The sequence below is a fragment of the Bacillus sp. Root920 genome (genome assembly GCF_001429445.1).
GTDB lineage: Bacteria > Bacillota > Bacilli > Bacillales > Bacillaceae > Bacillus > Bacillus safensis.
The window spans coordinates 1,425,858-1,483,528 of record NZ_LMJV01000001.1; the positions used below are offsets into that span (position 1 = coordinate 1,425,858).

Consider the following 57,671-nt stretch of genomic DNA (forward strand, 5'->3'; position numbering starts at 1 on the left):
CATTTTATTTAAACGTTTTTCTAATAAATGAATTTCTGACGATAAATCTACATTATTTTCTTTCATCATTTTCTTTAATTCATCAAATTTCTCTTTTAGTTCAATAATAGGACGTTCAAAATCCAAACTCATTTTATCCTCCAAAGGTTATGATTTACCTCACTCTAATCAAAAGACTTAGAAATAGAATCAATAAATAATTCAAAACCATCCACAACTATTTTTTGTTCTGATTCTGATAAATTATTAAGGATACGTTGATAAAATGTAAGGGATTGTTCTCTTAAGCGATTAACAGTAATGTGCCCTTTTTCTGTGAGGTGCAGAAAAAGTTCTCTTCTATTTTTTTCATTTACTTCACGATAAACAAGCCCCATTTTTACTAACTTATCTACCAATCTACTTACAGTTGAAGTCTCTAATCTAAGTTTATTGGATAGTTGCCAAACAGTTAATTTTTCCACCTCTAGTTCCTCTAACGCCATCATTTGAGAAGTTGGTAGAGGTTTTTCAAATGGTCCATTCGGCAAATTTTGAGATTCGAAAACCCCAGTTAATATAATCATTTTCTTAATATCTGTTCTTAGTTTTAAGGCATCTTCTCTTTTCAAAAGGTCACCCTCCTACAATTCATGCATCATACATCAATTGTATTATACATCAATTTGATTTTTTCACAAACTTAACATAAGCCAATGTGACAACATGGACGAGATATTTCTTCTTGTTGAAATGGTTTAAGTGGATTGATCCATAGTCGATCCTCCTGATTGATAGAAGCATCAGGATCTTACACTAAGTAATTTCTGTTTACTATTCTTTCAATAAAAATAGACAAATATGAAAAATAAAGAGAGGGGAGAAAGATATGAAGTCATTTTTACTAATTGGACAATCAAATATGGCAGGGCGCGGCTTTAAACATGAGGTACCTCCGATTTATAATGAAAGAATCATGATGCTGCGAAATGGTAGATGGCAAATGATGACTGAGCCCATTCATTTTGATAGGCCGGTAGCTGGCGTAGGACTAGCGGCTTCCTTTGCGGAGTCTTGGTGTAAGGATCATGAAGGAGAGAAGATTGGTGCAGAGGGTGGCAGTTCCATTGATGAGTGGTCGCTGGATGGAGCATTATTTCGTCATGCATTAAGTGAAGCTAAATTTGCAAAGGAAAGTAGCGAATTGGTCGGGATATTATGGCATCAAGGAGAAAGTGACAGCCAAGATGGGAAATACAAAAGAAATACAAAGAATATTATGAAAAAACACTAAGATTATTTAATGAACTAAGAACTGAATTATCCGTACCTAACATTCCGCTTATAATAGGAGGTTTGGGCGATTTCTTGGGAAAAGTGGCATTTGGCGCAGGATGTGTGGAATATCAACTGATCAATGAGGAACTGCAAAAATATGCACATCATCATGAAAATTGTTATTATGTTACTGCAAAAGGCCTTGCACCTAACCCAGACGGAATTCACATCAATGCGATGTCTCAGAGAATATTTGGTATAAGATATTATGAAGCATTTCGAAAAAAGAACATATACATGAACCATTACCAAATGAATATGAGTTAGTGAATGAATGTCATAATAGAATGAATACCTCAGCGGAGAAAACATATATAGCACTAGAAAAGTTCACGTTGGGCAAGATGACTTACGAAGAGTTGCTGAAGGTTTTATCGTAGGCTAAGTGATAGACTGAAACATAATATATATCTTGAAAGGATGATTGTGTTGGTGAAAACAGATAAAGTCTCCTCCTGAATACAAGAAATTACATTCAGGAGGAGATAAAAATGTTTAAACAAATAGATGAAAATTATCCGAGAAAAGAACACTTCCATCATTATACGAAGGTAACCCGATGCTCATATAGCCTAGTGATCGATCTAGACATTACGAAATTACATGCAATATTAAAAGAAAAAAATCTAAAAGTATATCCTGTGCAAATTTATTTGTTAGCAAGGGCTGTGCAAAAAATACCGGAGTTTCGGATGGATCTAGTGAACGATGAACTTGGTCACTGGGATCTTCTCCACTCTAGTTATACGATTCTAAATAAAGAAACAAAGACATTTTCAAGTATTTGGACGCCTTATGACGAAAACTTTGCTCAGTTTTATAAAAGCTGTGTAGCCGACATTGAAACATTTAGCAAAAGCAGCAACCTATTTCCGAAACCTCATATGCCAGAGAACATGTTCAATATTTCAAGCCTGCCTTGGATTGATTTTACTTCTTTTAACCTTAATGTATCTACAAAAGAGATTTATTTACTGCCAATATTTACGATAGGCAAATTTAAAGTGGAAGAAGGGAAAATCATTTTGCCCGTTGCGATTCAAGTACATCATGCTGTTTGTGATGGCTATCACGTCGGTCAATATGTGGAATATTTGAGGTGGCTTATTGAACATTGTGACGAGTGGTTAAATGATTCAATGCCAATTACCTGAAGACAAAAGGTATGCTCATGGAAATCTAGAAGATGAAGGCAGACCGAAATGAGTCTGCCTTTTTGTTTTGTGATGAGAATGAAAATGTTCCAAAGGTTTACTGAGGCTATATTTGTTCTTTTTGCGGTTTCTTTTCGGTGCTTTGTAAATTCTTGTATGTGATAATAAATGTCATATAAGAGAGTTCGGTGGAAGGGGAATAAGGGATGGAGAAAGTTCTTTCTTCACATGTAGGTGTGAAAATAAATGAATGGTATAAAATGATTCGGCAATTCAGTGTACCTGATGCAGAGATTTTGAAAGCTGAAGTCGAACGAGAAATTGAGCGAATGGAAGAGGATCAAGACCTGCTCATTTATTATCAATTAATGTGTTTTCGACATCAGCTTATGCTCGATTATATTAAACCTTCAGAAAAACGATCGCCTTCTGTTTCTGATTTGGTTGATAAAATTGAAAACTCAAATCATCAACTTTCTGGTATGCTGCAATACTATAATGCTTTTTTTAGAGGAATGTATGAGTTTAGTAAGAAAGAATACATACAGGCTATTCAATATTATAAGATCGCTGAAAGGCAGCTGGCATTGGTTGTCGATGATATTGAGCAAGCGGAGTTTCACTTCAAGGTGGCTGAAGCCTACTATATTATGAAACAAACTCATGTTTCTATGCATCATATTATAAAGGCCTTAGACATCTATAAGCAGCATGAACAATATAAAGTTCGCCAAATACAAAGCTTGATTGTTATTGCAGGAAATTATGATGATTTCAAGCGATATGACAAGTCATTAGAGCATCTAAATACAGCTTTTTCTATAGCAGAAGAGCTCGCCGATAATATGTTAATTGCTAAAATTCTATTGAACATAGCGAATACATATGATCGACAACAAAAGTACACTGAAGCAATCATACGCTACAGAGAAGTTTTAGACATTATTACACCACGAAGTATTGATATAAAACCAATCACCCTATTTAGTTTAAGTTGGTCGTTGTATAAGTCTAGTCAACATGATGAAGCCGCTCCACTCGTAGAAGATGGTCTTAAGTGCTCCTTAGAGAGAAATGATTCGTTGTGTTTGATGTTATTTAAAGCTTTAAAAGCGATTTATATAAATGCTAATGAGAAAGCCATTCAAGAAGTGCTAGATTATTTTGAGGAAAAGCAACTATATGTCTATGTCGAGGCATTTGCTCAAAGTATAGGATTATCTTCTGAAAAAAAAGGGGACTTTGAAAAAGCTGCCGAATATTACAGAAAGGCTCTTAAAGCTCAAAATGATATTCAAAAAGGAGAGTGTCTGTATGATTATTAAAAAATTACTAGTCATTGTATCCATTGTATTGTTAAGTGTTTCAACAGCAGAAATTTTGAAAATCATTGAAACAAAATCAATTCGGAATACAACAATGGAGGAACAACAAAAATCAAATCGAAATACGACTATCATTGATCGAAATACAACCTCTGAAAACGTATAGACAAGATTAAAACAGACTTTAATAGTCTGTTTTTTTATGAAGTAGAATGGCAAATGAATAGTTGGTCAATGTTATACTTATCTCAATAGATATAGGGAGGCATCCACTTTGAAACCTTTTTGGGAGAAAGAAGAAGCGAGTCCTTTCACGTTAGAAAAGATAGAAAAGGAAAAAATTCGTGAAGCAGAGGGAAGACTTGGTGTCGCTTTACCTGATACATATAAAAAGCTCATCTTAGAATGGAATGGTGGCTTTACAGTTCGTAATGCGTTTCCAACGGAACAACCGAATTCATGGGCTGAGGATCATGTTCAATTTGACCATCTAAGAGGAATCGCCAAAGATGATGGCATCATGAATAGTTCCCAGTTAAGTGATGAATTGGAGCTGCCGGAGGGACTTGTGATCATCAGCGGAGAGGAAGATACATGGATCGCAATGGATTATCGAAAAACGAAGGAACACCCGCCTATTCACTATTTTGATTTAGAAATGGGAGTCGATTTTAAGCTGGCGGATACTTTCGATGATTTTATTGAGCAGTTATATACAGCTGAAGACGCGATGGTCGAGGTAGTAGAGATTGATGATGAATCTTCTGAATTATATATAAGTAGAGAAGAGCTTGAACTCATATTTGAGAGAGGAGACCTTCGTCAGCAAAATCTCTTTAAAATGGCACATTATCTGATGGAAGACATTGAAGAGATTGAATGGTTTTTCGATCGAATGAAAAAATGCATCAAACAGATAAAAGATCAAAATGTCTTGTACGAAGCAGCCACGACTGTTCACTCCATTCTTTTGTTAAATCCAGATATGCCAAGGAATGACCGTATCAATAAAGAGCTGCAAGAAATTGCTGAGTTTCTAGAAAAGAGTGGAGAGTCTCTTACCGTTCTTTTGGGAGAAGACATTCATCCAGTGAAAAAATGATAGTGAAAGAATAAAAGCCCTCAAAGGGCTTTTAAAAATGTAGTTTAAGACCTCTTTTTATTTAAGGTTTTCATGATGAATAATGCTATATATGAAGCAATGAATGAGCCTAAAGTGTAAACAACTGACCACCCTAAGAAGGAGATATTAAAAAGTGTAAATATCAGGATGAGCAAAATGATAAAGCTCACAACTGGCATGAAATAAACCTTTTGTACAATCAATGTGACGATAAAAGAAGCGATGATCATACTGACTGGAAGCAAGCCGAATGCGAATTCTAAATGAGTCATATCAATTCTCCCTTTAAATGACCTAGCTACATTTGAGTTTAATAAATTTATTAGACAAAAGAATCAATAACCATATCATAACAAGGAAAATCCAATTATTTCACTTTATGTAATTTAATGATGTGTCTGATGATTTTAAATTCTTCTTTTTGTAATGTTATTGAAAGGCATATTTAAATAAAGTATAGTAACTTTATATAACAAAGAGGAGGATGGTTAAAGATGATGCATGCAGGAAGATTACGCCAGCAAACTTTGAACAATCAGTAATTTCATATGTTCAAAGGCTCTGTTTTCATCAAACGGAGTAAACGGGGTAGTCTGCACATTTTTAATGATCTTCAGCGGGAAAGTATGCAAATTTACTAGAAGACAGGCAGATAATTGTTCTGTCTTTTTTTGTATGTTTTTATAATACAAAGAAAGGTATAAGTCTAGCTTTGTTTACTCTGACCAAAAAAAGTAGTCTGTTTGTGGTTTTTTGTGATGATATTCTTGATGCCTATTGATCATGACTAAATGAGCAATTGGAGGAATGGATATGAATAGACTGGAATTAAAGCAGTTAGCCAAACATCACGGATTAGAGATTTTAGAGAATACCATGAAAATAAATGAATCAGGTGTTGATTTCCGTGTCGCACATGTCGAAGATTTACATGGTGATCAATGGATATTAAGAGTGCCTCGCAGACCTGAATCAATGAAACATACCTTACAAGAAAAAAAGACATTAGATCATATGAGTAAGCAGGTTCACTTTCAGGTCCCTAAGTGGTCTATCTTTACAGAAAGTCTGATTGCTTATAAACAATTAGAGGGGGTACCGGCGGCTAGTATTGATGTGGAGAAGCAATCGTATGTGTGGAGTTTTGACCAAACGAATGTACCGCAAGCCTATTACGAATCATTAGGAAGAGTTCTAGCGAATGTACATTCGTTAGATCAACAGCCATTTAAAACGATCGGTGTGGAGATGCTCCGTGCTCATGAATTAAGAGCATCAATGAAACAGCGAATGGAACGTGTCAAATCGCAATACACCTTTAACAGCGGTTTATGGGAGCGCTGGCAAGCATGGCTTGATAAAGATTCTTTATGGCCGCCTTTCGTGGGGGTGAAGCATGGAGATTTACATCCTGGCCACATTCTGATTGATGAAAATCAATGTGTGACGGGTGTGATTGATTGGACTGAAGTGGGGATTGGTGATGTATCTGTAGACTTTTTGTCGCATCAACTTCTCTTTGGGAAAGAAGGGTTAACAAAACTTATCCATGCGTATGAAAAAGCAGGCGGGAGAACTTGGCCAGGAATGGATGAACATATAATAGAACTTCTGACTACAAGTGCGATCACTGTGGCCGAGTATGCACAGAGATCAGGATTGAAAGATATGCATGAAACTGCAGCATACATGTTGGCAAACGAAAGTTAATCAATCAGAATGAATCCAAAAAAAGCCCCTGAAAAGGGCTTTTTTTAATCTAATTCATGAAAAAACTGTTTGAGTTGATCGATCAAATGATCCATAGTCAAAGAAAATAAAAGGCATAAGCACCTTTATCTGTCTTGAGGTATGAGTTACAATCTATCCAAAATCCATTAAAATAAAGAAAAACTGATAAAGGAGCAACCACATGAATTTCAATTTAAATGAAGCTTTGGATATGTTGAGTCGAACTCCTCACACGTTAGAAAGTCTTTTGTCGGGTTTATCGAAGGATTGGCTTCACAGCCGTGAAGGGGAGGGGACGTGGAATCCAGTTGAAGTCATTGAACATTTGATTGAAGCAGAGAAATTCAATTGGATTCCTCGATTAAATGTGATTCTTGCTGATGGAGAGAATACACCATTTCCTGCGTTTGACCGCTACTCCCATTTGAACCATTCTGAAAGAGAGATAGAACAAGTACTATCTGAGTTTCATCATGTGCGGATGGGGAATGTGGCATACATTCAGCGTATGACACATTCAGGCCTTGATTTAGAGAAAAAGGGCGTTCATCCGGAGTTTGGGGTCGTGCAAGTGAGCGAATTACTTTCTGCGTGGGTTGTCCATGACTTCACACATATGTCCCAGATTGTTCGGGTCATGGCGGAACGATATCGAGCCGATGTGGGTCCATGGAGCGCTTATTTAGGAATTTTGAATAAAAAATAATTGTTTAATGGTGCTTAGCGGCCCACTCAGATTGAAGCATGGCATATTGATATTCATCAACCCAATGTCCCTTAGACATATAATTTTGCAGCAAATGTCCTTCGCGTCTCATTTCTAAACGTTCCAGCACTCGAATGGATTTTTCGTTGCGCACATCTGTAAAGGCAATGATTTTATGTTTGTTCAGTGTCATAAAAATATATTCGAAGATTGAACTGAGAGCTTCATGAATATAGCCCATTCCTTGGTATTCAGGCGCGAGTGTAAAACCTATTTCAACAATTCTTGGCTCACTGTCAAGCGTATGAATGGCGCAATCTCCTATCAGCTGATTGGAGTCAGATAAGGCAATAGCGTATTGAAACCACGTCCCCGGTTGATTAGGTTTTTGTGTCATTTGATGTTGAACAAATGATTCAGCATCTTCGTATGTGTAGTTTTCCCAAGATTGAAATTTTGCAATAGAAGGATTTGCTCGGTATTGATAAAATGCTTCAATATCCTGCCTGTCAAATTGGCGAATAACAACCCGGTTTGTTCTTGTAAATATGCTGTTTTCATTCTTCATGTGTTTACCTCACTTTTTAGTTTGTTCTTGATTTGAAAAAGTCTATCAGCCATTCAGATAGCTGCTGTTGTGCTTTGCTGACAAATCGATCTGCATAATAAATTAATTCCAAGTGACGGACAGGTGCTGGCTCAGCAATAGGAATCGAAACAATATTTGGCCACGTCGAATGTTGTTTTAGTAATCCTCTTGGCTGAATGGTTGCGCCGATTCCCGCTTCAACCAGCTGCAATAGCGAAGATGCAGACCCAACCTCCATGGCAGTGTCCAGTTCAACACCCTGTTCTTTACATACGTCTTCAACTAAATCCCTTCCTAGATATCCCTTCGGATACATGACCAACGCATGCTGAGTCAGCTCTTCTAAAGTCACTTCACTCTTTTGGGCCAAATCACTTTCTGAATGAACAAATAATTCGTAAGGCTCACTACCAAGTGGAATTTGAACGAGACGCTTATCCGCAGGCCCTCGCAGCCCGATGCCGAGATCCACTTTATGCGAAAGGACTTCTTCACGAACGAAGATATTTGAATATGCCTTCAGATTGGTTTCGGGGTAAAGGGTTTTAAATTCTACAAAAAGTGGAACCAGCTGAAAATCAAGATCGGATGGGAGTACTGCGAGACGAACGGTTCCTCGTTTTTCTGATAATAGTTCTTTCATCGCATTTTTTGCATCTCTTTCAGCTTGAAGCATTTTCATGCCATATTGATAAAGCAGCGAACCAGCTTCGGTAGCAACGACTTTTTTTCCGATACGATCAAAGAGCGGCATCCCAACTTCTGCTTCAAGCAGTCGAATTTGCTGGCTAAGTGTAGGCTGTGATATGCCTAGCTGCTCAGCAGCCTTTGTAAAATGCAAATGATTGAATACAGCCATAAAATAGGTAATATGCCGGGTATCCATATATCTTCCTTTCGTAAATGATAGTTTTCTCCTATCATCATAATACGAATTATTGTATTGATCAATGAATGCAGCAGATTTATACTCAAAGTAACCTTAACAAGATGAGAGAGAAAGAAGGGTATTGATGAAAAAAATATATTATTTAGCCGCTTTATTTTTAGCGGCATTAAACTTACGTCCGATCATTACTTCCGTGGCTTCCATGATGAGCATGATCCAATCAGAGCTTGGCGTAAACGCACTGACAGCAAGTCTTTTGACCACTTTGCCTGTTCTTTGTATGGGAATATTTGCTCCTGTTGCGACGATACTCAGCCGGCGGTTTGGTTTAGAGAGAACGCTGTTTTTCTCGATTCTTCTTATCACGATTGCCACCGCACTGCGTGGTACAAGCCAATCGGTTGCTATCCTGCTCATGACTGCGTTTGCAGGAGGGGTAGGGATTAGCTTTGCGGGTCCTTTATTGTCTAGTTTTATTAAAAAATATTTCCCGAGAAATCCTGGTATTGTCAGTGTGTATTCAATTTCGATGACGATAGGTGCAGCGCTCGCTTCCGGCTTCACCATTCCAATTTATCTTCGTAGCCAGCATCATCTTCCATTTGCGTTGTCCTGCTGGGCTATTCTAGGAGTGATTGCACTTATTCTATGGGTCGGTTTAGTTCGCAAAAATGAGCAGAGTGATCATGTAACTTTGCCGTTAAAATTGCCGTTGAGAAACAAAAAGGCCATACAATTCACCTTGTTCTTTGGCTTTATGTCCAGTATGTTTTATTCTTTGACGGCATGGATTTCACCGATTGCTCTTAGTTTCGGAAACAGTCCGCAATATGCTGCCATGCTCTTGACCATATTTACACTCATTCAGATTCCGGTGGCACTACTCGTTCCAGCGGTCGTTACTCGATTAGGAAAACCGAAATTATTTCTCATCTTATGCAGTCTGTCAGAACTCATTGGACTTATCTTTCTTCTTCTGCCAATGCCGATCTTGCCAGCCGTCATTTTCCTAGGTATGGGTGCAGGTGGATTATTTCCTTTAGCGCTTATGCTCCCGATTATGGAGACGAATACTCCAGAGGAAGCCGGAACCTGGTCCGCGATGTCGCAGATGGGCGGGTACATCGTGGGTGGATTCGGTCCGTTTTTCATTGGCTTGGTTTTCGATCTAAGTGGACATTTTTATGCTTCCATTGTGGCAATGCTTGTCATCGTCATGCTGATGATTGGCGTTCAGTTATCAATGAAACTTGGTAGAAAAGCAGGAGAAGTGTCGAGTTAAATAATGCTGCTTCACATTTCAATAAAAACGGGGGAATTCTATTGCTCATTCGAGAAGCAAAAACGATCGATTATCCACAATTAAGGCAAATCTATTTAGAATCAAGGCGCCAGAGCTTTCACTGGCTCAATCCAGGAGACCTCAATCTGCAAGATTTTGATCAAGATACGCAGGAAGAGCAAATTTTCTTAGCTGAGGAGAACAATAAAATCCTTGGATTCATTTCTCTATATGTACCAGATCGTTTTATTCATCTCTTGTTTGTACATCCTGAAGCTGCTGGTCAAGGGGCAGGCGATCTGCTGCTCAAACAAGCGATAAAAGTTTTGGGAACACCGGTCACCCTCAAATGTGTCTCCGAAAATCACAAAGCTTTATCTTTTTATCAAAAAAGAGGGTGGAAGGCTGTTGTAGAAGAAGGAGAACCTGGGGCGGAATACTGGGTGCTTATTTATGAATAGAAGTCTTTTTATCTTATCATTCACAGGGCCCTTTATAGGGCCTTTTTGCGGTTTCTTTTCGGTGTCGAATGGTTCATAAAATGATAATATATGTCATTATAGGGAAAATAGAGGAAGGGGTAAGGGCTGATGGAGAAATTGCTTTCTTCTCACGTCGGTTTGAAAATCAATGAATGGTATTATCATATTCAAAGATTTAACGTACCGGACGCCGAAGCATATAAAGAGGAAATCAAATCAATGCTTGATCATATGGAAGAAAATCAAGATTTATTATTGTATTTCTCACTCATGGAGTTCAGACATAAATTAATGCTTGATTACTTGAATCCTTTAGAAAATGGGAAAGAGCGGGCCAACTTCAAGGAGCTCGCAATGAAGATCAAAAGGGACCAAGAGAAATTAACAGGATTACTCGAGTATTACTTCAATTTTTTCTACGGCATGTATGAATTTGAAAACTATGAATACCTAAATGCGATTACCTTCTATAAACGGGCAGAAAAAAAGCTGTCTCTTGTCAGCGACGATATTGAACGGGCCGAGTTCAATTACAAGATGGCTGAAATCTATTACCACATGAAACAAACCCACATGTCCATGCACCATATCGCACAGGCGATACAATGTTATCGAGAAAAAGATACATACACAGTAAGAGAAATACAATGTTCTTTTGTCATCGGATTAAACTATATAGATATGGGCTGCCCCGAAAAAGCAATACCCCATTTTCAACACGCACTAGAAAAAGCCGCCGACAACTCAACAAAACGATTAAAAGGATCAGCACTCTATAATTTAGGGTTGAGTTATTTTCATAACAATAACCTTTCAATGGCAATTAAATATTTTAATGAATCTATTCATTCGTTTAAAGAACAGGGATATGAGCATTTAAGCAAAATCCTTGATCCGCTGGTCATGTTGACAAAATCATACTTTAAAGATAATCAGAGTGATTTAGGTTTATATGCATTAAACTATGGGATCGAGTTAGCTGAAAAATTAAAGGATGATATTTTTATAAATACATTCATTATGTTGAAATCACTATATATAGATAACAATGTGAATCGTATAACAGAGTCAATGGCTTATTTGGAATCAAAGTCTTTTTTTGCAAATCTTGAAGATTTAGCGAAAGATGCAGCGAAGCATTATAATAAAGCAGGAGATATAGAACGCTCAAACGAATTTTACGAGAAGATTCTATATTTCCAACACCAAATTAAAAGGGGAGACTGTCTTTATGAAATTTAAGTCAGTAGCAACCGTATTTATAATTGTCAGTGTGTTAGGTGCTTTTAGCTATGTTTCGTCAAACGATATCCATAATGAAGCCCAAAGAGGACATACATCTAGTATCGGTTATTTTGCTTAAACTAAAAGAGCCTTTATAATGGCTTTTTTGGTTTTCAATGTGCTAAGCCTTAAAAAAATGAATCGTAATAGAAAGGGAGCGGCCGTTGTCCGTTCTTTTTTGTTTTAAAGATTCAAATCTTGAAAAATATGTATTTTTCATCATACATCACATTATTTTTAATATCCTACTGCATTCTATTTTAAAGGATGTTACCGTTGTTTGTAAGGAATGATTGGCCAGTCTTCCAATACGAGTTGGAGGGAAATCATGAATTACAAAATTGAAATGTTAACGAATATGAAAATGGCGTATATGAGAAATATCGGATCATATGGCAGCAAAGAGAATTTTGAGATGATGAAGAGATTTAAAAAATGGATCAAGCAACATCAATTAAATGATGAATTAAAGGAATATGGTATATATGGTGTTCCTCAAGATGATCCTGGAAAAATTCCATCAGAAAAATGCAGATACGACCTCATGCTTATGACAAATAGAGATTTCACAAAAGATCAAATGGTTCAGACTGGCCATTTTGAAGGAGGAAAGTATGCTGTGTTTACGGTGACACATACAACTGAAAAAGTGAATTTGTTTTGGAGACAATTGCCTCAAATGATCCAAAACAATCGATTAAACATGCGTCAGGCACCTATAATGGAGAGATATAAAGAAGAAGAAGGCGAAGATAAGGTGTGTGAATTCTTACTGCCTATCTTTTAAACATTTTATCAAACTGCAATGAAAACAGACCTCATATGGTCTGTTTTCATGAGTATTATATGTTTAAATATTTTAGGACTCGTTCCTTTAAATATCGGTATTGATCCTCATTCGTATCTTCAAATGCTTCTTCTCGATTTGAAGGTACATCCATATAAACGATTTCCTCAGAGAATTGTGAAGAAGTAAAGTCGATTCTTGTTCCATTCACTACGTTGTAAAAGTGCCATCCGTTGGGTAATGCGGTTTTGTTTATTTTTCCGCCTAAAAGATCATGGACGACTAAAGAAGTGACACCGCATTGTCCATTGGCCGGGTTGTCTTTACTCCATTTTGAACTAGATTGAGAGGACCAGGCTTTAAAAAGAGCATCAATGATTTCGTCTGTCGTGTAGAGGTTCATCATAAAAATCCTTTCTATTTAAAAGCGAAATGAATATAGTATCTGTTTAGTCTATAGTAGATTTTTTTTCGATCAAAATCCAGATGCTATACTTGATTAAACCAAAATAACAATGAGGGTCATGACAGGAGGAGCATGGAGTGATATTCATCATAGGCATTGTAATCGCTTTTATTGTTGCTATTTTAGGCTTTACTATTTTCGTAGATGTAGGTAATGGGCTGGGAACGGTTTTTAGCATCATCGGTGCAATGGTCATTTTATGGATAGCGGGTAGGCTGCAAAGACAAAAAGAAAAGAATGATCCAAACATATTATTAGATAAAATGATGATGCTTTTTCAAGAAGACGGTTTTCAGGCTTCCACATACCTTTTTTCACAAAATGTTGATAAAGGCTTTGCGATTGATGATGAGCGAAAGGTAATGCGCTTTATTACACACCAACCTGGCGGCTCATCTCGAAAATTCAGGTTTGAAGTCACTGAGCTTTCCTTGAAAGAGTTGAAACAAGTTGACATGTTAGAAGATGGTGTGCCGATTGAACAATCTGTTGAGATTGATAATAATGAAGAGATCTCGACACTTGAATTGAGATTAACTATGAATGATCAGGAATCATCAACGATCACGCTCACCTTTCTGACATTTGATGTGCCTGTTCGTAAGAGCACTGCCGAATATTTGACTGAACGAGAAAATCTGGAAGAGATTTATCATGAAATTGATTCAATGATGAAATCTGCGGATTAATGAAATGCCTGTTCATAAAGAAGAAATCACCATTTGAGGTGGTTTCTTTTTTTATGTCAATCAAGACAAGGCTGGTTCAATCATTGCGGTTGAATGTTTTTCTCAAAAATGAATAAAGATAGACTAGACACGAAAACGAACATTGATATCGAAATGACTGGAGGAAACATACATGCAAAAGCTTTGCAGGGAAGTCTGGATCGAGGTCAATCTTGACGCGATTAAAAGAAATATTGAAGCCATTCAAGCGCATATTCCAAGGAAAAGTAAGATCATGGCTGTCGTAAAGGCGAATGCTTATGGACACGGTTCAGTTGAAGTAGCGCGGCAGGCACTAGAAAGCGGTGCGACAGAGCTTGCGGTTGCCAGCTTGGAAGAAGGCATTGTATTGCGGAGAGCAAAAATTGAAGCACCGATTCTGGTCCTTGGATTTACCCCGCTCGACTGTGTGAAAAGGGCTGCAGCCTGGAGAATTGACCTATCCGGCCTTCGAGAAGACTGGATTGTTCAAGCAAATGAGATCTTAGCGGAAGAAGAAAGTCAGCATCGCCTTGGGATTCATATCAATGTTGACACAGGGATGGGACGATTAGGTGTACGGACAAAGGAAGAGCTGTTAGAGGTGGTAGAGGCGCTTGAAAAGAGTGAAAACCTGAGGTGGGATGGAATATTTACGCATTTCTCCACTGCGGATGAGCCTGACCCTGATTTCACACTGCTGCAGCACAGCATTTTTATTGATTTTCTTCGTTTCTTAAAAAAACAAGGCATTACACTGCCCACAGTACATATGAACAATACAGCGGCTGCTATCGCGTTTCCTGAATTTAGCGCAGATATGATTCGGCTCGGCATCGGGCTATATGGACTGTACCCTTCGCAATACATTGAGAGTTTAGATGCTGTTCAGCTAGAGCCCGCTCTCAGTTTAAAAGCAAGGATTGCGTTCGTGAAGGAAATGGTGACAAAGCCAAGAACCGTCAGCTATGGGGCAACCTATGTAGCAAAACCTGATGAAGTGATAGCAACCATACCAATAGGTTATGCAGATGGGTACTCACGTGCTTTATCCAATCGAGGATTCATGCTTTTCCGAGGAAAACGAATGCCGATTGCTGGCCGCGTCACAATGGATATGACCATGATCAGTTTAGGAGAAATGAAAGCAAAGCAAGGCGAAGAAGTCGTCATATATGGTCGTCAAAAGGGCGGAGAAATTTCTGTCGATGAAATCGCCGAAATGCTCAATACGATCAACTACGAAGTCATTGCCACCTTAAGCCGCCGCGTCCCAAGGTTTTATCGTCGCGGCGGAAAGATTATTAAAATATCGACACCGGTGATGTATGTGTGAGGATTTCATCAAGAAAATGGATCAATAATAACCTTTAATGATAAAAAAAGTAAAAACAAGGACGATAAAAGGAGGGAATGTCATGAACTGGAGGAAGAAAAAATGAAAAAAAGGTTTTTACTATTTATCTTGGTACTTCTTTTAATAAGTACCATTAGTCCATTCAAAGCGAATGCAGCTCAAAATTCAACTGGATGGACGAAACGAGCTGATTTACCAGAAGAACGTATTAATGCTGGTGTGGGAGTTGTTGATGGAAAGATCTATGTGTTTGGTGGAGCAAGTGAAAAAAATAAATTAAACAACCAAACTTTTATGTATGACCCTAAGAAAGATGTGTGGGAAGAGAAAGCAAGTATGCCAAGATATAGAACAGGTGGAACATATGCTACTGTAGGTAAAAAAATCTATTTAATAGGCGGGATTAACGAAGATACTAAAGTAGCTTATAATACGATTGATATTTATGATGCAGAACTTGATCAGTGGGCTGAAGAACCGATTCAAATTCCAAGAGATCCTGTATTTTCAGCTTATAGCAAGGGAACTTTGTACGCAGTTGCAGTGAAAGAGAATATATATATTGTCTCTTCAAAAAACTCTTATAAAAATAATGTCTATCAATTCAATACTGCCACTGGTGAATGGAAGAGCTTGGACTCATCGGCTTTACCATCTCGAAATGGGAGAGCCATTTCTGCAATTGACGGCAAAATATATGTTGCAGGTGGAGAAAATTCGATTGGGCATAGTAGAGAAAGATCTTTGTTCCAGTATGATATTACAACAGATAAATGGAGTAAATTAAAAGATAGTGACTTAACTTCATATGTATTTGAACCAGCCTACGAAACATATAATGAGAAATTCTTCGTTATTGGTGGACAGCGGACTGGTGATCGTTCAAGTGAAATGCTGAATAAAGTTCAAATTTTCAATCCGAAAGATGGTCAATTTAAAAATTCAGCGTATGATTTACCAGAAGGTAGAGTATCAGCTGTCGCCGCAATAGTTGATGATCAATTGTATGTCATTGGCGGACGTAACTATTCATATTATATGGGGAATTTTTCTGCAAAAAGTGATTACAAATCAGTGATTTCTATTCCATTAAGTGACTTGCAAATAACTGAAGATGAAGCAAAGCCAGATGAAGATGCAACAGAAGAACCAAAAGATCAGGACGGAACAAAACCTGTTGATGGGTCTACGGAAGAACCGAAAGATCAGGACGGAACAAAACCTGGTGATGGATCCACGGAAGAACCGAAAGATCAAGATGGAACAAAACCTGGTGATGGATCCACGGAAGAACCGAAAGATCAAGATGGAACAAAACCTGGTGATGGATCCACGGAAGAACCGAAAGATCAGGACGGGACAAAACCTGGTGAAGAAGCAACAAAAGGTATACTTTCAATTACGATGATAAATGGGCTTCAAAAGGATTATTTGCTTTCAATGAAAGAAATCAACGATTTTCTTAACTGGTATAAAGAAAGAAGCTTTGGAATTGGTATGAACTTCTATGAAATCAATGATGAACACAATAAAGGTCCTTTCACAAGTAAGAAGGATTATGTCGTGTACCAAAATATCTTAATGTTTGATATCAAGCAATACTGAAATTCATAAATTGTAAAGCTGCTGATAAGAGATCAGCAGCTTTTATTTTGATAAAATTGTTAAAATTAGGATCAACGTCATGAAAAAATAAGATATTTTTTAAAAAATCTGCTAAACATCCTATAAACAAATCCGATAATAGAATTGTCAGGGTTGATAAGCCCTAGAATAAAGGACTTTTTTCAGACAAGGACGTCTGTTAGGTCCCACATACATGGAGGTAATAGGAAATGAGAATTAACCACAATATCGCAGCGCTTAACACATTAAACCGTTTGTCTGCAAACAACGGTGCGAGCCAAAAGAACATGGAGAAACTTTCTTCTGGTCTTAAAATCAACCGTGCAGGAGATGACGCAGCAGGTCTTGCAATCTCTGAAAAAATGCGTGGACAAATCCGCGGATTAGAAATGGCTTCTAAAAACGCACAAGACGGTATCTCTCTTATCCAAACAGCTGAAGGTGCATTGACTGAAACTCATTCAATCCTTCAACGTGTTCGTGAACTAGTTGTACAAGCTGGAAACACTGGTACACAAGATGCTGCTACAGATCTTAAAGCAATCCAAGAAGAAATCAAAGCACTTGTTGAAGAAGTAGGTGGAGAAGCAGGTAGTAAAGGGATTGCTGACCGTACTCAATTTAACGGTAAAAACCTTTTAGATGGTACTTTTGCTACTGATAAACTTACATTCCAAATTGGCGCAAATTCTGGTCAACAATTAAGTGTAAACATTGATAGTATGAAAGCTGCTGATTTAGGTAGTGCTACTGTAAAAATTAGCGATATTGATGTAACTGATTTTGCTACTACATCTTTTGATAATCAACTTGATGGTGTGGATGCTGCAATTAACCTAGTTTCATCTCAACGTGCTAAACTTGGTGCAGTCCAAAACCGTCTAGAGCACACAATCAACAACCTTGGTGCATCTTCTGAAAACTTAACAGCTGCTGAGTCTCGTATCCGTGACGTTGACATGGCGAAAGAAATGAGTGAGTTCACTAAGAACAACATTCTTTCTCAAGCGTCTCAAGCAATGCTTGCACAAGCGAACCAACAACCACAAAACGTACTTCAATTACTACGTTAATGAAAGGCCCCTTGATGGGGCTTTTTTTTATGTTGTTTTTTCTTCGAATTTCCTCCAGTCTTATGATTCTTAAATCCCTCTGATAAATCATGAAAAATGACCTTTAAATTTGGCATACTCTAGCGAAACGATCATAGTGAATGAGACTTTTTTCTTATTTATTCCTTTTTTGTTAAACATATTCCATTAAAGTTCGATAAATGGATTGTAAGGCTTACAAAAAAATTCTAATTTAGAACTTTTGGATAAGGACGTCCAATTGGTTCAAACACACGGAGGTCATTTAACATGAGAATTAACCACAATATCGCAGCACTTAACACACTGAACCGTTTGTCTGCAAACAATGGAGCAGGGCAAAAGAACATGGAGAAGCTTTCTTCTGGTCTTAAAATCAACCGTGCAGGAGATGACGCAGCAGGTCTAGCAATCTCTGAAAAAATGCGTGGACAAATCCGCGGATTAGAAATGGCGACGAAAAATGCACAAGACGGTATTTCTCTTATTCAAACAGCTGAGGGAGCATTGACTGAAACTCACTCAATCCTTCAACGTGTTCGTGAACTAGTGGTTCAAGCTGGAAACACAGGTACTCAGGATGATACAGATTTAGGTGCGATTCAAGAAGAAATTGATGCATTAGTTCAAGAAATTGGTAACGGTACAGATAAGAACGGTATTTCTGACCGTACTGAATTCAACGGAAAGAAACTTCTTGACGGCACTTTTGCTGCTGAGCCAGAAGGTGGAGAAGCGAAAAAACTTACTTTCCAAATTGGAGCTAACGGTGCGCAGCAACTATCAGTTCATATTGAAGCAATGTCTGCTGATAAACTTGGAGTTGAGGATAAAACAGTTTCTACTATTAAAGTAACTGATTTCGCCGAAATTGCAGCAGATGAAGAAGGTGGATTTAACGACCAATTAGCAATTATTGATGGAGCCATCAAACAAGTTTCAGATCAGCGTTCTAAACTTGGTGCAGTCCAAAACCGTCTAGAGCACACAATCAATAACCTTGGTGCTTCTGCTGAAAACTTAACAGCTGCTGAGTCTCGTATTCGTGACGTTGACATGGCGAAAGAAATGAGTGAGTTCACAAAGAACAACATTCTTTCTCAAGCATCTCAAGCAATGTTAGCGCAAGCAAACCAGCAGCCGCAAAACGTACTTCAATTATTACGTTAATGAAAAAGCCCCCTTTAAAGGGGCTTTTTTTTGTTTCAATCGAATGACAGCAAGTGCTCTAGACGAAAATCAGGAACCGCTTCATGGAAAAAAGCTCGGTTGCCTTCATCGTTCTTTTGATCCCATTGCTTCCACCATTCGGCGGTTTCTCCTGAGGTGTCAGCTTGAATCATGTCGTTCAGCTGTTCTAAGTTGATGATTTCTCTCGGTTCTGTTAAAAAAGAATGCATCCGGTGATACGCTTCAAGTTGTTTAGGCTGTTTTGTGACAATGGCGTATTGTACGTAGCGATTTAAAAATTCCTGTACGAACGTCAAGTGGGGGATGGTTGTTTCTCCTTTTAACTCGACACCGTCCCACGCCATATCAGCAATTGCACAAAGCCACCAGCCAAGTTCACTCGCTTGCTGCATTTGTTGTAATGTGTCCTTTTCAAAAGACAGCCACTCATTTTTTTGTGCGTGTTTGAGCATACGGTGAAGTGTTTGTGCTTCGAGGGCTGCCTTTGTCATGCCCTGCCCATGAATGGGATCTAACGTACACAAGGCATCGCCCATCACCAATAATCCACTTGGCCAATCCTGCATGTGTTCATAGTGATGTCTCACGCAAGAAGGAACTCTAAATCCTTTTGGTTTTGTAAAGGGCGTTAAATGGGTGATGGCTTCTGCTATCGCTGGATGGGTCAGTGCAGCGGTTTCTGAATCAAATTGATCTGCATCCGTTGTGGGATAATGTGAACCGCCAGCTGCAGAAAGAAGCACAGCTACTAAATCATGATCTACCCGTTCAAACAGCCCTGTTGGGATTTGCTTGTCTGGCTGGCCAACTACAACCATTGATTGCAGGGGTGGCGCACCTGATGGTATTTGATAATATCTTGTGCTGTAGCCTAGAAACACACTTAACTCATCAGTCTGTGGCAAGGTTAATCCAGCGTCTTTCAACCATTTTGGCAACTTAGACATTCTTCCAGACGTATCGATCACTAAGTCTGCTTTCATTTCATGAAGGCTGCCAGGTTTTACTTGCCGGTTCTTCACGATGAGCCCCATGACCTGATTTGTTCCCTCTTTAAACTGAAGGGAGATAGCTTCATGTTTTTCTAAAAACTGCACATGTTCCTCTTTTACCATTCTTTGCATCAGCACCCACTCTAGCATCGCGCGTCTTGTAACGGCGGTTTCTTCTGTATCAGTGAGCGTTAACTCGCCATCTTTTGTGATAAATCGAGAGGTTTGATGCATGGTATTAAATCCGCCCATTACCAGTAACTCTTTTGTATAACCAGGAAATAGACGTTCAACGATTTGCTTGCCAAGTGGCAGCATTCTATGTGGATGAAAGGCTTGAGGAGTGCCGAGACGATTCTCAGGAGAGTCTGGCAGTTCATCCTTTTCAATAATTAAGACTTGATGATAATATGTTGATAAAACTTTTGCAGCGAGCATCCCGGTGATACCTCCGCCAATGACGATTGCCCGCTCATATTTCATGGGTTGTTTCACAACATGCGCCTCCAATGAATACACAAAATGGTTACATGACCATTTCGTCATATGTCGATTCATTAATTATAGCAAATTTACGTTTGAATATAGAAAGGAAAAGTACTTCTTTTTACTCGTAAATATGAAGAATTTCTTCTAATCATCATCATTATTTTTAAAAAGTAACTATTAAATTAAGAAGAACGACCGATAAACTATATAAGGGGGTAGAGAAATTGGATATACTACAGAGTATTGTGACAGCAGCACCTTATATGATGCAGATTTTAAAAAACGAAGTGACGATGGGTGTCATTGATCGAGAGAAATTCTTGCTGTATTTGCCATCGAAAGATGTGGATTTTCAAATTCGTGCTGGAGAACCCATTAAACCAGATGATTTAAATATGAAAAAAGCGCTCAGAGGTGAAACATCAAGTACGTTTGTACCTGAATCGGTCTATGGAATACCGTTAAATGCAATGGGTTTGCCAATTTTTGATGAAAATCAACAAGTTATTGGTGCACTCGCTTTAGGTTTTCCGCTTAAAAATCAATTAGAGCTTGAAGCGTATATGGAGTCATTAAATGACATCATTCATAGTATTCAAGAAAAGGTGCATGTGGTGGCGGCGCATTCGGAGGAGCTTTCTGCGACAAGTGAGGAAATGACCTTACAAACGCAGCAAACACTTGAAAGCTCGAAAAAAACATCTGATATTACAAAAATGATTAAGGGCATTTCGAAACAAACGAGTTTGCTGGGATTGAATGCGTCAATCGAAGCAGCCAGGGCAGGAAAAGAGGGGGCTGGATTTAGTGTTGTAGCCAGTGAGGTTCAAAAGCTTTCAAGTGAAACTTCACGTGCAACAGAAAATATTGAAAGTTCACTGCAAGGAATTTCCTCTAATATACATACATTACTTGAGAGTATGGATCATATGAAAGGTTCATCATCAGAGCAGGCTTTACTTGTGACAGAGTTTAGTGAAATTGTGGAACGACTGACGAGCGTAAGTAAAGAAATGAAAGAATTCATGCAGCATGTGATGTCAACGTAAAAAACGAATCTAAGAGGGATTCGTTTTTTTGATACGCTATTTTCATTTGTTCCGGTCAAAGCGATAATCGTATGTTTCTCCTTTTACCACATTTAAAAATTCATGCCCAATTTGAACAAGCTGTCCATTTTTCCATTTGATGAGAGGGTCTTTGTCAGGGTATTTCCAGTAAATCGTTTTCTTTCGGTGGGTGAGTTTGTTTTCAATTTCTGCTCTAACTGCGTTCTCCTTTAGTTTCCCTCCGCTATGTCGATAGGTGTTGATGATATATGTTCCGTCAGGTGATGTCATCGAGCGGATAAAGGTTCCGTGAGATACGCCTTGAAGAGAAAAGCATTTCCAGTAAATGATGCCAGCGAAGCTAAGGATTAAGATGACAAAGGTGATGGTGGTTTTCTTTTTTAACATGAATTCCTCCAGATGTAGATCACAATATTTCTAATTTATGAGAGAGAATGCAAAAAGATTCATATAGTCCAAAAGTTCTATTCATTTCAATTATCGGTCATTTTTTCTCAAAATTCAACAGATAGCCGAAAAGATAAGGAAAATTTAAGGATGTATTAAGTCGATAGGTCATGCGAAATCCCTTTACAAAAGAATTTAAGATCAATAGACTTATGCTCATATAGAGAAATGGGGAAGATGGAATGACGCAAATCATTGATACATATCAAAGTTATGAAGAGCTTTCCGCTCATGAAAGAGAGGGAATCGACTATCAAATTCTTCACGAGCGGAAAGGAGATCAGCTTTTGGTTTTGTCCCCTCATGCTGGGGGAATTGAATCTGGCGTGAGTGAGCTCATTCATGAAATCGCAAGTGATGATTCTATGTATTTATTTGAAGGCCTTAAAGTGAAAGGCAATCATGTGCTTCATATTACAAGCACACGTTTCAATGAGCCGGTCTGCCTTTCTCTAGTGCATGCCCATCATTACACGTTTGCGCTCCATGGCTACGGGGAAACGGAGGTGCTTCAAACATTAGTGGGCGGGACAGACAGAGAAAAAGCGGCAGAAACAGTGAAACGTTTAACGCTTAATGGATTTCCCGCAGTGCTGCTATCTGAATCTGATCGCTATTCTGGAACACATCCTCACAATATTAATAATCAATGTCTGACCGGAAAAAGTGTACAACTTGAAATCAGTCAGGCGCAAAGAAGAGCATTCTTTCAAGACTTCAGACGGCGCTATCGCCGTGAAACGCAAAATGAGCAATTTTATCGGTACACAAATGTACTCAAGCAAGTATTAAATCTTTATGGATAAACCCTGTCGCCCTATGCAGAAGAGGCTTACGTTTGATAAACAGCTTCTTTTTCCGCGACCTTCTCGGCTTTCATTAAATAAGATGTAAACTCTTGTTGGAAGCGAATGCCTGCTTTCCGCTGTTCGAACAAGGCGAGCCGCTTTTCAGCGAAAGCCCAGGTGACGTGAAATGTTTGCGCAATGTGCAAAATGGCTTGCTGCCGAAGGTTTGGAAGCTTCATTTGCATCAGCATAAAGGTCGGCACACAAAAGTGATACATGAATTGTTTAGCCTGAAACTCTTGCAGTTCTCGAAAGAGTTTGTGCATCTTGAAATGGTTGCCTGCATGCTTCAGCACATGACAAAGCTCGTGGGCAAAATCCTGCCATTGTTCCTCTGACGATAGAGATCTGTTTAATATAATACTGTAAAGACCTTGATGTTTGATCATCATGCTGCCAGTATCCTCATAGTGGACCCATACATGAAATTCAGAAGCGATCCTTTGCATGTCCCTATAAGCAGGACCGCTTATTTGTAATTTGGCATATAACCGCTTAATCTCTTCTTCTAAATGGGTTAAAAAACCAGTCATTTAAAAACCTCCAAGCAAACGTATGTTCTGTTTTTGGCGTAAAAGAAAAGTCCATATAGGACTAAATAGCTAATGAAGCTATTACTTACTTTTAATATCGGCTTATTTTTAACAATTTTAACATAAAATCAAGGAAAAATGGAATTAATTCCTGTTTTTTTCTTCATTTTTGCGTTTTCCATTACTAAAAAGAGTGGATTGAATTCAAATTTTACCATAGTCTTATCACTAAAACAAACACAAGTTGTCTTACGAACGCCACCAATTGATGAGAAAGATCAATTCAATTTAGAAAAAGGGAGTGCAGAACATGGTAGAAATTTATCAAGATTTTATTCCAGTTGGAAACGGGAACCGCCCAGGATACGCCATGACACCGATGTATGTGACGGTGCATAACACAGCAAACACGTCAAAGGGAGCGGATGCAAAAAGTCATGCGGCATATGTGAAACGCCCAACGACAGCGGAAAGCTGGCACTTTACAGTGGATGATCATGAAATCTTTCAGCATCTGCCGTTAAATGAAAATGGCTGGCATGCAGGGGACGGAAATGGAAATGGGAACAGAAAGTCGATCGGGATTGAAATTTGTGAAAATGAAGATGGGAATTTCCAGCAAGCGGTCAAACATGCGCAATGGCTCATTCAAAAGCTGCTGAAAGAGCATAATATTCCACTAGCGAATGTGGTCACACATCAGCACTGGTCTGGAAAAGCATGTCCGCGTCTGCTTCTCGCTACATGGGATGAATTTAAAAAAGGAATTGAAACGGCAGGAGACCCTGAAACGGTCATCACGTATGTCGTCAAAAGCGGGGATACGTTAACGAGTATTGCCAAAGCTCATGACGTCACAGTTCAAGATCTTCAGAAGTGGAATAACATTAGCGACCCGAACAAGATTCAAATTGGACAGGTTCTCAAAATTTATCGAAATGATGGAAAAATGATGTATGAGCTGCCAGATGGGATTTTAAAGGTGACTTCGCCTCTAACGAAGGGAGAGCACGTACGCCTCGTCCAAAAAGCGCTTGCTGCTGTTTATTTTTACCCTGATAAATCGGCTGCAGATAAAGGCATCGATGGTGTTTACGGAGAAAAAACGGCGAATGCCGTAGCGCGCTTTCAGCTGGTGAACGGTCTGACAAGTGATGGGGTATACGGTCCTAAAACGAAGGAGAAGCTGCTTAAACTGTTAAATCAGTGAGTGTTTCTGTTTGTATGATTGGATGGCTGTTTCACTCTTTTCAATTAAACGCTTAGTATATGGGGACGGCTGATATTCGGCAAACTGAACATATCTCAGTTGTTTGATTTTCTTTTTCATTTTGGCACCTCAATCGTTGCAGCGTATAGTGTATTGTATGCAAGTCTATGTGAAAATGGAAGCAGGACGCGGATTTCGTTCCGCGTCCTTTAGTGTAATCAAGCCTTTTTATTTTTATACTCATCCAGAAGCTGTTCATTCTTTTTAAAAATTCGCTCAGTATGGGGGCTTACCTTATAATCGGCCATACTGATATGGCGTTTTTTCTTTAAAATCTTAAAAGGGTTTTTCTTAGGATTGTTGTTATCCCCTTGAAGTGCGTGGTCCATCTTCATCACCTTCCTCTTCGTCAGGCAAGATTAGGTCATAAATTGTTGTAAGTGATGTCATTAATAAATAGTCGAACTCCGTGACAATCTCATCGGAGGTGAGCTTAATGACAAAATGAGCATCTGCTACAGAAAATGGGATGAGCACCAAATGACCGAAATCATCGTAATATACTTCCTGCCTGTCAAGCTTCGCCTGAATAAGAGCCCGCTGGTCAAGTGTCCGAAGCAGGTCGTCTTTTTGTTCCTGCATATCGTATGGACAAAGCACCGCTTGAATATTCATCTTGTCGGCAAAAGAATAAATCAGCCGCTCAATTCCCTCTATATATGCCTCTACACTTCCATAATATACATGGATCGGTTCATTTTTCAATAGGTATTGGTACGTTTTTAGTTTATTGAGGTAAGAATGAAGCAGATCGTTATTTTGTTCAAGGAGTTGATGGGTGTCGGTTTCCAGCTCATGATTTCCGAGTTTCTTAATATAGGAGCTAAGAAAGATGAAGGCATCAGTTAATGCGAAAAATACGGCAATGATCAAGTAGTGCATCCAATCGGTGAAGATAGAAGAAGGGTCATTTGTCCAGTACACAACAGCACCCGCTACATAAATCCAATACCACGTTTTACGAATGGCAAACATCTTTTCTTTTACTTTTTGTTCAAAGCGCCAAACTGCAAATACATACACTGCAAGAGCACCTAGCAATAACCATACAGTCAATTGAAAAAATAATAGCATGTTCTTCTCTCCCATAGACAGATGAATACTTGTTTATTTCTATGGATATGATTGGAAACCCTGCTTCATGAAAAAATGTCCTGCAGGAAAAGGGTTTTAAGTGTGCGGGCAAATAAAAAAAGACCTGTTAGACAGGTCTTTGATATTAGAGAATCGCATTTAACACAAAGTATATAAGAGCTCCTAGAGTTCCTGAAATCGGTAATGTAATCACCCAAGTGACAAGCATACGTTTTGCCGTACCCCAGTTAACCCCTTTGACTCTGTGTGCAGAACCTACACCTAGAATAGAAGACGAGATAACGTGAGTCGTACTAACAGGTAAGTGAATAAACGTCGCACCGAAGATAATAGCTGCACCCGTTAAGTCGGCAGATACTCCGTTTACTGGACGAATTTTCATAATTTTACCGCCGACTGTTTTGATAATCTTCCAGCCGCCGATAGAAGTACCGAGTCCCATTGCAAGCGCACAAGAGAATTGTACCCAGAAAGGAATGTCGTCTGTTGTATGCAAATTACCTGCAATTAAAGCCATCGTAATAATTCCCATCGCTTTTTGCGCATCGTTTGTCCCATGGGTATACGATTGCAGTGCAGCTGTTAAAATTTGAACACGTCGGAATTGTTTATTTGTTTTTGCGAGATTGTTGTTTCTAAAAATAATTTTGATAATGGTATACACGATATATCCCAATACGAAAGCTAGGATAGGTGAAAGCAAAAGTGCTTGAATGATTTTAATGAATCCCGAATAGTTTAAAGCGCCAAAACCGGCAGAGGCAATAACCGCTCCTGCAATTGATCCGATTAATGCATGTGAAGAACTACTCGGAATCCCGTAATACCAAGTAAGCAAGTTCCATGTGATGGCCGCAATTAAAGCAGCCAAAATCACAACAGAGCCGTTTTGAAGTGTAAATGGATCTGCGATATCTTTTGTAATGGATTTTGCCACACCTGTAAATGTCATTGCTCCTAAGAAGTTCATGAACGCTGCCATGATGATCGCATGTCTAGGCTTTAATGCCTTCGTTGAAACTGAAGTCGCAATGGCATTTGCTGTATCGTGGAACCCGTTAATGAAATCAAAAGCAAGTGCACAAATGACAATAAGTATGGTAAGGATGAGTAATGTGTCCATGTTTAACTAACCCCGTTACGCATTCTTCATAATGATTGTTTCTAGATTGTTGGCAACACTTTGACAGGAATCAGCGATTTCTTCAAGTGTTTCGTAAATTTCTTTGTATTGAATCACTTTAATTGGATCTGTTTCTTTTCCAAACAAGTTCTTTAATGATTTACGATGAAGATTGTCACAATTATGTTCAATCTCTTTGATCTTGATTGCGTGCGGATGAATATCTTTCAAGCGATTTTCAGCTAGTAGATCAATTGTGATTAAAATTTCTTTCGCACACTCTCTGATGTAGTGGCTGAATTTGTCGATATGTTCGTCAGAGCTTGTAATTGAGTAAATTTCTAATGTTGCGGAAAAATGCTCAATTCCATCTAAAACATCATCGAGGCTATTCGTCAATTGAAGAATGTCTTCACGTTCAATCGGTGTAATAAAGGCTTTGTTCAGCTCTTTAATCATGGTATGAACATGATTATCACCTTTTGTCTCATATTCCTTCAATGTGTCAGAAAATTCTTTCAGAGTGGTTTGATTTGTTACTTTATAGCTAACAAAATACTCAGCAGTTTCATCTAAATTTTTAGCAATTTCCGTTAACAAGACGGAAAACTTGTCTTTTTTCCTTTTTAACATGTAAAAACCCTCCATTGTATAAATGAGACAATGCACACATCAAATAATTATATATTCTTTTGTCGAAAAAAAACAGGTGTAGTCGAAAATTTCTTCACTTTTTCTATTTGATCTTATTCTGACCTAAAGATGTGATCTCAACACACCTTTTTCTAAAAGGGGAAAAGCAACGAAAAAAGCGGGCCATATTTGGCGCCGCTTAAAGGCTAAGAAGCTGAATGAATCAGCTTAAACCGTTCACAAACAAGAAGCATATCCTCTTTGAATTCTAAACTGTATGATTGGAGTGCTTCTGTGAAAAATTCTTTATGTTCTCTGTACCAATAGTCATAAGATAAGTCGCCTTCACCCTCTGCTTGTGCAAATGATACGGGGACTTCATTCATTGGCATAACATCAACATGTGTAATTTCAATGATGGCTTTTGGTTCTTCTTGGCTGTCCAAAATGACCGCATATTGTCCGGGTTGTGGAAGCGGCTCCTGTTCCTTTTCATAAAAAAGGTGTCCAGAACAAGTGGCTGTTTTTTTTCCTTGCTTTACAAGATCAAGCAAATGATCAGGATCTGAGCCGAATGCCCACGCCGAAACAAACGCGTCATCAGGTGCTTTTTCTGATTTCTCTTTCCAATAGTCTTCCCAAAATAATCTGCATTTGTTGTTCAATGTTTTTCCCCCTCTTTGTTGTGTTTATTATACCTTGAAGCTGAATCGTTGGAAATGGTGTGTCTTTATTCCTAATAAGTGAGTGCGTCATATGTTTTGAAAAACAATGTTTGATTTGGGAAATGTAGGATGATAGGATGAAAATTTTTGAAATTTTAGAATAATCTATTGTATTCTGGTCAAGAAGTCGGTAAGGTCAAAGTAAGAATATGGAAGGGGTGTTGTTCATGAAACGCATTTCTCTAACTGTTTTGTCCATATGTCTGTTTGTTTTCTCGTTTTTTCTGCCTGTCAGCCAAGTCAATGCGAACGAATCTCATGGGAGTAAAGTAGCTGTTGGTAAAGATGGCATGGTGGCTACTGCTCACCCGCTGGCATCAGAAGTAGGTGCTGATGTATTGAAGAAAGGTGGAAACGCAGTGGATGCTGCTGTTGCCATCCAGTACGCACTGAATGTGACAGAGCCAATGATGTCTGGAATTGGCGGCGGTGGTTTTATGATGGTTTATGATGGAAAGACAAAAGAAACATCCATCATCAATAGTAGAGAACGAGCACCACAGGGCGCAACACCTGACATGTTTTTAACGGATGAGGGAAAAGTCATCCCATTTGCTGAGCGGTCCACACATGGTAATGCGGTTGGTGTTCCAGGGACAGTAAAAGGTCTCGAAGCAGCATTAGATAAGTGGGGAACCCGTTCGATGAAGGAATTGATTGAGCCTTCCATTCATCTTGCAGAGGATGGATTTGAAATCGATTCTGTGCTAGCAAAAGCCATTGAAGATCATCAAGAAAAGCTGAAAAAAACGGCCGCAGCGCCAATCTTTCTTCCAGATGATCAGCCGCTCAAAGAAGGCGATCTGCTTGTACAGCCAGGTCTTGCGAAAACATTTAAGCTCATTGCGAAAAAAGGAAGCAAAGCATTTTATGAAGGAAAAGTAGCAAAAGCACTTGCAAAGACAGTCCAAGATTTTGGCGGAACGATGACAACTGATGACCTTGATCGTTATGAGGTCAAGACTGACAAGCCTATCTGGGGGGACTATAAAGGATACCAGCTTGCAAGTATGCCTCCACCAAGCTCAGGCGGTGTGTTTATGCTGCAAATACTCAAAATACTAGATCACTTCAATCTATCACAATATGACCCCAAATCATTCGAAAAATATCAGCTGCTAGCTGAAACAATGCATCTCTCCTATGCTGACCGTGCTGCATATGCAGGCGACCCCGAATTCGTAGATGTTCCACTAAAAGGACTACTAGACGATGATTACATTTCAAAAAGAGCTTCTCTCATTCAATTAGATCAAATGAACAAAAACCCGAAAGAAGGAGATCCATGGGCGTATGAGGAGCAAAAAAATCCATCCCCAATTATCCCGCAGCCAGAAGATAAAACCATTGGCGAGACCACTCATTTTACTGTTGCTGATCAGTGGGGAAATGTCGTGTCATTCACAACAACCATTGAACAGTTATTTGGTACAGGGATTCTTGTTCCGGAATATGGCTTTTTCTTAAACAATGAACTAACAGATTTTGACGCAAGACCAGGCGGAGCAAATGAAGTCCAGCCGAATAAGCGTCCATTATCCAGTATGACCCCGACCATCATATTTAAAGATAACGAGCCGGTCATGACTGTGGGCTCACCTGGAGGAACGACTATTATTGCTTCTGTTTCACAAACCATATTAAACTTGCTTGAATACGACATGGAGCTGCAAGATGCGGTGGAAGAGCCGCGGATTTATACAAACAGTACAACTTCTTACCGTTACGAAGTAGGTGTTCCCCTTGATGTAAGAACGAAGCTAAATGATATGGGTCATCGTTTTGGCAGTTCACCTATTGATATAGGAAATGTGCAAGCCTTACTCATTGATCGGAAAGCAGGGACATTTACAGGAGTAGCTGACTCCTCGAGAAATGGAACCGCTGTTGGTGTCAATTTAAAGCTTTCTGCCGATTAAAACCATTTCCCGGGAAAAGAAGCGCCTCTTCAAGATGGCGTTTCTTTTTTTGTTTAAATGAAAAAACAGAGTTGACACCTGTGAATAGTTTGAATAATATATAGACTAACATCAATCATACATAGCTGATCGGACAACCGAAGGCTCTTGGCAATTTGAAGTACAGGACTGTGATGTATTTCAGGTGGCTAAGGGTCTTTTTTGCGTATGAAACGGCAAGGTTGGTGTCACTATTTTTGATAACGGGGGAGCGGGATAACATGAAAAAGTGGAAATGGGTCTGGGTCGTGACTATTATATTAGTCTTGGCTGTGACGAGTACTGCATGCTCAAACGCAAACGAAGCCTCAAGCCAAAAGGGAAAGGTTGAGCTGTTAAATGTTTCGTATGATCCTACACGTGAATTGTATCAGGAATACAATCAAGCCTTTCAGACGTATTGGAAAGACAAAACAGGTGAGGATGTCACGATCAAGCAGTCTCATGGTGGATCAGGAAAGCAGGGAAGATCGATTATTGATGGACTCGAGGCAGATGTGGCAACACTGGCTTTAGGGTATGACATTGATGCGATTGCAGATCGCGGACTGCTTTCAAAAGATTGGCAAAAAGAATTTCCAAATCAGTCAACACCGTATACATCGACCATTGTGTTTCTTGTGAAGAAAGGGAATCCCAAAAATATTAAAGATTGGGACGACTTGATTCGGCCAGGTGTGTCCATCATTACGCCAAATCCGAAAACGTCCGGCGGTGCGAGATGGAATTACTTAGCTGCATGGGCCTACGCCGATAAAACATTTCATGGGAATGAAGAAAAAACAAAGGATTTTGTCAAAAAGCTATATGAACATGTCGAAGTCCTTGATTCAGGTGCACGCGGAGCCACAACGACCTTTGTTGAACGCGGACTTGGGGATGTGTTAATTGCATGGGAGAATGAAGCCTATTTAACGCAGCACGAACTAGGCAAAGACAAATTTGAAATTGTCACCCCATCAATTAGTATTCTAGCGGAGCCGCCTGTTGCGGTTGTTGATCAAAATGTGAAACGTAAAGGAACAGAGAAAGTGGCGAAGGCTTATTTAGATTATTTATATTCTAAAAAAGGGCAGGAAATTGCGGCGAAAAACTATTATCGCCCTAGAAATCAACAAGTCTTAAACAAATATAAAGACCAGTTTAAAAAGATTGATATGGTGACGATTGATCAAGCGTTTGGCGGGTGGAGAAAGGCGCAGAAAAGATTTTTTGATGATGGCGGATTATTTGATCAAATATACAGCGGACAAAAATAGGGGGCGATGTGATGAAGAAAGCACATGCAGCCGCCAATAAAAGAAAACGTATATTGCCTGGATTTGGGCTGAGCCTTGGGGTGACGCTCGTTTATGTGAGTGCGATTGTCGTCATTCCTTTATCCATGGTATTTATTTGGACGGCTTCATTAGGAGCAGAGGGGATTTGGAAGGTTTTTACCGATGCAAGAGTATTGAAGTCTCTTCAGCTGACCGTGACGACTTCCTTTGCAGCTGCTCTCATCAATGCAGGGTTTGGTGTACTGATTGCCTGGGTTCTCGCCAGGTACACATTCCATGGAAAAAAAATCTTAGATGCTCTCATTGATTTGCCTTTTGCTCTCCCAACAGCTGTTGCAGGTATTGCCCTGACCACCCTCTATTCTCCTAATGGATGGATTGGTCAATTTCTGCATATAAAGGTGGCGTACACACCGATTGGGATTATTTTGGCACTGATTTTTATTGGCATTCCATTCGTTATCCGAACCGTTCAGCCTGTGATAGAAGGGCTGCAGCAGGAAGTCGAAGAGGCTGCGGCGATTCTTGGTGCGACAAGGAGACAGACCTTTTTTCACGTACTGCTGCCGGCCTTGTTTCCTGCGGTGATGACTGGATTTTCACTTGCGTTTGCAAGAGCGCTAGGTGAATATGGCTCTGTTGTGTTTATTGCTGGAAATATTCCGTTTAAAACAGAAATTACACCGCTGATGATCATGTCCAAGCTTGAACAGTATGATTATCATGGTGCAGCAGCGATTGCATGCTTGATGCTGCTTCTTTCGTTTTTCATCCTGTTATTGATTCACGGCATTCAGTGGTATGTTGAGCGGAAAAAACAAGTATACGTGAGGTGAAACCATTGGAGAGAGAGCTTAGTCATCAGCACCATGTTCAGTATAAAAGTCCTGTAACCGAATCTAAAGGGGTGAAAATCCTCTTGATTACGGTCGTGTATGCTTTTTTGATTTTATTTTTACTCATACCGCTGATCGCCGTTTTTTCAAAGGCATTTGAGAAAGGATGGAGTTCATACCTTCTGGCCATCTCACATCCAGATACACTCGCGGCGATCAAATTGACTGTTTTCATTGTCGTCGTCACCTTGCCGCTTCAAATGATCTTTGGGGTGAGTGCTGCATGGCTTATCACAAAATTTAATTTCCGCGGAAAACGTTTGTTAACGACTGTGATTGATCTCCCGTTTGCCGTTTCGCCTGTGATTGCTGGACTTGTATTTGTGCTTTTATTTGGTTCAAACGGGCTTTTAGGACCTTGGCTTATGGCGAATGGATGGAAAGTCATTTATTCTGTACCAGGCATGATCCTAGCCACCATATTCGTTACATTTCCGTTTATTGCCAGAGAATTAATCCCGTTTATGCAGCATGAAGGCATTCATGAGGAGGAAGCATCGCTCACACTTGGTGCAAACGGATGGAAGACTTTTTTCTTTGTGACACTGCCGAATATCAAATGGGCTCTTTTTTACGGTGTCATTTTAGCCGGGGCAAGAGCGATTGGTGAATTTGGTGCCGTGTCGGTTGTATCAGGTCATATTCGAGGCATGACCAATACGATGCCGCTTCATATCGAAATTTTATACAATGAGTACCAATTTCAAGCCGCTTTTGCTGTGGCGTCTCTCATGGCGTTTGTGGCAGTCATTACTTTAATCATTAAGCAAATCATTCAGCAGAGGGAACACCGGCTTGGCAAGCGCTCAACATAAATGGAGGGATCGGCCTTGGGGATTACAGCAAAACAAATATCAAAACAATTTGGTCAGACAAAGGTTTTGCAAAACGTGGATTTATCGATAAGAAATGGTGAATTGATCTCTTTACTAGGACCATCTGGCTCTGGGAAAACGACTTTATTAAGAATCATTGCAGGTCTTGATTATGCCAATAACGGACAGATTTTATTTGGAGATCAGGATTACACACACATTCCAGTACGAAAACGACAGATCGGTTTTGTATTTCAGCAATATGCACTTTTTCGAAATATGACGGTTTTTGATAATGTGGCATATGGGCTGAAAATGAAACCTAGAGGAGAAAGACTGCCTAAAAAAGACATCAAAGAGCGGGTACATGAGCTTTTAGAGGTTGTTCAGCTTACGCAGTTTGAGCAGCGGTATCCAGATCAGCTGTCAGGCGGGCAAAAGCAGCGTGTGGCACTGGCGCGCGCACTTGCCGTTCAGCCGAAGGCACTCCTCTTAGATGAACCCTTTGGTGCACTTGATACAAAGGTGAGGAAAGAATTAAGGCATTGGCTGAAAAAAGTTCATCGTGACTTTCAAATGACCACCATTTTTGTGACACATGATCAAGAAGAAGCATTCGATATTGCTGATCGTGTTGTGGTGATGAATGAAGGAAGAATCGAAAAAATTGGCACAAAGGAAGAAATGGCAGTGCAGACAGACAATCTATTTGTATCTGAATTTTTAGATATAGGAAGCCACATTTAACAAGCAGTATAGAAGATTAGAAGGAAGAGACGCGGTGATGACTGCGTCTTTTTTTTATTTAAATTTCCCTAGGGACATTGACTTATAATTTTGAATATTATAATATCTTTACAAAGGTAACAGTATTGAACATTTTTCAGAACTCATAATTGTAAGCGCTTTATAAAAGGTTCTATTCTAAAAATGTTCTTTCTTTTGTTACATGTGTTCATATTTATACCAAATGAAAGGGGTGGTTGTTTGAACAGCTTGTTTGAGTTAGATGAACAACTGATTAAGCTGCAGTTCGAAGCATCTTCGAGAGAGGAGGTGACCACATATTTAGCAGGGCGGTTAGAAGCTGGAGGGTACATTAAATCGAGCTTTTTACCAGCAGTGCTTGAAAGAGAAAAAACATATCCTACAGGCCTTCCACTGGCAGCCTTTGGGGTAGCGATTCCGCATACAGATCCTGAGCATGTGAACAAACCAGCGATTAGTGTAGCTACTTTAAAGGAACCTGTCATTTTTCATAAGATGGGAAGCCCTGATGAAACAGTGCAAGCCAAAATTGTGTTTGTCCTAGCAATCTCTGAGCCTAGCAAACAGCTTGTGATGCTGGAGAAGCTGATGACACTTTTTAGAAAAGAAGAGGTGATGACAAAGCTCTCACACATGACATCTTATGAAGAAGCAGTTGACGTGCTTCGGCAAGAATTAAACCAATAGCCATTCACGAAAATATGTAAGCGCTTTATCTGAAAAATTCAGGAGGTGGATGTATGATCAAGCAAGCCGTCGATTTTATATTAGACCTTGGACCAACTATTATGCTCCCGATTATTATGACGCTTTTCGGTATGATTTTAAGGCAGGGCTTTAAGAAATCCTTCAGGGCCGGTATTACGATCGGAATTGGATTTGTCGGTGTCAATCTTGTCATTAATTTGCTCGTGAGCGGACTTGGGCCAGCAGCAAAAGCCATGGTTAATTCCCTTGGGCTAAAGCTCGATATTTTGGATGTTGGATGGCCGATTGGAGCTGCCATATCCTTTGGTACACCCGTTGCCCCGCTCATGATTCCTCTTGTGCTTTTATTAAATGTCATCTTATTGTCCGTAAACTTTACGAAAACGCTGAATGTGGATATTTGGAACTTCTGGCATTTGATTTTCGCAGCCTCTGTTACTTACTACGCTTATCATAATATGTTCTTGGCTCTTGCTGTTGGCTTGATCGTCTCTGCGATCACGCTAAAATTAGCCGATTGGACGGCGCCGACAATCGAACACCATTTCGGATTAAAAGGCGTATCGATGGCTCATGCTGAAACGGTCAACTTTGCCCCGCTCATGTATGCGTCAAACCGCATCATTGATAAGATCCCTGGTTTAAACAAAATTCATGCTGATCCAGAAACATTGAAGAAACGCTTTGGCATTTTTGGTGAACCGCTTGTGATGGGTCTCATACTTGGTATCATTATTGGTCTTCTTGGCGGCTATGATGCAAAAGGTGTGATGACGCTAGGTATTCAAATGGCAGCAGTTCTTGTCTTAATGCCAAGAATGGTTGCGCTATTAATGGAAGGGCTCATTCCAATCTCTGAGGGCGCTCGTTCTTATATTCAAAAGCGTTTCCCAGGGAAAAATGTCTATATTGGTTTAGATACAGCGATTGTGATTGGTCATCCAGCGAATATGGCGGTAGCCCTTTTAATGGTGCCGATTACCATTTTGCTCGCAGTTGTTCTGCCTTACAATGGCATGCTCCCGTTTGCTGACTTATCGGTTCTGCCATTTACAGTTGTCTGGGCAGTAGCAGCCGCTCGTGGAAATATTATTCGCGGTCTTATTAACAGTATTTTCACATTAATGATTGTCTTCTTTATCGCAACGAACCTTGCACCGCTTGCGACAACCATGGGGAAAGCAGTCGGCTTTGATTTCCCAGAAGGGGCAAACATGATTTCAGGTATTGACCTTGGTTCTCACGTTATTCCTTGGATCATGGTGAGACTTCTTGATCCGAGCAACCCTTACTTTATTGCAGCAATTATCTGTGCTTTGGCTTATGCGCTTCTATGGTACTGGGTGCGAAATGATATTAAAAAGCAGTATGCGAAAGAAATGGGCTTAGATCAAAAAGAACAATAAATGAGCTGGAGGGATTCTAATGGCGAAGAAAATATTAGTATCATGCGGAACGGCAGTTGCAACATCAACGGTTGTGGCTAAAAAGGTAGAAGAAACGTTAAAGGAAAAAGGATATGATGTCGTCGTAGAACAGTGTAAGGCATCTGAAGTCCCGCAAAAAGCGGAGGGTGCAGATTTAATTGTGACAACAACACCTGTGAGTGATACAAAAGGGACACCTGTGATTCAAACATTATCCTTTTTAACTGGATTTGGTATTGAAGATGATATCGAGAAAATCATCGATCATATCAAGTAGAGAGTTATTGCATGGAGGAGCTTTTGTGGCTCCTTCTAGTGATCTGAAAGGAGGAAGTCTCATGCAGCATCATGCTTATAGCCGAACGTCTGCAATGTTGTCTATTTTTCTTCCGGCTGTGCTCATCTGTCTGTTTTTTCTCTGGTCTCTTTATACATTATGGTCAGCAGGACCTGACCCGTTAGCTGTGTTAGGCGTTTATACGCTGCCTATTCTCATACTTTCTAGTATCACGGGACTGAACCAGCCGACAAACGTCATCATTAGTGAAGATCAACTGAAGATAGGCGCTTTTGGCAGATGGCACACATATGCAGTTTCTGATATTAAAGGAAAGCTTTTTTTAAAGCCTTATCCTCATATCGGGAAAGTCTATGTCAGGGTGGGGCCAGCTCGTATATTCGGAGGGCGCTACTGGATATCCAGCGAGATGAGTGAGTACAAGCAGCTTGTTCAAACACTACAGGATTTTGCGAAGGGTGATGAAAAGGAGGATGCTGCTACATGAAATCAGCTGTCTTTTATTCTTCAGAGGACATTCGGTATGAGGAGCGGAACCGGCCAGTCATCGGTGATGATGAAGTTCTGTTAAAGCTGCGAGCCTGCGGCTTATGCGGAACGGATATTTACAAAGCAACGCATGAGACAGTACCTCCTGGGACGGTGTTAGGGCATGAAATCGCTGGTGATATTGTCGAGACCGGCAAGCGTGTGACAAATGTCCAGACGGGAGACAGGGTATATGTGGCGCATCATGTGCCTTGTTTCACCTGTGACTTTTGTCAAAAGGGGTTTTATACGATGTGTCCGCAGTTTACAGCCACAAATGTAGAGCCGGGCGGGTTTTCAGAATATATCCGTGTACCTGCTTTGCATGTCAAGCACACGATGGGCAAGCTTCCAAAAGACGTATCGTATGAGCAAGGGGCGATGGTAGAACCGGTTGCCTGCTGTCTGCATGGGTTTGAACGAGCTCCTGTTCATCCAGGAGATTCCGTATTGATCCTTGGAGCGGGGCAAATTGGCTGTATTCAATTGCAGCTCGCCAAATATTATTTGGCTGGGAAAGTGATGATAACAGATGTGAATGAGAACAGGCTGCTGCAAGCGAGGAGTTTAGGTGCAGATATCGCTTTCCATCCAGCAGCTGAGCCGGTTGAAAACCGGGTGATGAAGGAAACAGATGGAAAGGGAGCAGACCTCGTCATTATTTCTGTTGGGAGCAGTGCGCTTTTAAAAGAGGCGTTTCAGGCTGTAGCGCGAGGCGGGACGATTTTGGTGTTTGCTCATTTTCCAAAGGGCGATGTGCCCATTCCTGCTGAACGATTTTTCAATGATGAAGTGAAGGTAGTAGGAGCCTATTCCTCGCATCCATATCACTATCGTGAAGCCCTTGAGCTTCTGAAAGCAAAAGTGGTCAACACTGAAAAGATGGTGACGCATCGTTATCCGTTAAGCCAGCTGCTTCAGGCGATAGAATGTGCGAGGCATCCTGAGGGTGAGAGCGTCAAAATCATGATGTATCCAGATGAATGAGTGTATGAGATTAAAAGAGAAAGAGAAGTTCTTTGGAAAAGGGCTTTGCCTTTCTCTTTTTTTCTGACAAAAGATGAAAACGCTTAAAAATGAGAGAGAAATGCTTGACTTCGATGACACTTAAACGTATGATAATTACAAATGTAACACATAAGAACAAATGTAAAGGGGAGAGAAGAAATGCAAAAACAAATCACTTTGCCTGAACAGATTAGTCATGAGAAATTAGCAGATTTATATAAACAAATGTGGTTAGTGAGATATTTTGATGAAAAGGTCGATCAATTTTTTGCAAAAGGACTTATCCATGGCACCACTCATTTATGTGTTGGACAGGAAGCGTCAGCTGTTGGATCGATTGCCGTATTAGAAGATAAAGATAAGATCGTCAGCACACACAGGGGACACGGTCACTGTATTGCAAAAGGGGCCGAGGTTAATAAAATGATGGCTGAATTGTTTGGACGTGAAACCGGCTATTGTAAAGGAAAAGGCGGCTCCATGCATATCGCGGACTTAGAAAAAGGAAACCTTGGGGCAAATGGAATCGTTGGCGGCGGTATCCCGCTGGCAACAGGTGCAGCGCTCACATCTAAAATGAAGCAGGAAGGCTTTGTTGTTCTTTGTTTCTTCGGAGATGGCGCCACAAATGAAGGCAGCTTCCATGAAGCATTAAACCTTGCGTCTATTTGGGATTTACCAGTTGTGTTTATTTGTGAAAACAACCAGTACGGCATGTCTGGCCCTGTGAAAGAAATGATCAACATTGAAGACATTTCAGCAAGAGCAGAAAGCTACGGAATGCCAGGGAAAACGGTTGATGGAAATGACATGGTCGAAATTATGAACACAGTAGATGAAACAGTCAGCCGTGCGAGAGCGGGAGAAGGCCCATCACTCATTGAAATGAAAACATACCGCTGGAAGGGTCACTCTAAGAGTGATGCGAAAAAATACCGTACACGTGAAGAAGAGACAGAGTGGAGACAAAAAGACGGAATCAAACGCTTTAAGTCTCTCTTGATTGAACTGAATGTTTTGACAGAAGAGCAGGCAGCAAGCTTACAGGAAGAAGCAAAGCAGGAAATTGAAGCGTCTGTCGAATTCGCCAAAAACAGTAAAGAACCGTCAATTGACACACTATTAGAGGATGTATACGCCTAATTAGGAGGGGAATCACGTGACAAAAACAACAGTGAGAGAGATTTCGTATTTAGAAGCCGTTCGAGAGGCAATGAGTCAGGAAATGAGAGAAAACCAAGATGTCTTCATTTTAGGTGAAGATATCGGCGTATATGGAGGTGCTTTTGGTGTCACGCGCGGCATGATTGAAGAATTCGGTCCAGAGCGCGTTCGCAATACACCTATCTCAGAGGCTGCCATCGCAGGTGGGGCAGTCGGAGCGGCTTTAACTGGTATGCGTCCGATTTTAGAACTTCAATTCTCTGACTTTATCACAATCGCAATGGATCAGCTTGTGAACCAAGCAGCCAAAACACGATACATGTTTGGCGGAAAAGGAAAGGTGCCGCTTGTCGTAAGAACACCAGCAGGATCAGGAACGGGTGCAGCGGCGCAGCACTCCCAAAGCTTAGAAGCGTGGATGGCGCATATTCCAGGACTTAAAGTGGTTCAGCCTTCAACAGCCTATGATGCAAAAGGACTTTTAAAAGCGGCGATGGATGATGACAACCCTGTCATTTTCTACGAGCACAAGCTTTTATATAAAACAATCGGTGAAGTCCCTGAAGAGCAATATTCCATTCCTCTAGGGAAAGCAGATGTGAAAAGAAGCGGGAAAGACGTCACGATTGTAGCAACAGCGATAATGGTACACAAAGCGTTAGAAGCGGCGAAGGAACTAGAAGCAGAGGGAATCGATGTTGAAATCATTGACCCAAGAACACTCGTCCCATTAGATGAAGAAACGATTATCGAATCTGTGAAGAAAACAGGTAAATGTATCGTCGTTCATGAAGCGGTAAAACGAGGCGGCTATGGCGGAGAGATTGCAAGTATGATAGCGGAAAGTGAAGCCTTTGACTACTTAGATGCTCCAATTAAACGACTTGGCGGTCTTGCGGTCCCAATACCATACAACCCGACGCTGGAAAAAGCGGTCATTCCACAAGTGCCAGATATTATTGAAGCAGCAAAAGAGCTTGTGCGCTCTTAAGTAAAGGGGAGAAGATCATGCCAAAAGAGATATTTATGCCGAAGCTGAGCAGTACGATGGAAGTCGGCACCTTGCTTCAATGGTTTAAAGAAGAAGGAGATTCGGTTGAAATCGGTGAGCCTCTTTTTGAAATTATGACAGACAAGATCAATATTGAGGTGGAAGCCTATGATGATGGTATTTTTCTAAAGAAATATTATGAAGCCGATGATCAAATTCCAGTTAATGCTGTCATTGGATACATCGGAGAGGCAAATGAAAAGGTGCCAAGCGAACCGCCAGCACAATCAGATGAAGATTCACCAGACAGCAGCGAATTGTCTTCATCAGAAGCGGCTTCATCCAGTTCTACTGAAGCCCCAAAAACACCTAATGAAAAAGTACGTGCCACACCTGCGGCGAGAAAAACGGCAAAGGATCATCATGTAGCGATTCATGAGGTATCTGGCACAGGACCTAAAGGCAGAGTTCAAAAGCGTGACGTCGAGGCGGCCGTCCACTCTAGTGAGAAAGATCAGCGCGTGTCACCGCTTGCAGAAAAAGTGGCTGCTCGTGAAGGAATCAATTTAGCGAATGTTGCTGGATCTGGTGCACACGGAAAAATTATGAAAAGTGATGTAACGGCAGCAGCTGCACAAACAGCAGAGTCTTCTCCAGCGAAAACACAAAAACTAGCTGGCATGAGAAAAGTGATTGCTGATAGGATGTCACAAAGTGCCTTTACAGCACCGCACGTGACATTAACAAGTGAAATCGATATGACAAAAGCGAAAGAAGTACGCAAACAGCTATTGCCAGCGATTGAAAAAGAGACAGGCTACAGACTGTCGTTCACAGAAATTATCATTCATGCGGTCAGCAATGTACTCACACGCCACCCGCATATCAATATGACGTTTGAACAAAATGAGCTCCATTTCCATGATGATGTGCACATTGGTCTCGCTGTCGCTGTAAAAGATGGCTTAATGGTTCCAGTCATTTCTCATGCGAACCAAAAAGGGTTAAAACAGCTGACAAAAGAGGCGAAAGAAATCGGCCGAAACGCACGTGACCAAAAACTGCTGCCAGACCAGCTGAAAGGGTCCACTTTTACCATTAGTAACTTAGGGATGTATGCCATTGATACCTTTACCCCGATTATTAATCAGCCGGAAGTGGCGATCTTAGGGGTTGGGCGCATTCAAGAAAAACCTGTTGTAGTAGATGGAGAAATTCAGGTGCGGCCGATGATGGGCGTTAGTTTATCGTTTGATCACCGAGTGGTAGATGGCGCACCAGCGGCTGCCTTTTTAACAGATCTTAAAAAAGTGCTTGAACAACCATTTGAATTGCTAATGTAGGAGATGAATCGGATGACGAAAACGTATGATCTGACAGTCATTGGCGGAGGGCCTGGCGGGTATACTGCCGCCCTTCAAGCAGCTGAGCGTGGACGGAAGGTCGCATTGATTGAAGAGGATTTTCTAGGCGGTACTTGTTTAAATCGGGGCTGTATTCCTTCAAAGACGCTGCTCAAACATGCAGAAGTCATTGAATCAATTGAGAAGGCGAAAAGCTGGGGAATTGAAGCAGGTGATTTGGTTCTTTCCTTCGATAAAATGAGAAAGCGCAAAGATGACGTCATTGAAAAGCTCAGAGGCGGAATTGCCTTTTTATTAAAGCAAGGAAAGATTGATGTATATAACGGCAGAGGTACAGCTGTTACAAAGCACCGGATTGAGATTGAAAAGCAAGATGGGGCAGAATCGATCGAAACGAAAGAACTCATCATTGCTACTGGATCTTCACCTGCCATTCCGCCAATACCGGGCCTTAAAAACATTCAATTTGACACAAGTGATACGATCTTTGACATTCCAGATATTCCGGCTTCTGTCGTCATCATTGGCGGCGGTGTCATTGGACTTGAGCTGGCTTGTATCTTCCAGAGTCTTCAATCAAAAGTCACGATTATCGAAGCGGCTCCGTCTCTTATTCCGCAAGAGGATGAGGAAGCATCTAAGCTGCTAGAAAGAGAATTAAAGAAAAAAGGCATCCATATCGCGAAAAAAACCACTGTGACAGAGGTGACGGAAAGCGAAGGAATCAAAGCGGTTCATGCATCAGACGATAAAGGAGAGACGCATATCTTTACGGCTGAAAGACTGCTTGTTTGTGTAGGAAGAAGACCTAGCGTTTCTGCTGTCAGCCAGCTTGACCTTCAGTTGGATGGTCCTTTTATCAAGGTGAACGACAAGATGCAGACAAGCGTGGAAGGTGTCTATGCAGTCGGGGATGTCGCTGGCGGCTATCAGCTTGCTCACGCAGCGATGGCAGAAGCCGCTGTTGCGGTCAGTAATATTTGCGGTGTGTCTGAAAAAATGAATGCTGATATCATGCCTAGATGTATTTATACATTACCAGAGGTAGCAAGTGTTGGTCTAACTGAAAAAGAGGCAAAAGCCAAAGGACTTAACGTGCAGGCAGAACGATTTGATTTAGCAGCAAGTGGTAAAGCACTAGCGGCAGGCGAGCAAACAGGTTTTATTAAATTGGTATACGATACAGCCTATGGTGAAGTGATTGGCGCGACGATGGTTGGCCCGCACGTCACAGAGATGATTTCAGAAGCTTCCTCCTTTATGTATTTAGAAGGAACAGCAGAAGAGATGGCGAAAATGATTCATCCGCATCCGACCATCTCAGAAGGTTTTTATGAAGCAGCACTTGATATCGTGAGTAAGCTGAGAAAATAATTGCCAAACAAGGGATAGGGAGGAGATGCATGTGCACGTCCAGCTTCATCAGAAAGCGGCACTTGTGACAGGTAGCACAGATGGATTTGGAGAAGCCATCTGCCTGGCTTTAGCCAGGGCAGGTGCACATGTTTTTTTACACACGTTTCATGATGAATCAAAGGCTAAAACCATTCGTGAAGACATTCAAAAAATGGGCGGTCAAGCGAGTATCATTCAGAACCCGCTGGAAACGCCGCGTGATGCCACACGGATGCTGAGGCAAGTGATTGATACATGCGGTAAACTGGATATTTTGGTCAATCAAGCTGAACAAGGAGCGGACGCGGAGCTTGATGACGTGAGCCCAGATGAGTGGGTGGATGAAGTGGAATCGGCTGTGAATACCGTTTTTCTTTCCAGTCAGGCTGCCGTATGGCATATGGTTGATCAGAAGCAAGGCTGCATCATTAATATATCGTCATCAGGCAGTATCACAGGGGATGGCGGGATCTCACATGCTACATCAAATTCTATGCTGAATGCCATGACAAAAGGGTTAGCAAGAGAATTTAAAGACAAAGGCATCCGGGTGCTTGCGCTGCTGCCGCCGCCTCTTGATTTGGTTCCTGATACAGAGCAAATCAAGGAGACTGTGGCCCATATGACGGTGTTTCTCAGTACATCCTATGGTGCATTTACAGATGGTGCGGCGATTATGCTTGATGGGGGTGAGAGTGCTGGCTAATGTTCAAAAACCAGTTCTCATCGTTGGCGGAGCCCAAGGGATCGGAAAAGAAATTGCTGAGCGATTTTTAAAAGAAGGGCACCAAGTCGCCGTGTCAGATATAGATGAAAAGGGACTTTCGCTCTTAAAGACACAGTATCCTCAGCTGCTGATATTTCAAGCTGACGTTTCATCGTGGGAAAGTGTTCAGCAAATGATATCAGCAGCTGAAAGGGAGCTGGGCGGTATTGCTCACCTTGTGTATTCAGCAGGAATGACAAAATCACTGCCTTTTTTAGAAGTCGATTTTTCACTTTGGAAAAAGACACTGGCTGTGAACTTATATGGTCTTTACTATTGCATCAAAGCGCTGGCACCCTATATGTGTGAGCGGGAGGAAGGCAGTGTTGTCATTATTGGATCGGGATCGGCAATCACCGGATCAGGCGGCGGTATTCAATATTATGCATCAAAAGCAGGGGCTTTTGGATTGATGCGTTCGCTCGTAAAAGAACTAGGCTCGCATCATATACGCATCAATGTGATTGCCCCCCGCGTCATTGAATCTCAAATGCTTGATACGCTCTATCCTACTGTAGAGGAGAAACGGCAGCTGCAATCACTTATTCCCATCGGAAGATTAGGAAAGCCTGAGGATATTGCAGGACTCACTTTATTTCTCACACGTGGCGAGGGGAGTTATTTGCACGGACAAATTATCCTGTTAGACGGAGGGAGAACGTATCAGCCGAAATATACTGAGGGAAAAAGAGCGGAGAGTTAATCGCTCTTTTTGTCATTTTCATAACAATTGTTCCAATTGGAAACGAATGTTTGGTATACTGGTAATCATAGTATATTAAAAGGATGATGTCACATGCTGAATTGGGAAGAAAGACGACAGCTCGTCAAAGTTGCTCATCTTTATTATACAGACGGGTGGACGCAGCAGGAAATTGCAAAAAAGCTCAATGTCTCAAGACCAGTCATTTCAAAGCTCTTACAAAAAGCAAAAGATGTGGGAATCGTTGAAGTGTACATTAAAGACGAAAGCATTCATACAGTGGAACTTGAAAAGCAGCTAGAAACAACCTTTCAATTAACAGATGCGGTCGTTGTCCCAAGTGTCGGGACAATGTCTGAGATGGTGAAGCGGGCAGTCGGTCAAGCAGGCGCCTATTATTTGTCTAAAAACATGAAAAATGCGGAGAAAATCGGTATTTCATGGGGCACGACGCTTGCTGAGCTTGTCAAAGAATATCCTTTTGAACGAAGAAATGATGTGAAGGTCATTCCTTTAGAAGGCGGAATGGGCAGGCAGGCGGTCGACATTCATGCCAATCAGCTGGCATATGAGCTGGCAAAGAAAATGAACGGCACGTGTTCCTATTTATATGCCCCTGCGATTTTAGAAACAGAAGAATTAAAAGAACGGCTTATGGCGATGCAGGACATAGAAGCTGTGCTTGAAGAAGGCAGAAATGTGGATATTGCCCTCATCGGTATTGGCAACCCGCATAAAGGGTCAACTTTAAAAACAGTCGGTTATTTAAAAGAAGAGGACTTATCTGGTTTAAGGCAATCAGGGGCTGTCGGTGATATTGGCTTTCGTTTCTTTGATGGAGAAGGAAAACCTGTTCAAGATGAACTGAATCAAAAGGTCATTGGCTTATCGCTGGAACAATTAAAGAGCGTCAAAACGGTCGTCGCTGTTGTAGAAGGAACCCATAAAGCTGAGAGCATTTTAGGGGCTTTAAATGGCGGCTTCATCCAAGTACTGGTGACAGACGAACTAACGGCGGCAGCCATTTTAAAGGAAGCATCCGTTCAATAAAAGACTGGCAGCGTTCGAATAGTATAACAAGAGCAACATCAAACGAGAAAGGAGCTGTGTATCTTGAAGCAAACCGAAATGGAAGCAAACCTACACTGTACTCGGTGCCAAGAAGAGACCCTCCACAGCATCGTTTATGTGAATGATCAGATGAAAAGCGTTGAGTGTACAGAGTGTCATCAAAAGATCAGTGTGCAAGTCGACATCATGAAGGAATTTTACAAGGAAGTATACGAGAAAATAGCAACAAAGCCAAAGCGGATCACGCAGGAATATAAGTCGAACCTGAATGGATTTATCTCAAGACTCCCAATCCGCGTGCTTAGTAAGCCATACCGGCTCATGAGATATTTAAACGAATCATACAAAGTGATCAAACAATATAAAAAATGAAGCAGAGACCGTTTAGCGCTCTGCTTCAGCGTGTAGGCAAACCCTCGCATTTTTTGTCAGGCCTCTGTTCCTGTGCTCACGAATGTCACATTCTCTCCGCCCCGGTACTCGTCTTTCCTACACTGCAAAGGTTTTCTATTACGCTGAGAAGAAGGAAAAAAAGCAGAGCACTGCTTAGTGCTCTGCTTTTTTTTGTGCTTTTTTCATATAATAATAAATAGGCAGTCCGGCCATCCCGATCAGCATGGAGATCAGGCAGCTTTTCCAATCGGTGATCATGGTGCTGATTAAAACGAATAATGAACCGATAATCGCAATGATCGGTGTCAGCGGGTAAAGTGGTACACTGTACGCACGCTTCATTCCGCTGTTTTGTTTTCTCAGCTTAAAGACGGCGAAAAAGGCCATGACATAAAAGATGTAGATCATGAAAATCGACACCTCAGACAGCTTCTCTGGATTGCTGACGATCATAAACACAATGGCGATCAAAATTTGCACAAATACAGCGATCCAAGGTGTTTTAAACGTTGGGTGAATCCGCGAAATCGCGTTGGCGAAAGGAATCTGCTTTCGCTCTGCCATCGCAAAAATCACACGTGGGAATGAAAGAACCTTTCCGTTCAAACAGCCAAAGATACTGATGATGATCCCAATACTAATGATTTTCCCGCCAATTGGTCCAAAGAGCATGGTAGCAGCAGTGCTTGTCGCATTTTCACCTAACTGGACAATTTGATCAGCTGGCAGTACGTGCAAAAGTGCGACATTAATAAAGAGATAACAAGCCGTCACGATTAAAATTCCGCCTGCCATCGCGCGAGGAAGCAGTTTCTCAGGGTTTTTCATTTCACCACCAAGCGCAGCAAGTAAAATCCAGCCATCATAGGCAAACAGCGTAGCCAAAATCGCTGCACCGAAGTTCATTTGAGCGATACTATCGTTGACGGCCATGAAGATGTTTTCGTTACCTTTCCATATGCCAAACACAATAATCGCGGCAATAGGGACAAGCTTTCCGATAGTGGTCAGCCCCTGAACAAATCCGCCGTATTTTGTTCCCATGATGTTAATGATACATAAAAATAAAACGGTGATAATGCCGATCGTTGTAGACCATAAAGTCGAAAGAGAAAATAAATTGGCTAATAATGAACCAAAATAAAGACCAAGTGCACCAATGATGGCAGGTCCGTAAATAATAATCTGCACCCAGCCGCATAAGTAGCCCCAAAATTCACCATACACTTCTTCAAGATAGGCGTACAAACCGCCGGTTCTCGGGATTTGTGTACCAATTTCAGCGACAGTCAGTCCGCCTGCAAGGGTTAAGATCCCACCTAACAGCCAAGCGAATAATGCGATGTCTGAGCTTCCTGAATAGGAAAGGACGTTGCCTGGCTTCATAAAGACGCCTGACCCGATAATGGTCCCGATGACAAGAGATAGGGCGAAAAATAAGCCGATGTCTTGTTTTAACGCTGGTTGTTCTTTGTTCATTACACACGACCTCCTGCATCACTTTCATACGTTACTGTGACATGTATTTTGTTCATTGTAATACGATTTTAGGAAAATAAGAATTAAAAAAATTTTCTGATTTTCGTATTTGTATTTAAAAGTGTTCATTTATTGGAGATATTAGGGTAAATGTTGTGTTAAAAACGAACAATAAAAGTTTATTTTTGATTTAATGTTAATTTAATGACCGGAAACCGAACATCCAGTAAACGTGCAGCCAAATGGTTGACTTTTTTTGAAAAATGAACTATTTTATTCATAAGGATATTATCTCGAATTCAAGATATTTTAAAATAGGAGTGAAAATAATGAAAATCAATGGGATTCACCACGTATCTGCGTTAACAGCCAATGCTCAGAAAAATGTTGATTTCTACCGCCAAATCCTTGGCTTAAAACTTGTAAAGAAAACAGTCAATCAGGATGACCCGTCTATGTATCATTTGTTTTATGGAGATGAGGTCGCTTCACCAGGAACAGAGCTAACATTCTTTGAAATTCCAATGCTTGCCCGCCGTTTGGAAGGGACAAATGCGATCACAAGCACAGGTCTTCTCGTTTCTTCTGAAGAGGCACTCACGTTTTGGGAAAAGCGGTTTGAAGATAAAGGCGTGCAGCAAGAAACAGCTTCCTTGAGAGGCGGAAGACCTGCTTTGCGTTTTAAAGACCCAGAAGGGCAGCAGCTGTTTTTAACAGTAGAACCGAATACGCAAGAGGCAGGCTCACCGCCAGTGCATGACGATATTCCGGCAGAGTATGCGATTAGAGGTTTAGGTCCAGTTGAATTAACTGTTGCAGAAGCTGATAAGACGATCCGTGTTTTAACAGACATCCTTGGATTCACTGAAAGAGCACGTGAACAATCAAATGATGGTGAGATCGTGACCATTTTTGAATCAGGAAATGGCGGTGCTGGAACAGAAATTCATGTGATTGAAAAAACAGAAGGGCCTTCTGAACGTTCCGGCAGAGGCAGTGTGCATCACGTCGCATTTCGCGTGAAGGATGCAGAAGAGCTTGAAAAATGGTATGAAAAAATATCAAAAGCAGGCTTTACGAACTCTGGTGTTGTAGAACGCTTTTACTTTAAAGCTCTTTACTTTAGAGAGCCAAATGGTATTTTATTTGAAATTTCAACAGATGGTCCTGGGTTTACAGTCGATGAAGGGGTGGATGTACTTGGCGATCAATTAGCCCTTCCGCCGTTCCTAGAGCATAAACGAGCAGAAATTGAACAAAGATTAACGCCAATTCAGTCGTCATAAAAAAAGCAGCTCATCAACTGAGCTGCTTTTTCATTAGGAACTGACCTGCTTAGATTCAGATTGTGTTAATGTGACCTGCTTTGTTTCTTGTTTTCCGTTTCGAATGAGGGTGATGCTCACGGTATCTCCTACTTTTGCATTCGTGTATAGCTCATGACGTAATTCACTGCCAGTTTTGATTTGTTTTCCATTGATGCCGGTAATGACATCCTCTGACTTTAAGCCAGCTTTGGCGGCAGGTGAACCTGCGGCGATATCTTTGACATACACGCCTTGATTGAGCTGACTGCTTTTAAGTCCGAGAGTTTCTTTTTGATACACATCTGGAACTTGTTCGAGATCCAGCATGCTGATGCCGATATATGGACGTTCAATTTTTCCTTTTGTGAGAAGCTGGTCAGCGATTGGTTTGACATCATTGATTGGCAGTGCGAACCCAATGCCTTCAACACCTGTTTCAGAGATTTTCATACTCGTGATCCCCACAACCTTTCCGTCTGTCGTCAGAAGCGGACCGCCGCTGTTACCAGGATTAATAGCTGCATCTGTTTGAATGACATTAATGCTGCTTTCGCCTGCTGATGTGTTCATAGAGACTGTTCGGTCGACGCCGCTGACAATTCCTTGTGTCACCGTTCTTGAAAGATCTTCACCAAGCGGGTTTCCGATCGCAATGACGGTTTCCCCAGCACGCAGTGAGGAGGAATTGCCTAATGCCGCAACCTTTGTCACATGACTGCTGCTAATTTCCACAACGGCTAAGTCAGTGAGCGGATCAGCTCCAACGAGTTTTCCTTCAATGGTTTTGCCATCGTGTAAGGATACGGTTAGTTTATTTGCGCCTTCAATGACGTGGTTGTTTGTTAAGATATAGGCTTTATTGCCTGATTTTTTGAAAATCACTCCTGAGCCTGTACCGGTTTCTTCCTCTTGACTGCTTTTGTTTTGCTGTGATTCATCGAAAGGCGTACTGAAATCGCCAAAGCTCGTGTCTGTTTGAGTTTGCGCTTGGTAGTTTGTAATGCCGACAATAGCTGGTGATACATTTTCGACCATGCTGGAGATGCTGCTTGATGAATTTGATGTTTGGACGGCTGTTGTTTTTGACGAATTCGTGTGATTTGTCGATACTGCTTCAGTTTTCGCTGCCGAATCATTTGCGGTGCTGTCTGATGAATGCTGAGCATATGGCGTAAGAACGTAGACACCTAACGCTAATGTACCGCCTACAACACCGCTGACAAATGGCTTAAACCAGCCGTTTGGCTTTTTCTGTTTTTGAGGTTGTTCAATTGTTTGTTTGTCATCTTTGTGCTGTGTCATTTCAATCACTCTCTTTCAATGATTTTTTCATGTATGTGTTTGGGTGTTTTACCGTATGTGGTGGGGACTGACTTTATCGTATGAAAAAAGTGTGGGATAAAAATGAAAACATTGTGGGAAATTGTTAAAATAAGTAGTGAATCTAAGCAAGATAGAGGAGATTAAACTGTGGAGACAATTGGAATCATTGGATATGGAAGTATGGCTGATATGATGGTGCAAAAGTGGCTGGAAAATGGGGTGCTGAATGCTCATCAAATCATGATCCATACAAGAAGTAAAACGGAGCGCCTTCATCAGCTCAAAGAAAAGCACCAAGAAATCAACATTTGTTCATTAGACGAACTTTCTGCGTCATGTGATATATTGTTTGTCTGCGTGCCGCCGCTTGCTGTACTAAATGTTCTGGATCAGCTGCCTTCTAAAGGGAGAGCGGTACATATTGTGTCAGTAGCAGCAGCTGTGACATTAGAAAAGTTACAGGCGCATACAGCGCAGCCAGTATCCAGATACATCCCAACGCTCACGTCAGCTGTTGGGACAGGCGTATCCCTTGTTGCGCATGGTGCAGCCGCAGGACGTGAGGACAAGGAGCGTTTGCACCGGCTGCTTTCAGCTTTTAGCATCGTCAGGGAAGTAGAGGAAGACCGGTTTGATGCGGCGAGCAATTTGACAAGCTCATCTCCTGGTTTTATCGCTGCTCTTTTTGAAGAAATGGCGAAAGCGGCTGTGAGAAATAGTGATCTTTCCTTAGAGGAAGCGAATGAATTTTTAACGTATGCCCTTTTAGGAACTGGCCAGGTCCTCGTAGAACGAGGCCTAACCTTTGCTGAAACTGTCGATAGAGTGGCGACAAAAGGGGGAATTACAGGAGAAGGTGCTGAGGTCATTCAACAGCAGGCACCTCAGATGTTTGATGATTTATTTACACAAACCATGAAGAAATATGAACAGCTGAAATCTCAGATCAACGAAGCGGATAAACACCACTAAAGACATAGTTAGTGGTGTTTTATTTGTTAAAAAAATCCTTTCTAAAAAATCCTTTTGACCTGTATTATCTGAGTCTAAACTCCTTATTTTCGGACATTGTATTGAAAAATCAATCAAGTTCTCATATAATTTTTTAGAAAATTTAGAAAAATATACACAAATTTTATGTTTAATTAAAGGGGGATGGGAATGAAGCTCTATCTATCTGTCGATATGGAGGGAATTACTGGTCTAGCTGATCATACATTTGTTGATTCACGCCAGCATAACTATGAGCGTGGCAGACGCATTATGACGGGTGAAGTGAACGCCTGTGTAGAGGCGCTTGTCCAGCATGGTGCCACCGACATTTTGGTCAATGACAGTCATTCTAAAATGAATAATCTTTTGATCGAAGAGCTGCATGAAGAGGCAGTTCTCATATCAGGTGACGTAAAGCCTTATTCAATGGTGCAAGGATTGGATCAAACCTATGATGCAGCTGTTTTTTTAGGCTATCATGCAAGGGCATCAATGAAAGGTGTAATGTCACACAGTATGATTTTTGGGGTCAGACATTTTTACATAAATGATCATCCAATTGGTGAAATGGGCTTTAATGCGTATGTGGCAGGCTACTATGGTGTGCCGGTGATTCTTGTTTGCGGGGATGATCAAGCAGCACTTGAGGCAGAAAAGCTGATGCCTGGTGTGAAAACAGTGGCAGTGAAAGAGACCATCTCAAGATCTGCTGTGAAATGCTTACCTCCAGCCAAAGTCAATCAACAAATCTCGCAGCAAGTGGAAGCCGCGATGAAACAGATTGATCAAATGAAGCCGCTGACGCCTCCTGATCAGCCGCTGCTTAAGATTGAGTTTGCCAATTATGGACAAGCTGAATGGGCGAATTTAATGCCCGGTACTGCCATCATAGAAGGAACAACGACGGTGACGTACCAGGCAGACAATATATTAGAAGCCTATCAAGCAATGCTTGTCATGACAGAGCTTGCCGCACGTACAACATTTTGTTAAGCGAGGGGGAGACAGCAGATGGCCAGCTTTTTGCTCAAGCGTTTTATTGCGATGATCGCTACGATCTTAACGATTACGACTTTAACGTTTATTCTAATGAAGGTCATCCCAGGATCGCCTTTCAATGAAGAACGAAATACAAACGAAACCGTCCAGCGAAACCTCGAAAGCTACTATCACTTAGACGAACCACTCTATGTTCAATATGTCATTTATTTAAAATCCATTGTTACCTTTGATTTTGGTCCTTCCATTAAAAAGCCTTCTGAAAGTGTCAATGATCTATTGGCGAGAGGCTTCCCAGTCTCATTAGAACTTGGTCTTATCTCAATATTGATTGCTGTCATCTCTGGCATCCTGCTAGGGGTTATGGCTGCCCTCCGGCATAATGGTTTGATTGATTACATCGCCATGACGATTGCTGTATTCGGTATATCCATTCCAAACTTTATCTTTGCTACCTTATTAATTCAGCAGCTTGCTGTCAATTTGAAGCTCTTTCCTACAGCGATGTGGACAAGTCCAATGCATATGGTGCTGCCTACAATCGCCCTTGCTGTTGGCCCAATGGCCATTATCGCCAGGTTAACGAGGTCGAGCATGATTGAAGTGCTGTCGCAAGACTATATCCGTACGGCCAAAGCAAAAGGACTTTCTCCCTTTAAAATTGTATTTAAACATGCGCTTCGGAATGCACTTTTACCCGTTGTGACCATTCTTGGAACACTTGTCGCAAGTATTTTAACAGGAAGTTTTGTCATTGAAAAAATATTTGCCATTCCTGGAATGGGAAAATACTTTGTCGAGAGCATAAACAACCGTGATTATCCTGTCATCATGGGAACCACTGTTTTTTACAGCATTATTTTAATCACACTTCTCTTCATTGTCGATGTGGCGTATCGTCTCCTTGATCCAAGGATTCAGCTGCATCAGAAAGGAGGAAAGGCATGAGTATACACCTTCAGCATGATCCACCGAACAGGCATCCTGAAGTGCCGGACGAATGGTTTTCTCCTCGAGAGCAAAAGAAAACAGAAGCCCATGCCATTAAAAGACCCTCTCTTTCCTATTGGGCAGATACATGGAGGCGGCTGAAGCAAAATAAGCTTGCGATGTTTAGTCTATCGGTTTTGATTTTTCTTTTTGTCATGGCAGTCTTAGGTCCATTGCTTGCACCAAATAGTGTGACAGAGCAGCGTCTTTCGATGCAAAATCTGCCGCCCTCGGCTGCTCATTGGTTTGGAACAGATGAGCTTGGACGAGATGTGTTTACTCGTACTTGGTACGGAGCTCGCATTTCGTTATTTGTGGGTGTCATGGCAGCCTTGATTGATTTTGCCATCGGTGTGATTTATGGGGGCATAGCCGGTTATAAAGGCGGACGCTATGACCATGTCATGATGCGGATTGTCGAGGTGCTCTACGGACTTCCTTATTTACTTGTCGTCATTTTATTGATGGTGCTGATGGGTCCAGGGCTTGTCACCATTATTGTAGCGCTCACTGTCACCGGATGGATTGGAATGGCAAGAATTGTGAGAGGTCAGGTTCTTCAGCTGAAAAGCCAGGAATATGTCCTTGCCTCAAAGACCTTTGGTGCCAAAAGCCTGCGGATCATTCGCCGCAACCTGCTGCCGAATACGATGGGGCCGATTATCGTTCAGATGACCCTGACTGTGCCGACCGCGATATTTGCTGAAGCGTTCCTAAGCTTTCTCGGGTTAGGTATTCAGGCACCGTTTGCAAGCTGGGGCGTGATGGCCAATGATGCTTTGCCGACTGTGCTGTCAGACAATGGACATTGGTGGCGTTTATTTTTTCCAGCATTTTTTATTTCACTCACGATGTTTTGCTTTAACAATTTAGGTGATGGCTTGCAAGATGCGCTTGATCCAAAGATGAAGAGGTGATGGCGCTTTGAAAAAAGTTCTACAAATCATCGATCTGCACGTCAGCTTTCGGACATACGGCGGTTCAGTTCAAGCAGTACGCGGAGTGAATGTCGATGTATATGAAAAAGAAACCTTAGCCATTGTGGGAGAATCAGGCTGCGGGAAAAGTGTGACATCACAAAGCATTATGAGGCTTCTGCCTGCATACAGCGCGCATGTCGATCAGGGAGAAATCTGGTTTCAAGACCGCAACTTGTTGTCATTATCTGAAAAAGAAATGCGCGCCATACGAGGTGTCGATATTTCGATGATCTTCCAAGATCCGATGACGGCACTGAACCCTACCTTGACAATAGGGGATCAGCTGATGGAGGCGGCGAAGGAGCATCAAAAGCTGACGAAAAAAGAAGTGAAAGAAGCTGCCATACAGATGCTTGATTTGGTTGGTATTCCGCAGCCGAAGGAGAGATTAAAGCAATACCCGCACCAATTCAGCGGGGGAATGAGGCAGCGGCTCATGATTGCCATGGCACTGATTTGTGAGCCAAAGGTGCTGATCGCAGATGAACCGACGACCGCGCTGGATGTGACCATACAGGCACAAATTTTAGAACTGTTTAAAGAGATTCAGAGGAAAACAGGGGTTACCATTATCTTAATCACACACGACTTAGGGGTCGTAGCCCAAGTTGCCGACCGGGTAGCAGTCATGTACGGAGGGAAAATGGTTGAAACCGGAACAAGGCAAGATATTTTTTACAGTCCGCAGCATCCTTATACAAAAGGACTCCTGCAATCCGTTCCAAGACTTGATATGAAAGATGAACTGATTCCGATTGAAGGAAGCCCGCCTGATTTATTTGCACCGCCAAAGGGCTGTCCGTATACCGATCGCTGCCCGGCTGCCATGAAAGTGTGTGATCATATCATGCCGCACGAAACGCAGCGGTCACCTACTCATACAGTGCATTGCTGGCTCCAGGATGAGCGAGCGAACCAAGCGATGTTATCTTCAACACAAAGGGGGAGTTTTTGATGAGAAAAAAAGGGTGGATCATTAGTGTTTGTTTGTTCATCATCATGCTGCTCGCAGGATGTACAGCCAATGAGCAAGCAGGTAAAGGATCATCAAGCAACAAGAATGAAAAGAAAGTATTAACCTTAAATAACGAAAACGAACCGACGTCATTTGACCCGCCGATTGGTTTTAATAATGTATCGTGGCAAGGTCTGAATAACTTAATGGAGGGATTAACAAGACTGAATGAAAAGCACGAACCATCTCCTGCAATGGCGGAAAAATGGGAAATTTCAGAGGATGGAAAAACGTACACATTTCATTTAAGAGACGGCATCAAGTGGTCGAATGGTGATCCAGTGAAAGCGAGTGACTTTGAATATGCGTGGAAGCGTCTGCTTGATCCGAAAACAGGCTCTTCTGCATCGTTCTTAGCTTACATGATTGAAGGCGGAGAGGCATTTAACAGCGGAAAAGGAAAGAAAGAGGATGTAAAAGTCAGTGCTGAAAATGACAAAACGCTAAAGGTCACACTGGCATACCCGCAGAAATCGTTCTTAAATATGACCGCAAACCCTGCCTTTTTCCCTGTCAATGAGAAGGTAGCAGAGAAGGATCCAAACTGGGCAAAGGATGCCAAAACCTTTGTTGGGAATGGACCGTTTCAGCTGACAGATTGGAAGCATGATGAGAGCTTCACTATGGAAAAAAGTGAGACATATTGGGACAAAAAATCAGTCAAGCTGGATCAGGTAAAGTGGCTGATGATCAGTGATCGAAACACTGATTATCAAATGTATCAATCGGGAGATTTAGATACTGCCTTCGTTCCAGCAGAACAAAGTGAAAATTTGCTGAAAAATAAAGATGTACAAATTGAAGATCAGGCTGGACTATTCTTTTATCGTCTGAATGTGAACATGGAACCTTTTCAAAATAAGAACATTCGCAAAGCCTTTCAAATGGCGATCAATCCGCAAGATATCGTGGATTATGTCACGAAAAATAAAGAGAAGCCAGCTCGCGCCTTCGTTTCACCGGGGATTCTAGATTCAAAGGGTGAGGATTTCAGAGAAGCTGGCGGCGATCTTGTCAAACAAGATACGAGTGAAGCTGCAAAACTATTAGAAAAAGGGCTGAAAGAAGAGAACTATTCAAAGCTGCCGCCCGTCACATTGACATATAGTACAAAGCCTGAGAACAAGAAAAAAGCTGAAGCCATCCAGCAGCAACTAAAAGAAGCGCTGGGTGTGGACGTGAAGCTTGCAAACATGGAAGCCAATGTATTTGCAGAAGATCAAAAGGCGCTGAAATTTCAATTCTCGCAAAGTTCATTTTTAGCAGACTATGCAGATCCGATTAATTTCCTAGAGAGCTTTCAAACAGGGAATGCGATGAACCGGACTGGATGGTCAAACGACACCTATGATCAGCTGATGAAAAAGGCGAGTCAGGAAGCAGATGAACAAAAAAGAAACAGCATCCTTCATGATGCAGAGGCACTTCTCATTGAAGAAGCACCAATCATTCCAATTCATTTTTATAACCAAGTTCATTTGCAAAAAGAGGGCGTGAAGGGAATTGTCCGCCACCCTGTTGGGTATATCGATTTGAAATGGGCACAAGTAGATGGAGAGTAATTGAAGGGAATGAGGGACACGGACGCTTTGAACAAAAGCGTCTCAGCGCGCGGACAAATCCTCGCATTCTTTGTCAGTCCTGCGCTCCGGTGCTCACGAATGTCAAATTCGCTCCGATGCTCGTCCTTCCTAGGGCTGCAAAGGTTTTCAGGTCACGCTGAATAGAAGACAAAGGGCTAAAATAAAGATCATTTTAGCCCTTTGTCAACAATATGGGACGCTTTGAACAGAAGCGTCTGTTCCTTTATTTGTTCATGTTATGGAGAAAATGCCCATAGATTGTAAGAAATAAAGAGAAAGAGGGGATTGGCATGAACCAGCTGCCAGCGGCGCTTCAAACAGGGGATACGGTGGGGATTATCGCACCAGCAAGCCCGCCTGATGAATTGAAATTAGCAAAAGGGATTGCCTTTTTAGAGAGCCTTGGGCTAAAGGTGAAAAAAGGGAAGTATCTCGATTCCCGGTACGGGTATTTAGCAGGGCGTGATCATGAAAGAGTGGAAGATCTTCATGGCATGTTTCAAGATCCAGAAGTCAAAGCAGTTATTTGTGCCTGCGGAGGGTACGGAACTGGAAGACTTGCGGAAGCCATTGATTATGACCTCATTCGCCGGAATCCAAAGATCTTTTGGGGTTATAGTGACATTACGTTTTTACATACGGCCATCCAGCAGCAGACCGGTCTTGTGACCTTTCATGGTCCAATGCTTTCCTCTGATGTGGGACTTGAAGAGGTCCATCCGTATACGAAGGATACCTTTTTGCAGCTGTTCACGCCGAAGGCCTTTACGTATACGCATCACTTGTCACCTCTTCATACTTTCTACCCCGGCACCGTTTCAGGTGACATCATAGGAGGGAATCTTGCTCTCATCGTGACAACACTTGGTACACCTTTTGAAATTGATACGAAGGGAAAGCTGTTGTTCATTGAAGATATTGACGAAGAGCCTTATAAAATCGATCGTATGATGCAGCACCTCACCTCTGCTGGAAAATTGGATGATGCGGCTGGATTCATCATTGGAGATTTTCATCAATGTGAACCAAAAAAGAAAGACCAGTCCTTAACCTTGGAACAGCTGTGGGAAACCTATATTGTGCCGCAAAAGAAACCCGCACTCGGCGGCTTTCGGATCGGTCATTCATCACCGAACT

61 protein-coding genes and 1 pseudogene (2 of these 62 cut by a window edge) are annotated in these 57,671 nt (G+C 41.2%); 45 read left to right on the top strand and 17 right to left on the bottom strand.

Going from position 1 to position 57,671, the window contains the following annotated elements:
• Together ASE42_RS06895 and ASE42_RS06900 are read right to left on the bottom strand one after the other, a co-directional pair.
• Positions 1–132, bottom strand: the 5' end (the start) of a protein-coding gene (locus ASE42_RS06895) for an acetyl-CoA carboxylase carboxyltransferase subunit alpha (protein WP_056766191.1). It extends 813 nt beyond the left edge of the window; only the first 132 of its 945 coding nucleotides appear in the window; the start codon lies at positions 130–132; the stop codon falls past the left edge of the window.
• A gap of 32 nt (positions 133–164) precedes the next feature.
• Positions 165–611: a MarR family winged helix-turn-helix transcriptional regulator gene (locus ASE42_RS06900; protein ID WP_056766193.1), complete on the bottom strand. Its 447-nt coding sequence runs from the start codon at positions 609–611 to the stop codon at positions 165–167.
• A 257-nt stretch (positions 612–868) separates the two neighbouring features.
• On the opposite strand from ASE42_RS06900, the pseudogene ASE42_RS06905 reads away from it, so the two are divergent.
• The 5 genes and pseudogenes from ASE42_RS06905 (at position 869) to ASE42_RS06925 (ending at position 4,898) form a co-directional block, all read left to right on the top strand.
• Positions 869–1,697, top strand: a pseudogene (locus ASE42_RS06905) (sialate O-acetylesterase).
• A 111-nt stretch (positions 1,698–1,808) separates the two neighbouring features.
• Positions 1,809–2,471 (top strand): type A chloramphenicol O-acetyltransferase, encoded by a 663-nt coding sequence (gene catA / locus ASE42_RS06910; RefSeq protein ID WP_056766195.1) that lies wholly within the window; start codon positions 1,809–1,811, stop codon positions 2,469–2,471.
• Positions 2,472–2,677: 206 nt separating this feature from the next.
• Positions 2,678–3,796, top strand: a complete 1,119-nt coding sequence (locus ASE42_RS06915) for a Rap family tetratricopeptide repeat protein (RefSeq protein ID WP_056766197.1) — start codon at positions 2,678–2,680, stop codon at positions 3,794–3,796.
• Entirely contained in the window at positions 3,786–3,962 is a 177-nt protein-coding gene (locus ASE42_RS06920; RefSeq protein ID WP_025093434.1) for a hypothetical protein, read from the top strand. Before ASE42_RS06915 ends, ASE42_RS06920 begins: the two co-directional genes overlap by 11 nt.
• 108 nt (positions 3,963–4,070) lie before the next feature.
• Entirely contained in the window at positions 4,071–4,898 is an 828-nt protein-coding gene (locus ASE42_RS06925; protein WP_056766199.1) for an SMI1/KNR4 family protein, read from the top strand.
• Between the two features lie 44 nt (positions 4,899–4,942).
• Here ASE42_RS06925 and ASE42_RS06930 read toward each other — a convergent pair whose 3' ends face one another.
• Positions 4,943–5,191 (bottom strand): DUF2651 family protein, encoded by a 249-nt coding sequence (locus tag ASE42_RS06930; RefSeq protein WP_056766201.1) that lies wholly within the window; start codon positions 5,189–5,191, stop codon positions 4,943–4,945.
• A 541-nt stretch (positions 5,192–5,732) separates the two neighbouring features.
• Between ASE42_RS06930 and ASE42_RS06935 the strand changes: the two genes are divergently transcribed.
• Entirely contained in the window at positions 5,733–6,629 is an 897-nt protein-coding gene (locus tag ASE42_RS06935; RefSeq protein WP_056766202.1) for a macrolide 2'-phosphotransferase, read from the top strand.
• Between the two features lie 202 nt (positions 6,630–6,831).
• Entirely contained in the window at positions 6,832–7,356 is a 525-nt protein-coding gene (locus ASE42_RS06940; RefSeq protein ID WP_024426757.1) for a DinB family protein, read from the top strand.
• Between the two features lie 4 nt (positions 7,357–7,360).
• Here the strand turns inward: ASE42_RS06940 and ASE42_RS06945 are convergent, their stop codons facing one another.
• Both ASE42_RS06945 and ASE42_RS06950 read right to left on the bottom strand, forming a co-directional pair.
• A complete protein-coding gene (locus ASE42_RS06945; protein ID WP_056766204.1) occupies positions 7,361–7,924 on the bottom strand; it encodes a GNAT family N-acetyltransferase in 564 nt (187 codons plus the stop codon).
• Positions 7,925–7,940: 16 nt separating this feature from the next.
• On the bottom strand, positions 7,941–8,831 hold the full coding sequence (locus ASE42_RS06950; protein ID WP_056766205.1) for a LysR family transcriptional regulator: 891 nt from the start codon (positions 8,829–8,831) through the stop codon (positions 7,941–7,943).
• A 127-nt stretch (positions 8,832–8,958) separates the two neighbouring features.
• Between ASE42_RS06950 and ASE42_RS06955 the strand changes: the two genes are divergently transcribed.
• From ASE42_RS06955 to ASE42_RS06970, 4 genes are all read left to right on the top strand, one after another.
• Positions 8,959–10,116: a CynX/NimT family MFS transporter gene (locus ASE42_RS06955; RefSeq protein WP_056766207.1), complete on the top strand. Its 1,158-nt coding sequence runs from the start codon at positions 8,959–8,961 to the stop codon at positions 10,114–10,116.
• Between the two features lie 41 nt (positions 10,117–10,157).
• A complete protein-coding gene (locus tag ASE42_RS06960; RefSeq protein ID WP_034621724.1) occupies positions 10,158–10,577 on the top strand; it encodes a GNAT family N-acetyltransferase in 420 nt (139 codons plus the stop codon).
• Between the two features lie 129 nt (positions 10,578–10,706).
• Positions 10,707–11,840, top strand: coding sequence for a Rap family tetratricopeptide repeat protein (locus tag ASE42_RS06965; RefSeq protein ID WP_056766209.1), 1,134 nt, complete (start codon positions 10,707–10,709; stop codon positions 11,838–11,840).
• A gap of 370 nt (positions 11,841–12,210) precedes the next feature.
• Positions 12,211–12,669, top strand: coding sequence for a GyrI-like domain-containing protein (locus tag ASE42_RS06970; RefSeq protein ID WP_056766212.1), 459 nt, complete (start codon positions 12,211–12,213; stop codon positions 12,667–12,669).
• A 55-nt stretch (positions 12,670–12,724) separates the two neighbouring features.
• Here the strand turns inward: ASE42_RS06970 and ASE42_RS06975 are convergent, their stop codons facing one another.
• Positions 12,725–13,072, bottom strand: coding sequence for a hypothetical protein (locus tag ASE42_RS06975; RefSeq protein ID WP_087975684.1), 348 nt, complete (start codon positions 13,070–13,072; stop codon positions 12,725–12,727).
• A gap of 140 nt (positions 13,073–13,212) precedes the next feature.
• Between ASE42_RS06975 and ASE42_RS06980 the strand changes: the two genes are divergently transcribed.
• From ASE42_RS06980 to hag (ASE42_RS07000), 5 genes are all read left to right on the top strand, one after another.
• On the top strand, positions 13,213–13,824 hold the full coding sequence (locus ASE42_RS06980) for a GlsB/YeaQ/YmgE family stress response membrane protein (RefSeq protein ID WP_056766214.1): 612 nt from the start codon (positions 13,213–13,215) through the stop codon (positions 13,822–13,824).
• 172 nt (positions 13,825–13,996) lie between these two features.
• Entirely contained in the window at positions 13,997–15,178 is a 1,182-nt protein-coding gene (alr, locus tag ASE42_RS06985; RefSeq protein ID WP_056766216.1) for an alanine racemase, read from the top strand.
• A gap of 102 nt (positions 15,179–15,280) precedes the next feature.
• The gene (locus ASE42_RS06990; protein ID WP_056766218.1) at positions 15,281–16,804 is read left to right on the top strand and encodes a kelch repeat-containing protein; all 1,524 of its coding nucleotides are present in this window, start codon (positions 15,281–15,283) and stop codon (positions 16,802–16,804) included.
• A 230-nt stretch (positions 16,805–17,034) separates the two neighbouring features.
• A complete protein-coding gene (gene hag, locus ASE42_RS06995; protein ID WP_056766221.1) occupies positions 17,035–17,898 on the top strand; it encodes a flagellin Hag in 864 nt (287 codons plus the stop codon).
• A 288-nt stretch (positions 17,899–18,186) separates the two neighbouring features.
• Positions 18,187–19,086, top strand: coding sequence for a flagellin Hag (hag, locus tag ASE42_RS07000; RefSeq protein WP_034623420.1), 900 nt, complete (start codon positions 18,187–18,189; stop codon positions 19,084–19,086).
• 35 nt (positions 19,087–19,121) lie between these two features.
• On the opposite strand, the gene ASE42_RS07005 is transcribed toward hag (ASE42_RS07000), so the two are convergent.
• Positions 19,122–20,594, bottom strand: coding sequence for an FAD-dependent oxidoreductase (locus ASE42_RS07005; RefSeq protein ID WP_056766223.1), 1,473 nt, complete (start codon positions 20,592–20,594; stop codon positions 19,122–19,124).
• A 218-nt stretch (positions 20,595–20,812) separates the two neighbouring features.
• Here ASE42_RS07005 and ASE42_RS07010 point away from each other — a divergent pair, with 218 nt between their 5' ends.
• Positions 20,813–21,637, top strand: coding sequence for a methyl-accepting chemotaxis protein (locus ASE42_RS07010; RefSeq protein WP_024424965.1), 825 nt, complete (start codon positions 20,813–20,815; stop codon positions 21,635–21,637).
• Between the two features lie 42 nt (positions 21,638–21,679).
• Here the strand turns inward: ASE42_RS07010 and ASE42_RS07015 are convergent, their stop codons facing one another.
• Entirely contained in the window at positions 21,680–22,045 is a 366-nt protein-coding gene (locus ASE42_RS07015) for a DUF5412 domain-containing protein (RefSeq protein ID WP_029706785.1), read from the bottom strand.
• Positions 22,046–22,287: 242 nt separating this feature from the next.
• On the opposite strand from ASE42_RS07015, the gene ASE42_RS07020 reads away from it, so the two are divergent.
• Positions 22,288–22,911 carry a poly-gamma-glutamate hydrolase family protein gene (locus ASE42_RS07020; RefSeq protein WP_024424964.1) on the top strand — a complete coding sequence of 208 codons (624 nt, stop codon included), beginning with the start codon at positions 22,288–22,290 and terminating at the stop codon, positions 22,909–22,911.
• A gap of 26 nt (positions 22,912–22,937) precedes the next feature.
• Here ASE42_RS07020 and ASE42_RS07025 read toward each other — a convergent pair whose 3' ends face one another.
• Positions 22,938–23,486 (bottom strand): ImmA/IrrE family metallo-endopeptidase, encoded by a 549-nt coding sequence (locus ASE42_RS07025; RefSeq protein ID WP_024424963.1) that lies wholly within the window; start codon positions 23,484–23,486, stop codon positions 22,938–22,940.
• 310 nt (positions 23,487–23,796) lie between these two features.
• On the opposite strand from ASE42_RS07025, the gene ASE42_RS07030 reads away from it, so the two are divergent.
• The gene (locus ASE42_RS07030) at positions 23,797–24,696 is read left to right on the top strand and encodes an N-acetylmuramoyl-L-alanine amidase (RefSeq protein ID WP_024424962.1); all 900 of its coding nucleotides are present in this window, start codon (positions 23,797–23,799) and stop codon (positions 24,694–24,696) included.
• Here ASE42_RS07030 and ASE42_RS19055 read toward each other — a convergent pair.
• From ASE42_RS19055 to ASE42_RS07055, 6 genes are all read right to left on the bottom strand, one after another.
• Entirely contained in the window at positions 24,685–24,816 is a 132-nt protein-coding gene (locus tag ASE42_RS19055) for a type II toxin-antitoxin system SpoIISB family antitoxin (protein WP_120207232.1), read from the bottom strand. The genes ASE42_RS07030 and ASE42_RS19055 overlap by 12 nt on opposite strands.
• Positions 24,817–24,914: 98 nt before the next feature.
• The gene (locus tag ASE42_RS07035; RefSeq protein ID WP_024424961.1) at positions 24,915–25,085 is read right to left on the bottom strand and encodes a type II toxin-antitoxin system SpoIISB family antitoxin; all 171 of its coding nucleotides are present in this window, start codon (positions 25,083–25,085) and stop codon (positions 24,915–24,917) included.
• The gene (locus ASE42_RS07040; protein ID WP_024424960.1) at positions 25,060–25,830 is read right to left on the bottom strand and encodes a type II toxin-antitoxin system SpoIISA family toxin; all 771 of its coding nucleotides are present in this window, start codon (positions 25,828–25,830) and stop codon (positions 25,060–25,062) included. The genes ASE42_RS07035 and ASE42_RS07040 overlap by 26 nt, the downstream gene beginning before the upstream one ends.
• 145 nt (positions 25,831–25,975) lie before the next feature.
• On the bottom strand, positions 25,976–26,974 hold the full coding sequence (locus ASE42_RS07045) for an inorganic phosphate transporter (protein ID WP_017359158.1): 999 nt from the start codon (positions 26,972–26,974) through the stop codon (positions 25,976–25,978).
• Positions 26,975–26,989: 15 nt separating this feature from the next.
• Entirely contained in the window at positions 26,990–27,607 is a 618-nt protein-coding gene (locus tag ASE42_RS07050; RefSeq protein WP_024426775.1) for a DUF47 domain-containing protein, read from the bottom strand.
• A gap of 206 nt (positions 27,608–27,813) precedes the next feature.
• Complete coding sequence (locus ASE42_RS07055) at positions 27,814–28,272, bottom strand: ASCH domain-containing protein (RefSeq protein WP_056766225.1); 459 nt, start codon at positions 28,270–28,272, stop codon at positions 27,814–27,816.
• A gap of 227 nt (positions 28,273–28,499) precedes the next feature.
• On the opposite strand from ASE42_RS07055, the gene ggt reads away from it, so the two are divergent.
• From ggt to ASE42_RS07145, 18 genes are all read left to right on the top strand, one after another.
• Entirely contained in the window at positions 28,500–30,251 is a 1,752-nt protein-coding gene (gene ggt / locus ASE42_RS07060; protein ID WP_056766227.1) for a gamma-glutamyltransferase, read from the top strand.
• 260 nt (positions 30,252–30,511) lie between these two features.
• The gene (locus ASE42_RS07065) at positions 30,512–31,549 is read left to right on the top strand and encodes a sulfate ABC transporter substrate-binding protein (RefSeq protein ID WP_024424956.1); all 1,038 of its coding nucleotides are present in this window, start codon (positions 30,512–30,514) and stop codon (positions 31,547–31,549) included.
• An 11-nt stretch (positions 31,550–31,560) separates the two neighbouring features.
• Positions 31,561–32,406, top strand: coding sequence for a sulfate ABC transporter permease subunit CysT (gene cysT, locus ASE42_RS07070; RefSeq protein ID WP_024424955.1), 846 nt, complete (start codon positions 31,561–31,563; stop codon positions 32,404–32,406).
• Between the two features lie 5 nt (positions 32,407–32,411).
• On the top strand, positions 32,412–33,281 hold the full coding sequence (gene cysW / locus ASE42_RS07075) for a sulfate ABC transporter permease subunit CysW (protein ID WP_056766229.1): 870 nt from the start codon (positions 32,412–32,414) through the stop codon (positions 33,279–33,281).
• Between the two features lie 15 nt (positions 33,282–33,296).
• Positions 33,297–34,028: a sulfate/molybdate ABC transporter ATP-binding protein gene (locus ASE42_RS07080; protein WP_024424953.1), complete on the top strand. Its 732-nt coding sequence runs from the start codon at positions 33,297–33,299 to the stop codon at positions 34,026–34,028.
• 240 nt (positions 34,029–34,268) lie between these two features.
• Positions 34,269–34,736, top strand: coding sequence for a PTS sugar transporter subunit IIA (locus ASE42_RS07085; RefSeq protein WP_056766231.1), 468 nt, complete (start codon positions 34,269–34,271; stop codon positions 34,734–34,736).
• A 53-nt stretch (positions 34,737–34,789) separates the two neighbouring features.
• Entirely contained in the window at positions 34,790–36,163 is a 1,374-nt protein-coding gene (locus tag ASE42_RS07090) for a PTS galactitol transporter subunit IIC (protein ID WP_024426780.1), read from the top strand.
• Positions 36,164–36,182: 19 nt separating this feature from the next.
• Positions 36,183–36,461, top strand: a complete 279-nt coding sequence (locus ASE42_RS07095) for a PTS sugar transporter subunit IIB (protein WP_003212259.1) — start codon at positions 36,183–36,185, stop codon at positions 36,459–36,461.
• Between the two features lie 61 nt (positions 36,462–36,522).
• Entirely contained in the window at positions 36,523–36,969 is a 447-nt protein-coding gene (locus tag ASE42_RS07100; protein WP_034623414.1) for a hypothetical protein, read from the top strand.
• The gene (locus ASE42_RS07105; RefSeq protein ID WP_056766233.1) at positions 36,966–37,997 is read left to right on the top strand and encodes an alcohol dehydrogenase catalytic domain-containing protein; all 1,032 of its coding nucleotides are present in this window, start codon (positions 36,966–36,968) and stop codon (positions 37,995–37,997) included. The genes ASE42_RS07100 and ASE42_RS07105 overlap by 4 nt, the downstream gene beginning before the upstream one ends.
• A gap of 180 nt (positions 37,998–38,177) precedes the next feature.
• Positions 38,178–39,161, top strand: a complete 984-nt coding sequence (locus ASE42_RS07110) for a thiamine pyrophosphate-dependent dehydrogenase E1 component subunit alpha (protein WP_056766235.1) — start codon at positions 38,178–38,180, stop codon at positions 39,159–39,161.
• A gap of 31 nt (positions 39,162–39,192) precedes the next feature.
• Complete coding sequence (locus ASE42_RS07115; protein ID WP_034281944.1) at positions 39,193–40,173, top strand: alpha-ketoacid dehydrogenase subunit beta; 981 nt, start codon at positions 39,193–39,195, stop codon at positions 40,171–40,173.
• A gap of 17 nt (positions 40,174–40,190) precedes the next feature.
• Entirely contained in the window at positions 40,191–41,516 is a 1,326-nt protein-coding gene (locus tag ASE42_RS07120; protein WP_056766237.1) for a dihydrolipoamide acetyltransferase family protein, read from the top strand.
• Between the two features lie 12 nt (positions 41,517–41,528).
• Positions 41,529–42,911, top strand: coding sequence for a dihydrolipoyl dehydrogenase (gene lpdA / locus ASE42_RS07125; protein WP_056766239.1), 1,383 nt, complete (start codon positions 41,529–41,531; stop codon positions 42,909–42,911).
• 25 nt (positions 42,912–42,936) lie between these two features.
• On the top strand, positions 42,937–43,638 hold the full coding sequence (locus ASE42_RS07130; RefSeq protein ID WP_175579094.1) for an SDR family NAD(P)-dependent oxidoreductase: 702 nt from the start codon (positions 42,937–42,939) through the stop codon (positions 43,636–43,638).
• On the top strand, positions 43,616–44,401 hold the full coding sequence (locus ASE42_RS07135; RefSeq protein ID WP_034281482.1) for an SDR family NAD(P)-dependent oxidoreductase: 786 nt from the start codon (positions 43,616–43,618) through the stop codon (positions 44,399–44,401). The genes ASE42_RS07130 and ASE42_RS07135 overlap by 23 nt, the downstream gene beginning before the upstream one ends.
• Before the next feature lie 93 nt (positions 44,402–44,494).
• Entirely contained in the window at positions 44,495–45,451 is a 957-nt protein-coding gene (locus tag ASE42_RS07140; protein WP_056766240.1) for a sugar-binding transcriptional regulator, read from the top strand.
• A gap of 63 nt (positions 45,452–45,514) precedes the next feature.
• Complete coding sequence (locus tag ASE42_RS07145) at positions 45,515–45,844, top strand: bh protein (RefSeq protein WP_034281483.1); 330 nt, start codon at positions 45,515–45,517, stop codon at positions 45,842–45,844.
• A gap of 174 nt (positions 45,845–46,018) precedes the next feature.
• Here ASE42_RS07145 and ASE42_RS07150 read toward each other — a convergent pair whose 3' ends face one another.
• A complete protein-coding gene (locus tag ASE42_RS07150; RefSeq protein ID WP_025092292.1) occupies positions 46,019–47,344 on the bottom strand; it encodes an APC family permease in 1,326 nt (441 codons plus the stop codon).
• Between the two features lie 329 nt (positions 47,345–47,673).
• Between ASE42_RS07150 and ASE42_RS07155 the strand changes: the two genes are divergently transcribed.
• Positions 47,674–48,630 carry a ring-cleaving dioxygenase gene (locus tag ASE42_RS07155; RefSeq protein ID WP_056766242.1) on the top strand — a complete coding sequence of 319 codons (957 nt, stop codon included), beginning with the start codon at positions 47,674–47,676 and terminating at the stop codon, positions 48,628–48,630.
• Positions 48,631–48,663: 33 nt separating this feature from the next.
• Here the strand turns inward: ASE42_RS07155 and ASE42_RS07160 are convergent, their stop codons facing one another.
• Positions 48,664–49,953: a S1C family serine protease gene (locus ASE42_RS07160; RefSeq protein ID WP_056766244.1), complete on the bottom strand. Its 1,290-nt coding sequence runs from the start codon at positions 49,951–49,953 to the stop codon at positions 48,664–48,666.
• Positions 49,954–50,121: 168 nt separating this feature from the next.
• Between ASE42_RS07160 and proG the strand changes: the two genes are divergently transcribed.
• The 7 genes from proG to ASE42_RS07195 all read left to right on the top strand — a co-directional run.
• Positions 50,122–50,946 (top strand): pyrroline-5-carboxylate reductase ProG, encoded by an 825-nt coding sequence (gene proG, locus ASE42_RS07165; protein WP_056766246.1) that lies wholly within the window; start codon positions 50,122–50,124, stop codon positions 50,944–50,946.
• A gap of 189 nt (positions 50,947–51,135) precedes the next feature.
• On the top strand, positions 51,136–51,960 hold the full coding sequence (locus ASE42_RS07170) for a M55 family metallopeptidase (protein WP_025092296.1): 825 nt from the start codon (positions 51,136–51,138) through the stop codon (positions 51,958–51,960).
• An 18-nt stretch (positions 51,961–51,978) separates the two neighbouring features.
• On the top strand, positions 51,979–52,914 hold the full coding sequence (locus ASE42_RS07175; protein WP_041116384.1) for an ABC transporter permease: 936 nt from the start codon (positions 51,979–51,981) through the stop codon (positions 52,912–52,914).
• Positions 52,911–53,873, top strand: a complete 963-nt coding sequence (locus ASE42_RS07180) for an ABC transporter permease (protein ID WP_024424622.1) — start codon at positions 52,911–52,913, stop codon at positions 53,871–53,873. Before ASE42_RS07175 ends, ASE42_RS07180 begins: the two co-directional genes overlap by 4 nt.
• A 7-nt stretch (positions 53,874–53,880) precedes the next feature.
• A complete protein-coding gene (locus tag ASE42_RS07185; protein ID WP_056766247.1) occupies positions 53,881–54,891 on the top strand; it encodes an ABC transporter ATP-binding protein in 1,011 nt (336 codons plus the stop codon).
• Entirely contained in the window at positions 54,891–56,513 is a 1,623-nt protein-coding gene (locus ASE42_RS07190; RefSeq protein ID WP_056766248.1) for a peptide ABC transporter substrate-binding protein, read from the top strand. The genes ASE42_RS07185 and ASE42_RS07190 overlap by 1 nt, the downstream gene beginning before the upstream one ends.
• A gap of 311 nt (positions 56,514–56,824) precedes the next feature.
• A protein-coding gene (locus ASE42_RS07195) for a S66 peptidase family protein (protein WP_056766250.1) crosses the window boundary here: on the top strand, positions 56,825–57,671 show its 5' portion. 95 nt of this gene lie beyond the right edge of the window; the window shows 847 of its 942 coding nt (coding positions 1–847); the start codon lies at positions 56,825–56,827; its stop codon lies beyond the right edge, outside the window.

What these genes read in the sequence shown, in the direction of transcription:
- alr (WP_056766216.1), top strand. Translation starts at nt 13,997, where the DNA reads ATGCAAAAGCTTTGCAGGGAAGTCTGGATCGAGGTCAATCTTGACGCG.
- ASE42_RS07160 (WP_056766244.1), bottom strand. Translation starts at nt 49,953, where the DNA reads ATGACACAGCACAAAGATGACAAACAAACAATTGAACAACCTCAAAAA.
- ASE42_RS07120 (WP_056766237.1), top strand. Translation starts at nt 40,191, where the DNA reads ATGCCAAAAGAGATATTTATGCCGAAGCTGAGCAGTACGATGGAAGTC.
- lpdA (WP_056766239.1), top strand. Translation starts at nt 41,529, where the DNA reads ATGACGAAAACGTATGATCTGACAGTCATTGGCGGAGGGCCTGGCGGG.
- ASE42_RS07015 (WP_029706785.1), bottom strand. Translation starts at nt 22,045, where the DNA reads ATGTTAAAAAAGAAAACCACCATCACCTTTGTCATCTTAATCCTTAGC.
- ASE42_RS07130 (WP_175579094.1), top strand. Translation starts at nt 42,937, where the DNA reads ATGCATGTGCACGTCCAGCTTCATCAGAAAGCGGCACTTGTGACAGGT.
- ASE42_RS07190 (WP_056766248.1), top strand. Translation starts at nt 54,891, where the DNA reads ATGAGAAAAAAAGGGTGGATCATTAGTGTTTGTTTGTTCATCATCATG.
- ASE42_RS06975 (WP_087975684.1), bottom strand. Translation starts at nt 13,072, where the DNA reads ATGAACCTCTACACGACAGACGAAATCATTGATGCTCTTTTTAAAGCC.
- ASE42_RS06915 (WP_056766197.1), top strand. Translation starts at nt 2,678, where the DNA reads ATGGAGAAAGTTCTTTCTTCACATGTAGGTGTGAAAATAAATGAATGG.
- ASE42_RS07020 (WP_024424964.1), top strand. Translation starts at nt 22,288, where the DNA reads ATGACGCAAATCATTGATACATATCAAAGTTATGAAGAGCTTTCCGCT.
- ASE42_RS07035 (WP_024424961.1), bottom strand. Translation starts at nt 25,085, where the DNA reads ATGGACCACGCACTTCAAGGGGATAACAACAATCCTAAGAAAAACCCT.
- hag (WP_034623420.1), top strand. Translation starts at nt 18,187, where the DNA reads ATGAGAATTAACCACAATATCGCAGCACTTAACACACTGAACCGTTTG.
- ASE42_RS06965 (WP_056766209.1), top strand. Translation starts at nt 10,707, where the DNA reads ATGGAGAAATTGCTTTCTTCTCACGTCGGTTTGAAAATCAATGAATGG.
- cysT (WP_024424955.1), top strand. Translation starts at nt 31,561, where the DNA reads ATGAAGAAAGCACATGCAGCCGCCAATAAAAGAAAACGTATATTGCCT.
- ASE42_RS07095 (WP_003212259.1), top strand. Translation starts at nt 36,183, where the DNA reads ATGGCGAAGAAAATATTAGTATCATGCGGAACGGCAGTTGCAACATCA.
- ASE42_RS07100 (WP_034623414.1), top strand. Translation starts at nt 36,523, where the DNA reads ATGCAGCATCATGCTTATAGCCGAACGTCTGCAATGTTGTCTATTTTT.
- ggt (WP_056766227.1), top strand. Translation starts at nt 28,500, where the DNA reads ATGAAACGCATTTCTCTAACTGTTTTGTCCATATGTCTGTTTGTTTTC.
- ASE42_RS07110 (WP_056766235.1), top strand. Translation starts at nt 38,178, where the DNA reads ATGCAAAAACAAATCACTTTGCCTGAACAGATTAGTCATGAGAAATTA.
- ASE42_RS07040 (WP_024424960.1), bottom strand. Translation starts at nt 25,830, where the DNA reads ATGCTATTATTTTTTCAATTGACTGTATGGTTATTGCTAGGTGCTCTT.
- ASE42_RS07050 (WP_024426775.1), bottom strand. Translation starts at nt 27,607, where the DNA reads ATGTTAAAAAGGAAAAAAGACAAGTTTTCCGTCTTGTTAACGGAAATT.
- hag (WP_056766221.1), top strand. Translation starts at nt 17,035, where the DNA reads ATGAGAATTAACCACAATATCGCAGCGCTTAACACATTAAACCGTTTG.
- ASE42_RS07025 (WP_024424963.1), bottom strand. Translation starts at nt 23,486, where the DNA reads ATGACTGGTTTTTTAACCCATTTAGAAGAAGAGATTAAGCGGTTATAT.
- catA (WP_056766195.1), top strand. Translation starts at nt 1,809, where the DNA reads ATGTTTAAACAAATAGATGAAAATTATCCGAGAAAAGAACACTTCCAT.
- ASE42_RS06940 (WP_024426757.1), top strand. Translation starts at nt 6,832, where the DNA reads ATGAATTTCAATTTAAATGAAGCTTTGGATATGTTGAGTCGAACTCCT.
- ASE42_RS06990 (WP_056766218.1), top strand. Translation starts at nt 15,281, where the DNA reads ATGAAAAAAAGGTTTTTACTATTTATCTTGGTACTTCTTTTAATAAGT.
- ASE42_RS07045 (WP_017359158.1), bottom strand. Translation starts at nt 26,974, where the DNA reads ATGGACACATTACTCATCCTTACCATACTTATTGTCATTTGTGCACTT.
- ASE42_RS07180 (WP_024424622.1), top strand. Translation starts at nt 52,911, where the DNA reads ATGAGTATACACCTTCAGCATGATCCACCGAACAGGCATCCTGAAGTG.
- ASE42_RS07065 (WP_024424956.1), top strand. Translation starts at nt 30,512, where the DNA reads ATGAAAAAGTGGAAATGGGTCTGGGTCGTGACTATTATATTAGTCTTG.
- ASE42_RS07170 (WP_025092296.1), top strand. Translation starts at nt 51,136, where the DNA reads ATGAAGCTCTATCTATCTGTCGATATGGAGGGAATTACTGGTCTAGCT.
- ASE42_RS06970 (WP_056766212.1), top strand. Translation starts at nt 12,211, where the DNA reads ATGAATTACAAAATTGAAATGTTAACGAATATGAAAATGGCGTATATG.
- ASE42_RS07155 (WP_056766242.1), top strand. Translation starts at nt 47,674, where the DNA reads ATGAAAATCAATGGGATTCACCACGTATCTGCGTTAACAGCCAATGCT.
- ASE42_RS07105 (WP_056766233.1), top strand. Translation starts at nt 36,966, where the DNA reads ATGAAATCAGCTGTCTTTTATTCTTCAGAGGACATTCGGTATGAGGAG.
- ASE42_RS07175 (WP_041116384.1), top strand. Translation starts at nt 51,979, where the DNA reads ATGGCCAGCTTTTTGCTCAAGCGTTTTATTGCGATGATCGCTACGATC.
- ASE42_RS07030 (WP_024424962.1), top strand. Translation starts at nt 23,797, where the DNA reads ATGGTAGAAATTTATCAAGATTTTATTCCAGTTGGAAACGGGAACCGC.
- ASE42_RS06920 (WP_025093434.1), top strand. Translation starts at nt 3,786, where the DNA reads ATGATTATTAAAAAATTACTAGTCATTGTATCCATTGTATTGTTAAGT.
- ASE42_RS07150 (WP_025092292.1), bottom strand. Translation starts at nt 47,344, where the DNA reads ATGAACAAAGAACAACCAGCGTTAAAACAAGACATCGGCTTATTTTTC.
- ASE42_RS07140 (WP_056766240.1), top strand. Translation starts at nt 44,495, where the DNA reads ATGCTGAATTGGGAAGAAAGACGACAGCTCGTCAAAGTTGCTCATCTT.
- ASE42_RS06935 (WP_056766202.1), top strand. Translation starts at nt 5,733, where the DNA reads ATGAATAGACTGGAATTAAAGCAGTTAGCCAAACATCACGGATTAGAG.
- ASE42_RS07135 (WP_034281482.1), top strand. Translation starts at nt 43,616, where the DNA reads ATGGGGGTGAGAGTGCTGGCTAATGTTCAAAAACCAGTTCTCATCGTT.
- ASE42_RS07090 (WP_024426780.1), top strand. Translation starts at nt 34,790, where the DNA reads ATGATCAAGCAAGCCGTCGATTTTATATTAGACCTTGGACCAACTATT.
- ASE42_RS06950 (WP_056766205.1), bottom strand. Translation starts at nt 8,831, where the DNA reads ATGGATACCCGGCATATTACCTATTTTATGGCTGTATTCAATCATTTG.
- ASE42_RS19055 (WP_120207232.1), bottom strand. Translation starts at nt 24,816, where the DNA reads ATGAAAAAGAAAATCAAACAACTGAGATATGTTCAGTTTGCCGAATAT.
- ASE42_RS06955 (WP_056766207.1), top strand. Translation starts at nt 8,959, where the DNA reads ATGAAAAAAATATATTATTTAGCCGCTTTATTTTTAGCGGCATTAAAC.
- ASE42_RS06945 (WP_056766204.1), bottom strand. Translation starts at nt 7,924, where the DNA reads ATGAAGAATGAAAACAGCATATTTACAAGAACAAACCGGGTTGTTATT.
- ASE42_RS06930 (WP_056766201.1), bottom strand. Translation starts at nt 5,191, where the DNA reads ATGACTCATTTAGAATTCGCATTCGGCTTGCTTCCAGTCAGTATGATC.